This window comes from Pseudescherichia sp. (assembly GCF_031998825.1).
In the GTDB taxonomy this organism is placed as follows: domain Bacteria; phylum Pseudomonadota; class Gammaproteobacteria; order Enterobacterales; family Enterobacteriaceae; genus Pseudescherichia.
In genome coordinates, this window is sequence record NZ_DAMACX010000009.1 from 1 (window position 1) to 57671 (window position 57671).

Below are 57671 nucleotides of genomic sequence, written 5' to 3' on the forward strand. Positions count from 1 at the left end.
TATTGCAACAAGGCGAAAATCCATTGTAACCATGACAGGACTGGTCAAAAAAAAGCCACTCGTCGAATATTAGCGAATAATGTGCAATACGATGCAGCGGGGGGCAGTCTGAAAATGTAAAGCTTTTACTATCAATTAATAAGAAGACTATTAACAGGAAGAAACATTCAAAAAGTTCGATCCTGTGTTTTTAATGTTCTTGAAGAATGGTGAACAGTGGTGAACAGACGATGAACAGTCGAAACTTCAACTGTTCACCCTTTATCTTACTGTATTAACTATATTTTTATTTATGGTGAACAGTGGTGAATAGTAAAAGATAAAAAAACAAACATCGAGTATGGTTTTCCTGTGACCTTTCCCTGGCTGGCCAGAAGAAGGGCTTTTTGTCTCAGTCGTCACACAATGTCATTTAGTGGCACCGCCTGTGCCAGCCCAGGCACAATTGACTTACTGAAAACGCCCTTACAGGAAGCCGATATGACTAATACCGCTTTATCTTTTCCCGCTGCCACGCAGGTAGTGCTCAATAAGGACAGTCACGCGCCGTCACCTGCCGCCTTTCACAAGATCATGACCCGCCAGGCCGTACAGCAGAAGGAAGACATCTGATGGCCCTGAAATGTCCAGAGTGCGGCCAGGTGGCTTACACCCGCACCAGCTCTTATGAGGCACCGTCCGTCAAGCGCACCTGGTATCAGTGCCGGAACCTCGACTGCTCCTGCACGTTCACTGCACTGGAGAGCGTCGAGAAAATCATTATGAAGCCGCATAAATCCGTGGCGGCAGAACCGGAACCGCGGAGCGATGTCCCGGTGCTTCAGCCGCAGACGCTGGGTCGCTACGGCTCGGCCTACACCCATAAAGACCGTCACGCACAGCCCTGACAGAGAGAAAAAAGCATGACACAGCAGAACATGACAGAAGAAAAGATTAAGGCAACCGCTGAACTCGTTGGCTCGCTCGTGGCAAGAAGCCAGAAGCCATTGCAGGATGAGGGATGGCTCCTGGAGCTGCCCGAGGCCGACGTTATCAGCCACACGACCGCGTTGTTGAAGGACCTTCCCGCTGACTGGCAGGCCCGCGTACAGGACCTCCAGTGTAAACTGTTCGCCTGGCTGGAGGCAAAAAAGGCAGAAGCCGCCGCTGAGGACAGCATCAGCGCGCTGCGCCAGCGTAAGGCCGAAACGGAGCAGGCAAGCCAGGACAACCGTGCGCGCTTTCGTGAACTGCTTGAGCAAAACGGCGGCACCGTCACGCCGGAAATGAAAGCGCTGCGCGCAGAATATCTGGAGCAGCAGGAAACGGCATCTGACCTTACCGGACTGATTGCCGAAAGGGAAAAGCAGCTACCCGCGCTGGCCGATGCTACCGGACGTAAGGCAAATGCCTATGTGTTCTGCCATGACGGCATTATGGACGAGCGTATTGACACGCTCATCGATGAATTTTTTATGGTGAATGGCGTTGAACTCGGCAGCTTATTCAGAATGAAATACAGCCAGTTTGAGCGAAACGGATCGGTCCATGCGGCAGGCGTGATTGAGGGAGCGAACGACGCGGATACTCTGTATCGTAAATTTGCCGTGAACCTCATTGAGAAGTGGACGCATAAGAACCTGCCGCTAATGTTCCGGGATAACGTCATCAGCCTGACTGGCGCTTATCCTGTCAGGGGAGCCAGAACCGACCGGCGCAAGCGCAAAATTTTCTGAGTCTCTGCTTTAGAATCTTATGATGCCCGGCAATATGCCGGGCTTTTTTGTGCTTGCACTCATCAGCGTGAGCGTGCATGTCTATGCTGCATGAAAACGCATGAGTCTCAGGCACCCAAAAGCGGCAGCAAAGGCCAGCAGCGGCGCAGGCCGGAGCCACTCATGCAGGTGCAGGAAAACAGCTGCATGAAGTGCGCAGGCGTGGCGGGGCTACGAGAGCGCGCAACAGGGTTAAATGGTGCCAATCGTACAATTCTCGATGAGCCAGCAAGGTCCGGAGGGGGGCAAATCTCGCTGCTTTGGGGCACTGGAGGAACGCAAGGTTCGAGAGCGAAGAGTGGCGGGCCAGTGCAGAGCGACGCGGCAGAGAGCATTACAGGGGCTTAGGTTGAGGTCGGCATAAGAGGGGGCGAAATAAACAACCGTTATCGTCGGTGAGGGGAGTGAGGATTAACCCTCTGGCTCGCTCAGCTCGTAGTATTCAAAGGTGAGTAAAAGCATGACGCTCGCGTGGTGATAGTTGCGAAAAGTTCACGTCCGCAAAAAAACTGAATTACACCTGCTGGGGCGCAGAACTGTCCGCTCCGTAGACTGTTTAAAAATGCCTGAAGATCCTGCCTTTTTTGTGAAACAGCCATGCATGCATAAGGTGCATGGTTTTGCATGCGTTTTAACCATATTGAATCCCCCGCCAGTATCAGCACTGGTGCGCCCGGAGGCCGTTCATGCCTCTGCATTAAAAGCGGTTTTCAAGCTGGCAGGCGTGGCGGGGAGAGCATTGCGCGCCAGCGGTAAAGTGCTTATTTAATTTAACGGCCTGCGGGCGTCTCTATGCTGTGCGGGTTTGCGGTAGTGTCAGTGCGTAGTACAGGGATATTAGAGCGAGTTGAGAGCTTCCAAGAAGGCCAGGTAAGGGGGAGAAAAAGACGTACACCGGAGGAAAGTACCCATTTTAACGTCCCAAGGTGTAGCTTTTCAGCAGTTCACCTATAACCTCAACATCGCTCATTTTGCACGGTGATGCCCTGAGCCCATCGATATTACTTGGTGATCGGGTACTAGAGCCTGTATTGTAACAACACAGCCACATCCCCCATTCAATAAACATATTTAAGGAGAACTAATGGAAGGGAAAAACTACACCTCTGAATATCTGTTGATTTTCTCAGAAGAAAGAAAGCTAATGCAAAATGAAGAGGATTTAATAAGAGGCCTTCAACTTAACCAAAACTTAAGGATAGAAAAAAAGGGGTCCAACAACACCATCACATTTCATAACACTGAGTTTTCCCTAAACGTAAAGAAAATAAAGTCAAAAAATGAAGCTTACCGTAGCTATCTTATTGATATTTGCAACCTGACTGAGGTTTCAAATGAGAGAGAAAAACTAGCAATTAGAGACCTAAATAAAGAAGTCATTGCTACAATTAGAGAATTACAACACTCACAACTTAATACGCTTAGAGATGACTTAGCAACTGAATTTTCTATTGAAGGCTACAAGCACATACATGAAATAGAAAATAAAATGAGAAAATTAATAACCATTTTTATGTCTACGAAAGTAGGCTTGGAGTGGATTAAGTCAAACATTCCACAAGAAGTCATAGATTCAATCAAAAATAAAGACGTTAAATCTGAAACTCAATCACTGAACACATTCCTTTCAGAAACGGATTTCATTCAGCTTTCCAAGTTTTTATTCGATAAGTATAGTACAATCAAAACAGCCGATGTTCATCGGATTTTAAATAGCACAAAAAAAACCATTGACGTTGAAAAGCTAATGGACTTTGTCCCTAAGAGTAACTGGCAACGATATTTCTCCCCTGAAGTTTATTCAGAAAGCACCGATTCTAAAGAGCGAAATAAAAAAGAAGAAAAACTTATTGACGATTGGGAATCTTTGTATGATCTGAGAAATAAAGTTGCACACAACCGTTTTATTACTTATGAGGAAATGAGACAAATTATTAGAAAAAAAAATGATATCAATGAAGTTATCAATGAAGCATTTAATGCCATTGAGGAAATAGAAATAACTGAACAACAAGAAGCAGAAATAAAATCAGAGTTAAAAACGACCATTCATGAAAAAACTGGAGAAAGTGTAGACATTAGTAAAAACGATGACGCCGATAATAAGTCAGCAGATAAAAAACTTATAGCTGATGGAGAACACCACATAAGCAAGCTAACAAGATACATATATATGAATATTCATGATTCATACAAAAAAGAACTAAGAAAATATAGAAACAAACTAAACAAAGCAGTTGAGAATTACAAATTCTCAAATGACGACACTCTTACGCATAATTTGCTGGAGCTGGAGTTAAATCGGGTAAAAGATTATTTAAAGACATTAAATGCCGTTATTTAGTAAAATAAAACAGGGGCATCACGCCCCTTGATCAATAAAAAAAACAAAAATAATATGATATCATTTAGCAAACTCATAAGGAGATACTAATTTAATTCTATTCTCATCAAGGTAATCAGCCCACCACTGCACCATTAACCTGCGTTCATCCAAATGCTCAGATGTATGAATATAAGCTGCACGTACATTATTACGCTCTGAATGGCTCAACTGTCGTTCTATCGCGTCATCACTCCATAAGCCTGATTCACCAAGCGCACCCCGCGCCATCGTCCTGAATCCGTGCCCGCAGACCTCAGTTTTCGTATCATATCCCATCGCACGTAATGCGCTGTTTACCGTGTTTTCACTCATGACTTTAGTTGCGTCATGATCCCCTGGAAAAAGCAGATCTTTATCACCACTAATCTGCTTAAGCTGCTCTAACAAAATCATCGCCTGCCGACTAAGCGGAACGATATGCTCCTCTTTCATCTTCATTCCACGATACGAATAACGCACGCCTTTAATTTCTTCACGTTTCGCAGGAACGTGCCATAGCGATTTATCAAAATCAAACTCATCCCAACGCGCGAAACGTAACTCACTGGAACGCACGAAAGTGAGTAACGAAAGCTCGACCGCAATCCGTGTCATTACACGGCCACGATATGCAGCAAGACGAGTAAGAAACTCTGGGAACCGGCTGGAGGGTAAAGCGGGGTAATGTCGCGCTTTGGTTGTCGATAGCGCACCGGCCATATCACTGGCTGGATTTGAGTCGATGTAATCATTCTGTACGGCGTAACGCATTATGGCTGTGACACGCTGTTGCAGGCGCTGAGCAACATCATGCTTACCACTGGCATCAACTTTTTTAATCGGGGCTAACAGGTGACTGGTTTTGAGCTGGCGAATGTCGGACGAACCGATATGAGGGAAAATATAAAGCTCAAGATAGCGAAGAACGCGCGATCGATGGTCTTCGCTCCAGCGCTTGTTACTGTCATGCCATTCACGAGCGATAGTTTCGAAAGTATATGCCCCCGAATTCTCAGCCTGAGCTTCTTTCTGTTCGGCTTTTGGGTCAATGCCCTGCACTAACAGCTTTTTAGCTTCATCTCGCTTTGCTCTTGCCTGCGCGAGCGTCACTGTAGGCCACACACCAAAAGCGAGGCGATCCTCTTTTTTGTCAGAGGGGCGTCGGTATTTCATGCGCCAGTATTTAGAACCCTTGGCCGAAACCTCGAGATACAAACCGCCGCCATCGGCCATTTTGTAAGTTTTGTCTTTTGGCTTTGCGGTCTCGACCTGTCTGGCGTTGAGCTTCATTTGGGGGCACATTTCTAATCGAAGTTAAGATGCCCCCAATTATGCCCCCAATGACATCCGGATTTCAACGGACAACCTCGGACGACTCAGGACGTAAAAATCGCTGCAAGCATTGATTTTTAAGGGGTAATTGGACTTTCTCGGATGGTCTTGGAAGTACTAATGGTGCCGAAGGCCGGACTCGAACCGGCACGTATTTCTACGGTTGATTTTGAATCAACTGCGTCTACCGATTTCGCCACTCCGGCACTGAAGAGGTATGCGGAAAACTTCGAGAATTATACCCGTCGCACGCTACCATGCAAGCGCCAGCGTACTCAGACCTAGCTAAGTGTTGAAAAAAACAGCGGTAATCACAGTTCCTTGCCGTACCCCTCCTTCTCTCAATTCTCTTTTCCCATCTCGCACCTTCCGCCCATGCGCCGCCCTACCCCATGCTCTACACTTCCTACTCAACGCTGAACCTGAGGAAACCACAATGAGCACAATAAAAAGCTATGCCGCGAAAGAAGCTGGGAGCGAACTGGAGCTATACGAGTACGATCCTGGCGAACTGCAGGCGGGGGACGTTGAGGTACAGGTAGACTACTGCGGGATCTGCCACTCTGACCTGTCGATGATCGACAACGAGTGGGGCATGTCCCAGTATCCGCTGATCGCCGGGCATGAGGTGATTGGTCGCGTAGTGGCCCTGGGCAGCGCGGCGCAGGACAAAGGTCTGAAGGTAGGCCAGCGGGTAGGTATCGGCTGGACGGCGCGCAGCTGCGGCCACTGCGATGCCTGTATCAGCGGCAACCAGATCAACTGTCTGGAAGGCGCGACGCCGACCATCCTTAACCACGGCGGCTTTGCTGATAAGCTGCGCGCCGACTGGCAGTGGGTGATCCCGCTTCCGGACAGCATCGATATTGAATCCGCCGGGCCGATGCTCTGCGGCGGCATCACGGTGTTTAAACCGCTCCTGATGCACCACATCACCGCCACCAGCCGCGTCGGGGTGATCGGTATCGGCGGACTGGGTCATATCGCCATCAAGCTGCTGCACGCCATGGGCTGCGAGGTGACGGCGTTCAGCTCTAACCCGGCGAAGGAGCAGGAGGTGCTGCGGTTCGGGGCGGATAAGGTGGTGAACAGCCGCGATCCAGAGGCGTTAAAAGCCCTGGCGGGCCAGTTCGATCTGATTATCAACACCGTTAACGTCGATCTCGACTGGCAGCCCTACTTCGAGGCGCTGGCCCACGGCGGTAACTTCCACACCGTCGGCGCGGTGCTGAAGCCCCTTCCGGTTCCGGCCTTTACCCTGATCGGTGGCGACCGCAGCATCTCCGGTTCAGCAACCGGGACGCCGTACGAGCTGCGCAAGCTGCTGCGCTTTGCCGGTCGCAGCAAGGTTGCCCCGCAGACCGAGATGTTCCCGATGTCGCAGATCAACGAGGCCCTGCAGCACGTTCGTGATGGCAAGGCCCGTTATCGCGTGGTGCTGAAAGCGGATTTTTAAATCGTAAATGCCCGGCGGCGCGTAGCTTGCCGGGCCTACCGTTAGACCTTCACTAAAGCAGCAAAGACCTCGGCTACCGCTACTGCACCTGGATCGGTGACGCCCGTCAGGCTGTCGCTGTTAACGTACGACGAGCGCCCCGCCCCCGCTTTCTGCATCGCGGCGGTGCTCTCTGCACCCTCTTTAGCGGCCGCAACCGCAGCGCTAAGATCCTGGCTCTGCAACGCCTCCAGAGCAGGCTGTAGCGCGTCGATCAGCGTCCGGTCACCCAGATCTGCCCCACCGTAGTGTTTCATCTGCTTGAGGCCTTTCAGGAGCGCATCGGCGATGCTGGCCCCGTCGTGGATCGCCTGTCCGGCAGCGGTGAAGAATATCGACATCAGCACCCCGCTGGAGCCGCCCATCACCGTCGCCAATCGCTCGCCGATGAGCTGGAAGAGCTGGGCGCTGTTGTCCAGCGGCAGCTTGCCCTGCTCGAGCTGCTGGGCGATATCCCGCGCCCCTTCGGCAAAGGTCGAGCCGGTGTCGCCGTCGCCGACTTTGGCATCCAGCGCGTTGAGCCGGTTCTCGAGGCTAATCAGCGTCTCGGTGGCGGCTTTAACTATGGCGCTAACTTGGGGGTTGTCGGAGGGCTGGGTCTCGATGCCGGTGCTAATCGCGTTGTGCTTAACCGTGCGCACCGGGGCAAAGGCCACCGGTTTTTGCCAGCCGACGGTCTCGACGTCCGCGTTAAGGGCGCGCTCAAACTCATCGTTGAGGCGCAGCAGCGAGAGCGAGAACCCTTTCATATCCAGGGAGCTGACCAGCGGCGCGGGGCCAATGAGGTAGGCAATCTGATCCTTCAGCGCCGAGTGCGCCAGCTCTTTGGTGAGCAGAGCCATCTCCAGCGCCGAGACGCCGCCGAGGTTGTTGATCAGCACCGCCACGCGATCGTTACCCGCCTGCGCCTTCAGCGGCTCGACGAGGGTATCAATGAGGGTTTTGCTGTTGTGAGAGTCAACGGTGCTGGCCCCCGGCTCGCCGTGAATGCCGAGGCCCAGCTCGACCTTGCCGCGCTGGATGCGGTTCTCCTCCTCTTCGCCGCTGCCCGGCAGGTTGCAGGTCTCCATCGCCAGCCCGAGGCTCCAGACGCTGTCGCTGGCCTGCTGGGCTATGGCCCGCACCTCGCCGAGGGATTTACCCTGCTCGGCGGCGTGGCCTGCAATCTTATGCACCAGCGCCGTTCCGGCGATGCCACGCGGCTGCTTGTTATCCGGCAGGGCGATGTCGTCGGCGACGATCACCATCTCCACCTTCAGGCCGTGACGTTTGGCTTTCTCAGCCGCAAGGCCGAAGTTGAGGCGATCCCCGGTGTAGTTTTTGACGATCAGCAGGCAGCCGCGATCGCCGGTAACGGCGACGATGGCGTTAAGCACGGCATCGACGCTGGGGGAGGCGAAGACGTCCCCGCAGACGGCGGCGGTGAGCATCCCTTTGCCGACGAAGCCCGCGTGGGCTGGCTCGTGGCCGGAGCCGCCGCCGGAGATGACCGCCACGCGGCCCTTATCCCAGTCGCCACGCGCAACGATGCGGATAGCAGGATCGATATCGAGACGCACCAGGTTAGCGTGCGGCGCGGAGATAATTAAGCCTTCGATGGCATCATTGACCAGCTGCTTGCGGTCGTTGAAGAAAAATTTGGACATAGCTTCCCGAGCGGTTAATTAATCGTAAGGAAAGCATAGACGGTGTGACGAAGCGCAAAGTATGAAAGCGCAATTTCCCCCGCCCAAAAAGAGCGGGGGAGGCAAGATTACGCCCGACGCATCATCAGCCAGACGCTGATGGCAAAGAACGAAGCGCTCGGCAGCAGCGCGCCGATAATCGGCGGAATGCCGTATACCAGCGTCAGCGGGCCGAAGATCTGATCCAGCACGTAGAAGACAAAGCCGAAGCTGATCCCGGTGACCACCCGCACGCCCATCGGCACGCTGCGCAGCGGGCCAAAGATGAACGACAGCGCCATCAGCATCATGACTGCCACCGACAGCGGCTGGAAGATCTTACTCCACATGTTGAGCTGGTAGCGGCCAGAGTCCTGCCCGGTTGACTTCAGATACTTCACATAGTCGCGCAGGCCGCTGATGGAGAGCGCATCCGGCTCCAGGGCGACTACACCCAGCTTGTCCGGCGTCAGGTTGGTCTTCCAGGTGCCGCTCACGGTCTGGGAGCCGGTAATCTGCTTCGGATCTTGCAGGTTAGACTCGTCCACCTGCGACAGTTTCCAGACCTTCTGCTGCTCATCAAACGCCGCGTGCGCCGCGTAGCGCACCGACTGCAGGCGACGCTGATCGTTGAAGCTGTAGATGCTCACGCCGTTCAGCTCGCTGTTGCCAGAAACCTGCTGGATATAGACAAAGCTGTTGCCATCTTTGGCCCACAGCCCCTGCTGGGTAGAGAGCATTGCGCCGCCGTAGATGGCCTGGGCACGGTAGTTACGCGCCATCTGCTCGCCCTGCGGCGCGACCCACTCCCCAATCGCCATGGTCAGCAGCACCAGCGGGATCGCCGTCTTCATGACCGACAGCGCCACCTGGAAACGGGTAAAGCCAGAGGCCTGCATCACTACCAGCTCGCTGCGCTGGGCCAGCATCCCCAGCCCCAACAGTGCGCCCAGCAGGGCCGCCATCGGGAAGAAGATCTGGATATCTTTTGGAATGCTGAGCACGGTGTACATCCCCGCGCCCATCGCATCGTAGCTCCCCTGCCCGGCGCGTTTGAGCTGATCGACAAACTTGATGATGCCCGAGAGCGACACCAGCATGAACAGCGTCATCATGATGGTGGTGAAGATGGTCTTACCGATATAGCGATCGAGTACGCCAAAAGCCTGCATTATAACGCTCCTTTACGCACGAAACGGGCGCGTATCCGGCGCATCGGCACCGTATCCCACAGGTTCAGCGCAATCGCCAATGCCAGATAGAACAGGTTAACTGCCCACATCCAGATCATCGGATCGAGCTTGCCCTTGCCGCCGTTAGACTTCAGCGAGGTCTGAACCAGGAAGAAGACCAGATAGAGCAGCATCGCTGGCAGCATAGAGAGCACCCGGCCCTGGCGCGGGTTAACCACGCTGAGCGGCACCACCATCAGCGCCATCACGAATACGGCGAAGATGAGGGTTAAGCGCCAGTGCAGCTCCGCGCTCGCCCGCGGCGTGTCGGTGCGCATCAGGGTGCGCATGTCCATCTGCTCGGTATCGTCCGGATCCAGCGCCACCGCCTGATGGCCCACAATCGCCTGGTAGTCCTGGAAGTCGGTGATGCGGAAGTCGCGCAGCAGCGCGGTGCCTTCGAAGCGCGTTCCTTTGGTGAGGGTCACCACCTGCGAGCCGTCTTTACGCTGTGCCAGCTGGCCGGAGTCGGCGACGACCACCGATGGGCGGGCGTTGCCTTTAGGACGCAGCTGCGCGAGGAAGACGTCGTGGAAGCTGCTGCCGCTCACGCTCTCGATAAACAGCACTGAGTTGCCGTCGGTGGCCTGCTGGAACTGGCCCTGAGCCAGCGCCGCCATGCCAGGGTTGGCTTTGGCCTCCGCCAGCACTTCATCCTGATGACGCGAGGACCACGGCCCGGCCCACATCACGTTAACGGTGGCCAGAATGCCGGTGAAGATGACCAGCACCATCGCCGCCTTCACCAGCACAGCCTTGCTCAGGCCGCAGGCGTGCATCACCGTGATCTCGCTGTCGGTGTAGAGCTTGCCAAACGTCATCAGCAGCCCAAGGAAGAGGCTAAGCGGCAGGATCAGCTGCGCCATTTCAGGTACGCCCAGCCCCAGTAAGGAGAGCACCAGATTTGTCGGGATATCACCGTCAACGGCTGCGCCTAAGATCCGCACCAATTTCTGACAGAAGAAGATCAGAAGCAGGATGAATAAGATCGCAAGTTGACTTTTTAGCGTCTCCCGAACTAGATATCTTATGATTATCACTATAAATACGCCCGTAAAAACCCGTCTTTTTGCAGGAAAATCGCTTGTTTCATGGCTTAAACGTCATTTATTCTCTTGAGTCGTCGAAAGCATCGCTAAGATATAAGAAACTCAGCGGATGCACGTTTCAGGATATGTTCTGACGTGTCGAACTAAGATTAACACGAAGTCACCGCAACAGCGGACATGAGTTACGAAAGCTTGCAATTCTATCCGTAGCCCCGGCTGTTGTCTTTAAGATTCAGGAGCGTAGTGCATGGAGTTCAGTGTAAAAAGCGGTAGCCCGGAGAAACAGCGGAGTGCCTGCATCGTGGTTGGCGTATTTGAACCGCGCCGGCTCTCCCCTATCGCCGAGCAGCTCGATAAAATCAGCGACGGCTACATCAGCGCGCTGCTGCGCCGTGGAGAGCTGGAAGGCAAGCCGGGACAGACGTTGTTGCTGCACCATGTTCCTAACGTCCTGTCAGAGCGCATTTTGCTGATTGGCTGTGGGAAAGAGCGTGAGCTGGACGAGCGCCAGTACAAGCAGGTTATTCAGAAAACCATTAATACGCTGAATGATACCGGCTCGATGGAGGCGGTCTGCTTCCTGACCGAACTGCACGTTAAAGGACGCAACACCTACTGGAAAGTGCGCCAGGCGGTAGAGACGGCAAAAGAGACGCTCTACAGCTTCGATCAGCTGAAAACCAATAAATCCGAGCCGCGTCGTCCGCTGCGCAAGATGGTCTTCAACGTGCCCACTCGCCGGGAGCTGACCAGCGGCGAACGTGCGATCCAGCACGGTCTGGCGATCGCCTGCGGCATTAAAGCGGCGAAAGATCTCAGCAACATGCCGCCCAATATCTGTAACGCAGGTTATCTTGCGTCGCAGGCGCGCCAGCTGGCGGACTCCAACAGCGAGAACATCACCACCCGGGTGATCGGCGAGCAGCAGATGCGCGAGCTGGGGATGCACTCCTACCTGGCAGTGGGCCAGGGTTCGCAGAACGAATCCCTGATGTCGGTCATCGAGTACAAGGGCAGCAGCGATGCCGACGCGCGTCCGATTGTGCTGGTGGGTAAAGGGCTGACCTTTGACTCCGGCGGCATCTCCATCAAGCCAGCCGAAGGCATGGATGAGATGAAGTACGACATGTGCGGCGCAGCGGCGGTGTACGGCGTGATGCGCATGGTCGCCGAGCTGAAGCTGCCGCTGAACGTGGTGGGCGTGCTGGCAGGATGTGAGAACATGCCCGGTGGCCGCGCCTTCCGTCCAGGGGACGTCCTGACCACCATGTCCGGCCAGACCGTGGAAGTGCTGAACACCGATGCCGAAGGGCGTCTGGTGCTGTGCGACGTCCTGACCTACGTTGAGCGCTTCGATCCGGAGCTGGTGATCGACATCGCCACCCTGACCGGCGCGTGCGTGATTGCCCTCGGCCATCACATCACCGGCCTGATGTCGAACCACAACCCTCTGGCCCACGAGCTGATCGGCGCGTCCGAGCAGGCAGGGGATCGCGCATGGCGTCTGCCGATGAGCGACGAGTACTACGAGCAGCTGGAGTCGAACTTTGCCGATATGGCCAACATCGGCGGGCGTCCCGGTGGGGCGATCACCGCTGGCTGCTTCCTGTCGCGCTTTACCCGGAAGTACAACTGGGCACACCTCGACATCGCCGGGACCGCATGGCGCTCTGGTAAAGCCAAAGGCGCAACCGGCCGTCCTGTGGCCCTGCTGTCGCAGTTCCTGCTGAACCGCGCTGGTTTTAACGGCGAAGAGTAAACGTAATACGGCAGTAAATCGTAGGCCGGGTAAGCGTAGCGCCACCCGGCTTCGCATTTAAAGTGACCACAAGAAGCCCCATATATGAAAAACGCAACGTTTTACCTTCTTGATCACGATGGCTTAGACGCAGTAGAAGCGCTGGTGTGTGAGCTGGCCGCCGAACGCTGGCGCAACGGCAAGCGTATCCTCATTGCCTGCGAGGATGAGCGGCAGGCGATTCGCCTCGACGAGGCCCTCTGGGCGCGTCCGGCGGAGAGCTTTGTGCCGCATAATCTGGCAGGCGAAGGCCCACGCGGCGGTGCGCCAGTGGAGATCGCTTGGCCGCAAAAACGCAACAGCAGCCCGCGCGATCTGCTGATCAGCCTGCGGGTAAACTTTGCAGATTTTGCCACCGCTTTCACAGAAGTGGTAGACTTCGTTCCTCACGAAGAAACTCTGAAACAACTGGCTCGCGAGCGCTATAAGGCCTATCGCCTGGCTGGTTTCAACCTGAACACGGCAACCTGGAAATAATGGAAAAGACATATAACCCCCAAGATATCGAACAGCCGCTTTACGAGCACTGGGAGCAGCAGGGCTACTTCAAACCGAATGGCGATGATAGCCAGGAGAGCTTCTGCATCATGATCCCGCCGCCGAACGTGACCGGCAGTTTGCATATGGGCCACGCCTTCCAGCAGACCATCATGGATACCATGATCCGCTACCAGCGCATGCAGGGCAAAAACACCCTGTGGCAGGCCGGGACCGACCATGCGGGCATTGCGACCCAGATGGTGGTTGAGCGTAAGATTGCCGCTGAAGAGGGAAAAACCCGTCACGACTACGGTCGCGATGCCTTCATCGACAAAATTTGGCAGTGGAAGGCAGAGTCCGGTGGCACCATCACCCGTCAGATGCGCCGTCTCGGCAACTCCGTGGACTGGGAGCGCGAGCGCTTCACCATGGACGAAGGCCTCTCCAACGCCGTGAAAGAGGTGTTCGTTCGCCTCTATAAAGAAGATCTGATCTACCGTGGCAAGCGCCTGGTGAACTGGGATCCGAAGCTGCGCACCGCGATTTCCGACCTGGAAGTTGAGAACCGCGAATCGAAAGGTTCCATGTGGCACATCCGCTACCCGCTGGCCGACGGCGCGAAAACCGCCGACGGTAAAGATTACCTGGTGGTGGCGACCACCCGTCCGGAGACCCTGCTGGGGGATACCGGCGTCGCGGTGAACCCGGAAGATCCGCGCTACAAAGATCTGATCGGCAAATTCGTGGTGCTGCCGCTGGTGAACCGTCGTATTCCGATTGTAGGCGACGAGCACGCCGACATGGAGAAAGGCACCGGCTGCGTGAAGATCACCCCGGCGCACGACTTTAACGACTACGAAGTGGGCCGTCGTCACGCCCTGCCGATGATCAACATCCTGACCTTTGACGGCGATATTCGTGAAAGCGCCGAGGTGTACGACACCAAAGGCAACGAATCCGACGTCTACTCCAGCGAGATCCCGGCAGCGTTCCAGAACCTGGAGCGCTTTGCTGCCCGTAAAGCGGTGGTAGCTGCCGTTGACGCCCTTGGCCTGCTGGAAGAGATCAAACCGCACGACCTGACCGTACCGTACGGCGACCGTGGCGGCGTAGTGATCGAGCCGATGCTGACCGACCAGTGGTACGTCCGCGCCGACGTGCTGGCAAAACCGGCTGTGGAAGCGGTTGAGAACGGCGACATTCAGTTCGTGCCGAAGCAGTACGAGAACATGTACTTCTCCTGGATGCGCGATATTCAGGACTGGTGTATCTCCCGTCAGCTGTGGTGGGGCCACCGTATCCCGGCCTGGTACGACAGCGAAGGCAACGTCTTCGTTGGCCGTACGGAAGAGGAAGTGCGTCAGGAGAACAACCTGAGCGCCGACGTCGCCCTGCGCCAGGACGAAGACGTGCTGGACACCTGGTTCTCCTCTGCGCTGTGGACCTTCTCTACCCTCGGCTGGCCGGAGAACACCGACGCTCTGCGTCAGTTCCACCCGACCTCGGTGATGGTCTCCGGCTTCGACATCATCTTCTTCTGGATCGCCCGCATGATCATGATGACCATGCACTTCATCAAAGATGAAGATGGCAAGCCGCAGATCCCGTTCAAGACCATCTACATGACCGGTCTGATCCGCGACGACGAAGGCCAGAAGATGTCCAAATCCAAGGGCAACGTTATCGATCCGCTGGATATGGTGGACGGTATCTCTCTGGCGGATCTGCTGGAGAAGCGTACCGGCAACATGATGCAGCCGCAGCTGGCCGAGAAAATTGCCAAGCGCACCGAGAAGCAGTTCCCGAACGGCATCGAGCCGCACGGCACCGATGCCCTGCGCTTTACCCTGGCGGCGCTGGCCTCTACCGGCCGCGACATCAACTGGGACATGAAGCGCCTGGAAGGCTACCGTAACTTCTGTAACAAGCTGTGGAACGCCAGCCGCTTTGTGCTGATGAACACCGAAGAGCAGGATTGCGGCTTCAACGGCGGCGAGATGACCCTCTCCCTGGCGGATCGCTGGATCCGTGCCGAGTTTAACCAGACGGTGAAAGCCTTCCGTGAAGCGCTGGACAGCTACCGCTTCGATATTGCTGCGGGCATCCTGTATGAGTTCACCTGGAACCAGTTCTGTGACTGGTATCTGGAGCTGACCAAGCCGGTGATGAACGGTGGATCTGAAGCGGAACTGCGTGGCACGCGCAACACCCTGGTCACGGTGCTGGAAGGTCTGCTGCGTCTGGCGCATCCGATCATCCCGTTCATTACCGAAACCATCTGGCAGCGCGTGAAGGTGCTGACCGGTAACACCGCTGACACTATCATGCTGCAACCCTTCCCGGCATTCGATGCCGCCCAGGTTGATGAAGCCGCGGTAGCGGATACCGAGTGGCTGAAGCAGGCGATTATTGCGGTGCGTAACATCCGCGCCGAGATGAACCTCTCCCCGGCTAAACCGCTGGAGCTACTGCTGCGCGGCTGCAGCAGCGATGCGGCACGTCGTGTGAACGACAACCGCAGCTTCCTGCAGACCCTGGCGCGTCTGGAGAGCATCACCCTGCTGCCTGCCGATGATAAAGGTCCGGTCTCCGTGACCAAGATCGTCGACGGCGCAGAGCTGCTGATCCCGATGGCTGGCCTGATCGACAAGGCAGCCGAGCTGGAGCGTCTGGCGAAAGAAGTTGCTAAGGTTGAAGCAGAGATCGGTCGTATCGAGAGCAAACTGGGGAACGAAGGCTTCGTAGCGCGCGCGCCGGAAGCGGTCGTTGCCAAAGAGCGTGAGCGTCTGACCGCCCTGGCCGAAGCGAAAGTTAAACTCGCCGAACAGCAGAGCGTTATCAGCGCGCTGTAATCGCGTTCGCCCCTTACCTCTCTGGTAAGGGGCACTTATCAACGAAGAGCCTCACCATGAATGTTGCAACCGCCACTCAACTGCACATGCGCCGCATCACGCCTGAAGACAACGCGGCTATCGCCGCCGTTATTCGCCAGGTGTCGGCGGAGTATGGCCTGACCGCCGACAAGGGCTATACCGTTGCCGATCCCAATCTTGATGAGCTGTACGCCCTCTACAGCCAGCCGGGCCACGCCTACTGGGTGATTGAGCAGGATGGCCAGGTCGTGGGCGGCGGCGGCATCGCACCGCTCCAGTGCAGCGAACCCGATATCTGTGAATTGCAGAAGATGTACTTCCTGCCCGCCGTACGCGGCAAGGGGATGGCGAAAAAGCTGGCGCTCGCCGCGCTGGATCACGCTCGTGCGCAGGGTTTTACCCGCTGCTATCTGGAGACCACCGCCTTCCTGAAAGAAGCGATTGGCCTCTATGAGCATCTGGGCTTTGAACACATCGACGGACCGCTGGGCTGTACCGGGCACGTCGACTGTGAAGTGCGGATGTTAAAATCGCTGGCCTGAATCAGGCCGGCACGCCGCTGTGAAAACGAAACTCGCTGTCGGGAGTTGAGATAAGCGCAGCCTCCACCTCGCCAAAAAAGCGCACCCGCGGCGTGATATCCTGCGGTGAGATCGCCTGGGCCAGGGTCAGGTAGTCCTCGTAGTGGCGCGCCTCGGATCGCAGCAGCGACAGATAGAACTTCTGCAGATCCTCGTCGAGGTACGGTGCCAGGGCGGCAAAGCGCTCGCAGGAGCGGGCCTCGATATAGGCCCCGCAGATCAGCTTATCAATCAGCGTTAGCGGCTCGTGAGTCCGCACCTCCTTCAGCATCCCTTTGGCGTAGCGGCTGGCGGTGATTTTGACGTAGGGAATGTTCCGCGCCGTCATCGCCTCGCGCACCTGCCAGAAGTGGTGCAGCTCCTCTTTAATCAGCAGTACCATGCTGTCGATCAGCAGGCGGCCCCAGGGATCGTCCGTCTGCGGCATCACGCCCTTACCAATCTGCCGGTGCAGAGCGACAAAGTCCGGCTCCGGCCCCTCACGAAAGGTGAAGGCTTCGTAGGGCTTAAGCCACGCCAGCAGCGTATCGCCGCCGCTTTTATCCGCCACATATTTGCGCACCAGCAGCATCGCCGTCTGCGCGGCCTTAAGCTCGCACACCATATGGTCAGTCAGCAGCAGGGGAAGGTTTGCCGGGTCGCGGGCTTTATCAATCCATGCCTGAGGCGTTGGGCAGTGCAGGAAGTGGTGTATTGGGGAGAGTATCTGGGCGTAGTCCATGGAGTTCCTTGCAGTGCGGCAGCAGGCGCTGCCGCACGAACAATCAAAGCCTGTTACTTAATTGCTGACTTAATTACTTAGTGGCGAGTACCGTCATCATCTTCGTCGACGTAGTCTTCATCGTCTTCGTCATCGCCCTCTTCGCCGTTGGGATCTTCGTAGTAGGTGCCCCAGCCGTCGTACTCAACTTCAAACTTCTCTGCCAGGGTCATCAGCTGCTCTACCTGAGCGTCGATCAGATCGGCATTCAGCGCGCACTCGCTCAGAATGTCGCAGCAGATCACCGTGTCGCCCTCTTCCACTTCCAGCTCTTCCGGCTCGGTCACTTCATAACCCATTTTGAACGCCTCTACCGCCACTTTCTCCAGCGTATCAAAATCGTCAGCGGAGAGATGGTGCTCGATGGTGTAGAGCGCATCAGGATCGCTACCGTCCTCCAGCAGCTCTTCAATAATCAAACGGGTCTCTTCACGCTGCTCTTCCAGATGTTCCTGGTTTGCCATAGCTTGTTCCTCATAATGTGCGGCAGATACTCTTATTTTCACATACCGTTGCCAATGCCTCCACTCCTGACGGAAAAGATTTGTTAAACAGACTTGCAAATGAATATTTAGACATATAAATTGAATTTTAATTCAATTATTGGCCTGCGCCATGTGAGGGAAACATGTCTGCGTTCTACCAGAAACACTTTTTAAAACTGCTCGACTTTACCCCTGCCGAAATTCACGCTCTGCTCCAGCTCGCCGCCCAGCTCAAAAACGATAAGAAACAAGGTACTGAAGTACCGAAGCTGGCTGGTAAAAATATCGCGCTCATCTTCGAAAAAGACTCAACCCGCACCCGATGCTCTTTCGAAGTTGCCGCCTACGACCAGGGCGCTCGCGTTACCTATCTCGGGCCGAGCGGGAGCCAGATCGGGCATAAAGAGTCAATTAAGGACACTGCCCGCGTGTTGGGCCGCATGTATGACGGCATTCAGTATCGCGGTCATGGACAGGAGATCGTCGAGGCACTGGCGGAATTCGCCGGCGTGCCGGTGTGGAACGGCCTCACCAACGAGTTTCATCCGACCCAGCTGCTGGCGGATCTGCTGACCATGCAGGAGCACCTGCCGGGCAAAGCCCTTAACGAGATGACGCTGGTCTATGCGGGAGACGCGCGCAACAACATGGGTAACTCGATGCTGGAGGCCGCCGCGCTGGTGGGGCTGGATCTGCGTCTGGTGGCACCCCAGGCCTGCTGGCCGGAAGAGAGCCTGGTAACCGAGTGCAGCGCCCTTGCGCAGCAGAACGGCGGCAGCATCACCCTGACCGAGGATATTGCCGAGGGGGTGAAAGGCGCAGACTTTATCTATACCGACGTGTGGGTATCGATGGGCGAAGCCAAAGAGAAGTGGGCCGAGCGCATCGCGCTGCTGCGCGACTATCAGGTAAATAGTCAGATGCTGACCCTGACCGGCAATACGCAGGTGAAGTTCCTGCACTGCCTGCCCGCCTTCCACGACGACCAGACCGCCCTTGGCAAACAAATGGCGGAGACCTATGGCCTGCACGGCGGCATGGAGGTGACCGACGAGGTGTTTGAGTCGCCAAACAGCATCGTGTTCGACCAGGCGGAAAACCGCATGCACACCATCAAAGCGGTGATGGTCGCCACCCTCGCCGAGTAAAACTTTCGTTGCCGTAGGCCGGGCAAGCGCTAGCGCCGCCCGGCGTTTACGTGGCTTATTACGCCACCAGCAGCTTCACGACCACCTTACGCACCTGGGCCGGATTGCCCACCGCGCATAGCGGCTTATGCACCTCGCCCGGATAGAAGACCACGAAATCCCCTTCGCTGAGCACCACGGTCTTCTCCTGCTCACCTTCCGGCAGAAACGCGATATCCTTATCCGCCAGCCAGTCGGTGTCCGGTGTCCCGGCGGGCAACGTGCTGTAGGTCATCCCCTCCTGGCCTTTCAGTACGATCTGGATATCCAGATAGCGGGCATGATACTCCGCGCTGCGTTTGGCAAACGGCTCGGTCATATCTTCCGAGAGCAGGAAGAAGAGGCGCGAGCCGTCGATATCGTGCTTGCCCGTCGGCGTCGTGTCGTTAACGTGCTGTTTGACGTACTCAATGGCCTGGGCCAGCTCCTGCGGCAGCCAGGATTGCAGGTTGTGAATGTTGCCTGTGATCATGCGTAACCTCTCGATATAAAACATCGTTTCATTTTTAACGTTTATACGAGAATTTCGGCTACCCTACCACTGCTTTTTGCCGAAGCCTTGCGGTAGCGCATGTTTATCGGTAGAGAAGTTAAATTTATGTTAGTACTTACGGCAATACTATGCGCGCTCTCTGCATAAGCGCTGCCTCGAACGCTTATCTCATCAAAATATCCTGCTGAATAAAGAGTATAAATAAAAAAACATTTCGCCGGATCACATATCATTACTTCATCAATACCCGCACCGCTCGAGATATTTATTTTTCTTTTTCACTGCGTCTAAAAATAAAAATACAAACTCTATGCATAAACATTCAAATATGCAGATAACTATTTATTTTTCAAATAGATATTTACGTGAATAGCGAGGCAATATCTACATATCATTAACAATCCAGAATATTAAAAATGATTAGTGCGTAGCGATGCATGGCGTTCTCTAAACTAAAAATAGATTCTCTGAACGATCTCAAACAACCTGACCAGGGTTATTCCACAATCTCTCCCTCGTGAACAGAATCACATTATTAATGCAACAGACATCTACTATATCCACGAAATCCAGCGAACCCCGTGCGTTATGAAATCACTCGTTTCATAACCTCCCCTCTTATTGCCGGAAAACGTAAGGAATAGTTATGGAAAAACACTACGTCGGATCGGAAGTGGGTCAGTTACGTAGCGTCATGCTGCATCGTCCAAATCTGAGTTTAAAAAGGCTAACCCCATCAAATTGTCAGGAGCTGTTATTTGATGATGTATTATCCGTTGAGCGCGCCGGTGAAGAGCACGATATTTTCGCTGATACGCTGCGTGAGCAGGGCGTTGAGGTTCTGTTACTTACCGATCTATTAACCGAAACCCTGAATACACCAGAGGCTAAGGCCTGGCTGCTGCAAACCCAGGTATCTGATTACCGCCTGGGGCCAGCCTTTGCCAGCGATATGCGCGGCTGGCTGGCGGATATGCCCCACCGGGAACTGGCTCGGCGTTTAAGCGGCGGGCTGACCTACGGTGAAATACCGGCTTCGATTAACAATATGGTTGTCGATATTCATACCTCAAATGATTTTATTATGAAGCCGCTGCCAAACCACCTCTTTACCCGCGACACCTCCTGCTGGATATATAACGGCGTCTCGATTAATCCCATGGCGAAACCGGCCCGCCAGCGCGAAACCAATAATCTGCGGGCCATCTACCGCTGGCACCCGCACTTTATTAACGGTGAATTTATTAAATATTTCGGCGATGAAGATATCAATTACGACCACGCCACCCTTGAAGGGGGCGATGTATTAGTCATTGGTCGGGGTACGGTATTAATCGGCATGTCTGAACGTACTACGCCGCAAGGGATTGAGTTCCTGGCCTCCGCCCTCTTTACGCACCGCCAGGCCGAACGCGTTATCGTCGTCGAGCTGCCAAAACATCGCTCCTGTATGCACCTCGACACGGTGATGACCCATATCGATATCGATACCTTCTCCGTCTACCCGGAAGTCGTGCGCCCGGACGTACAGTGCTGGACGCTGACGCCGGACGGTCACGGCGGGATCGCCCGTCGCCAGGAGACCACCCTGCTGCGGGCGCTGGAGAAAGCGCTTGGCGTCACGGAGATCCAGCTCATCACCACCGGTGGCGATGCCTTTGAAGCCGAGCGCGAGCAGTGGAACGACGCTAATAACGTGCTGACTCTGCGCCCTGGGGTGGTGATCGGTTACGAGCGCAACGTCTGGACCAACGAGAAATATGACAAGGCAGGGATTACCGTTCTGCCGATCCCCGGCGATGAGCTGGGACGCGGGCGCGGCGGTGCACGCTGCATGAGCTGTCCGCTGGAACGCGATGCGATTTAAGGCAAGGAGCAGAGAATGAAAACCGAGATAAAGCCTACCCTCGTGGTTGCTCTTGGCGGCAACGCCCTGCTGAAACGCGGCGAGCCGCTGGAAGCCGCCATTCAACGCAAGAATATCGATCTGGCAGCCGGCGTGATTGCCCAGCTTACCCGTCATTGGCGAGTGGTGCTGGTACACGGCAACGGGCCACAGGTGGGACTGTTGGCGCTGCAAAACAGTGCCTATAGCGCCGTCACGCCCTACCCGCTGGATGTTTTAGGGGCCGAGAGCCAGGGGATGATTGGCTACATGCTGCAACAGTCGCTGAAAAATAAGCTTCCCGACTGTGAAGTGAGCGTCCTGCTTACTCAGGTAGCGGTGGATCCCGCCGACCCTGCCCTCGCCAATCCCACCAAATACATTGGTCCGGTTTATGACCAACCGCAGGCCGACGCGCTGGCTGCCGAAAAAGGGTGGTGCTTTAAGGCCGACGGCCGCTATTTCCGCCGTGTCGTCCCCTCCCCACAGCCGATGCGCATTGTCGATCGCGATGCTATTGAGGCGCTCCTCCAGCGCGGTCACCTGGTGATCTGCAACGGCGGCGGCGGCGTGCCGGTGGTTGAAAAAGCTGACGGCTACCACGGTATTGAAGCGGTCATTGATAAAGACCTCTCCGCCGCGCTGCTGGCCCGCCAGTTGGAGGCCGACGCGCTGCTGATCCTCACCGATGCCGACGCGGTCTATCTCCACTGGGGTACGCCGGAGCAGCGCCCGCTCACCCACGCCACGCCGCAGCAGCTCAGCGGATTCACCTTCGACGCCGGTTCGATGGGACCGAAAGTCGCCGCCTGCTGCCGCTTTGTTAAGACCTGTGACGGCATCGCCGGGATCGGCTCTCTGGCAGATGGCCTGGCCATTCTTGCCGGCGAGCGCGGGACCCTGATCCGCAACGATCCTCTTCAATAAACAGATTAAGGACAATTTATGAACATCTCTTTGAAAAAACGTAATTTCCTGAAGCTGCTGGATTTTACAGCAGACGAGATCCACTTCCTGATCGATTTAGCAGTGGAGCTAAAAGCCGCCAAAAAAGAGGGCCGTGAAAAGCAGACCCTGCGCGGTAAAAACATTGCGCTGATCTTCGAGAAAAGCTCTACCCGCACCCGCTGCGCTTTTGAAGTCGGCGCGTTTGATCAGGGCGCGCAGGTGACCTATATCGGACCGAGCGGCTCGCAGATTGGCCATAAGGAGTCTATGAAAGACACCGCACGCGTGCTCGGTCGCATGTACGATGGCATTGAGTATCGCGGCTATGGACAGGCGATAGTCGAAGAGCTGGGGGAATACGCTGGCGTCCCGGTGTGGAACGGCCTGACCAACGAGTTTCACCCTACGCAGATCCTTGCCGATCTGATGACCATGCTGGAGCACGCCCCAGGTAAACGCCTCTCTGAGCTGCGCTTTGCCTACCTGGGCGATGCGCGGAACAACATGGGCAACAGCCTGATGGTTGGCGCAGCCAAAATGGGCATGGACATCCGGCTGGTGGCCCCGAAAGCGTTCTGGCCGGAAGAGGCGCTGGTGGCGCAGTGCCGGGAGATTGCGTGGGAAACCGGGGCAAAAATCACCCTGACCGAAAGCGTTGCTGAGGGTGTCGCCGGCGTTGATTTCCTCTACACCGACGTGTGGGTCTCCATGGGCGAGCCGAAAGAGGCGTGGGGCGAGCGTGTCAGCCTGATGAAGCCCTATCAGGTGAATCAGCAGGTCATTGAGGCCACCGGCAATCCGCAGGTGAAATTTATGCACTGCCTGCCCGCCTTCCATAACGAGCACACCACCGTAGGACGCGACATTGAGCTGGCCTACGGGCTGAAGGGGCTGGAGGTCACCGAGGAGGTGTTCGAATCCGCCCACTCTATTGTGTTCGATGAAGCAGAGAACCGGATGCACACCATCAAAGCGGTGATGGTGGCGACCCTCGGCGAGTAACCACCCCGGGCGTCGCGGCATCTGCGACGCCCATACAGGGAGATAACCCTATGCGCAGATTCAAATTCCCCTCTGCCTACACCATTCTGTTTGTATTGATTGCGCTGGTTGCCGCGCTGAGCTGGATCGTCCCGGCCGGGCACTACCAGATGGTGATGAATGAGACACTTGGTAAAGAAGTTCCCGTCGCAGGGACCTATGCGCCCGTTGCCGCCCAGCCGCAGGGGATCGTTGCCGTTATTATGGCTCCCATCAGCGGCCTGTACGATCCCGATACTGGCCAGGCGGGCGCCATTGACGTTGCGCTGTTTGTGCTGATCATCGGCGGCTTTCTGGGGCTCGTCAATAAAACCGGGGCCATCGACGCCGGGATCGAACGCGTCACGCAGAAGCTCAGCGGCCGCGAAGAGTGGATGATCCCGATCCTGATGGGGCTGTTTGCCGCCGGCGGCACGATCTACGGCATGGCGGAGGAGTCGCTGCCGTTCTACACCCTGCTGGTACCGGTCATGATGGCGGCACGCTTCGATCCGCTGGTGGCCGCCTCAACCGTCCTGCTGGGCGCGGGGATCGGCACCCTCGGCTCCACCATTAACCCCTTCGCCACGGTGATTGCCGCCAACGCTGCAGGCATTCCGTTTACTCACGGCATCTGGTTGCGCGTGGCGCTGCTGGCAGCGGGCTGGCTTATCTGCGTCGCGTGGGTGATGCGCTATGCGCGTCTGGTGCGGCAGGATCCCAGCCGCTCTATCGTTGCGGACAAGCAGGAGGAGAACCTCGCCCACTTCATGGGCGGCAAGCGCCAGCAGGATCTGGCCTTCACCGGCACGCGCAAGCTTATCCTGGTCATCTTCGCCCTCGCGTTTGCGGTGATGATCTACGGCGTAGCGGTGCTGGGCTGGTGGATGGGGCAGATCTCCGGCGTCTTTCTCGCCGCGGCCATTATCACCGGCCTGCTGGCCCGCATGAGCGAGGAGGAGCTGACCGCCACCTTTATTGACGGCGCGCGGGATCTGCTGGGCGTGGCGTTAATTATCGGCATCGCCCGCGGCATCGTGGTGGTGATGGACAAGGGCATGATCACCCATACCATCCTGCACAGCGCCGAAGGCGTGGTGAGCGGCCTCTCCAGCGTGGTGTTTATCAACGTGATGTACTGGCTGGAGGTGGTGCTCTCTTTTCTGGTGCCCTCCTCTTCCGGGCTGGCGGTGCTGACGATGCCGATCATGGCTCCGCTGGCGGACTTTGCCCGCGTCGATCGCGATCTGGTGGTTACCACCTACCAGGCCGCGTCCGGCATTGTCAATCTGATCACCCCCACCTCGGCGGTGGTGATGGGCGGACTGGCCATTGCCCGCGTGCCCTACGTCCGCTATCTGAAATGGGTCGCGCCGCTGCTGCTGATCTTGACCGTATTGATCTGCCTGATATTAAGCCTCGGCGCGCTGCTTTAACGTCCACAGGGAGTAAAGAGTATGAAGGAATACCGCGACTGCTCTACCAAAGAACAGCAGCAGCTTGCCGTCTGTCAGCGCCTGGTGACCGAGAAGAGCTATCTGTCGCAGGAGGCGATCCGCCGGGATCTCCAGCGGCACGGCTTTGACGCCATCAGCCAGTCCACGGTGTCGCGCCTGCTGAAGCTGCTGGGCATTATTAAGATCCGCAATGCCAAGGGACAGCGTATCTATGCCCTCAATCCCCAGCTGCGACCGACACCGGATGCCGCCCGCTGCCTCTCCGAGATGGTGGTGAACGTCGAGCACAATCGCGAGTTTATTCTTATTCATACCGCTGCGGGATACGGGCGAGCGGTGGCCCGTATTCTCGACTACCACGCTCTGCCGGAGATCCTTGGCGTGGTAGCAGGCAGCAGCATCGTCTGGGTAGCCCCGCGCGATGTGCAGCGTACCCCACAGGTGTACAGGCGTGTTAACTATCTACTAAAAATGCATTTATATGCAAAATAACCGTTTGCTTCTGATAAATAGCGCATCGATCCCTTGATTCGCCTTATGAGCTGAGTATAATCGCGGACAATTTGCCGGGAGGAAGCATGGTCAAGTCCGTTCGACACACTGTCTCACCGCGCCTGAAAGAGGGCGCTGGCCTGCCGTTTTTCTTCCCAATGCTCACCTATTTCTATAGCCCCTCTTTTGAGGGGCTTTTTTTTGCGCAGACGTCAGGAGATAACCATGGCTAATCCGCTCTATCAGAAACATATCATTTCCATAAACGATCTCAGCCGCGAAGAACTGGAACAGGTGCTGGAGACCGCTGCCAGCCTGAAGGCTAACCCGCAGCCGGAGCTGCTGAAGCACAAGGTGATCGCCAGCTGCTTCTTTGAAGCCTCTACCCGCACCCGCCTGTCGTTTGAGACTGCGATGCACCGCCTGGGCGCAAGCGTTGTCGGCTTCTCCGACAGCAGCAACACCTCGCTGGGCAAGAAAGGCGAGACCCTGGCAGATACCATCTCCGTTATCAGTACCTACGTTGACGCCATCGTGATGCGTCATCCGCAGGAGGGCGCGGCGCGGCTGGCCACCGAGTTCTCCGGCGGCATTCCGGTGCTGAACGCGGGGGACGGTGCAAACCAGCACCCGACCCAGACTCTGCTCGATCTCTTTACCATTCAGGAGACCCAGGGCCGACTGGAGAATCTCAACATCGCGATGGTGGGTGACCTCAAGTATGGTCGCACCGTCCACTCGCTGGCCCAGGCGCTGGCGAAGTTCAACGGCAACCGCTTCCTGTTTATTGCTCCTGATGCGCTGGCGATGCCGCAGTACATCCTCGATATGCTGGATGAACGCGGGATTGCCTGGAGCCAGCACGCCAGCATTGAAGAGGTGATCCCGGAGGTGGATATCCTCTATATGACCCGCGTACAGAAAGAGCGTCTGGATCCGTCCGAATACGCCAACGTGAAGGCGCAGTTTGTCCTGCGCGCCAGCGACCTGCACAGCGCCCGCGAGAATATGAAGGTGCTGCATCCGCTGCCGCGCGTCGATGAGATTGCCACCGACGTAGATAAGACGCCGCACGCCTGGTACTTCCAGCAGGCTGGCAACGGTATCTATGCGCGTCAGGCGCTGCTGGCGCTGGTGCTCAACCGCGATTTGGCCTAAGAGAGGGGGAAAACGAGATGACACACGACAATAAACTGCAGGTCGAAGCGATCAAGTGCGGCACGGTGATTGACCATATTCCGGCCCAGGTGGGCTTTAAGCTCCTGACCCTGTTTAAGCTGACCGAAACCGATCAGCGGATCACCATCGGCCTGAACCTGCCCTCGGGTGAGATGGGCCGCAAGGATCTGATTAAGATTGAAAACACCTTCCTTACCGACGAGCAGGTTAATCAGCTGGCGCTCTACGCCCCACACGCCACGGTAAACCGCATCGACGACTATGAGGTAGTAGGCAAATCGCGGCCTAACCTGCCGGCGCGCATCGAGGCGGTGCTGATCTGCCCCAACAGCAACTGCATCAGCCATGCCGAGCCGGTGTTCTCTAGCTTTGCGGTGAAACAGCGCGCCAATGACATCGCCCTGAAGTGCAAATATTGTGAAAAAGAGTTCTCCCATACGGTGGTGCTGGCGAACTAAGCATTAACAAACATCATCTAATTCAGATTGGTCATCCCCTCCGCGCTGCCTATAATGGCGCGGAACCTCACTACCATTCGCTTCAGGAGAAATGATGACAAAAATTATCGCGACGGAAAATGCACCGGCAGCCATTGGTCCTTATGTTCAGGCGGTCGATCTCGGCAGCATGATCCTCACCTCCGGTCAGATCCCGGTCGATCCAAAAACTGGCAGCGTGCCGGACGATATCGCCGCTCAGGCGCGCCAGTCGCTGGAGAACGTGAAGGCTATCGTTGAAGCCGCAGGCCTGAAGGTAGGCAACATTGTTAAGACTACGGTATTCGTGAAGGATCTGAACGACTTCGCTACCGTTAACGCGACCTACGAAGCGTTCTTTAATGAGCATCAGGCGGCCTTCCCGGCGCGTTCCTGCGTGGAAGTGGCCCGTCTGCCGAAAGACGTGAAGATCGAGATCGAAGCGATCGCCGTGCGTCGTTAATCGTCCGTGCAGCGCCGGGCGGCGCAATGACGCCCGGCTCTACGCCTCCTGCCCAGCCAGAGAAGAACGTTAATGGCAAAAGCACGTTTTACCGCTGAGCAAATTGCCGACTTTCTTTACCAGTCCAAAAACGGCGTGCCCGACAAGCTACTGTGCGAGCAATATGGGTTCAGCATAAGCACGCTTCGCCGTTGGCAAGCGTTACACGCTGATGGTATCAGGCGTGAGTTAAAACAGGCAGAGTCTAACGCCGGTAGGGTCTTTTTGGGCACGATTGCTGTTGCCCTGCTACTGACCCTTGCCCTCTCTAAATCTATCGGCGCGCTGATTATTCCCCTGTTCCTGCTCTACTGCCTTCACTATATCCGCCGCTTTCGCGCTATATCGGCAAAACACATTAAACCAGAAAATACCTCTCTCGCCCGCTATGGCTTAGGAGCAAATAATGCGTTTTACCAGTTTTGCTGGATCATAATCGTTCTGATTATCTGCGCCCTCGGATACGGTATTGTGCAACTGGTCTGAAAATAGTTACGTTAACATCACTCTGCCAGAACGAATTTCACTCTATAACATTTACATTTCCCTCAGTGCCCGTCTCTCATACGCTCCCCGTTTTACCTTGTCCTGCGTCAATAAAATCGCAAACTTGTTTGATGCAAATCACTATATGTAGCACTTAAAATGCCGTCCCGGCGCTACATATTGTAGTAATCGTCTACTATTCCAACACTGCCGTGGATAACATTTTAACTATGGAGAGATCATGACCCCGCATGTGATGAAGCGAGATGGCTGTAAGGTACAGTTCAAATCAGAGCGTATTCGGGAAGCGATTCTGCGCGCCGCCGCTGCGGCGGGCGTTGAGGATGCCGACTATTGCGCTACCGTCGCAGAGGTGGTCAGAGAGCAGATGCAGGCGCGATCGCAGGTAGACATCAGCGAGATCCAGACGGCGGTGGAAAACCAGCTGATGTCCGGTCCCTACAAGCAGCTGGCCCGGGCCTATATCGAGTATCGTCACGATCGCGATATCTCCCGGGAGAAGCGCGGCCGCCTGAATCAGGAGATCCGCGGCCTGGTGGAGCAGACCAACTCCGCCCTGCTCAATGAGAACGCCAACAAAGACAGCAAGGTGATCCCGACCCAGCGCGACCTGCTGGCCGGTATCGTCGCCAAACATTACGCCCGTCAGCACCTGCTGCCGCGTGACGTAGTGCTGGCCCACGAGCGCGGAGATATCCACTACCACGATCTCGACTACTCCCCCTTTTTCCCAATGTTCAACTGCATGCTTATCGACCTGAAAGGGATGCTGACCCAGGGCTTCAAGATGGGCAACGCCGAGATCGAACCACCGAAGTCTATCTCTACCGCCACGGCGGTGACCGCGCAGATCATCGCCCAGGTTGCCAGCCACATCTACGGCGGCACCACCATCAACCGTATCGATGAGGTGCTGGCCCCGTTCGTCACCGAGAGCTTCAATAAGCACCGTGAGATTGCCGAGGCGTGGCAGATCCCCGACGCCGACGGCTACGCCCGCTCCCGCACCGAGAAAGAGTGCTACGACGCCTTCCAGTCGCTGGAATATGAGGTGAATACCCTGCACACCGCCAACGGCCAGACGCCCTTTGTCACCTTCGGTTTTGGACTGGGCACCCGCTGGGAGTCACGTCTGATCCAGCAATCGATTCTGCGCAACCGCATTGCCGGCCTCGGTAAAAACCGCAAAACGGCGGTGTTCCCGAAGCTGGTGTTCGCCATCCGCGATGGGCTAAACCACAAGCCTGGCGACGCCAACTACGATATCAAGCAGCTGGCGCTGGAGTGCGCGAGCAAGCGCATGTACCCGGATATCCTCAACTACGACCAGGTGGTGAAGGTGACCGGCTCCTTTAAAACGCCGATGGGCTGCCGCAGCTTCCTCGGCGTCTATGAAGATGAGAACGGGGAGCAGATCCACGACGGGCGCAACAACCTCGGCGTCATCAGCCTGAACCTGCCGCGCATCGCCCTGGAGGCGAAAGGCAACGAGGCGGCGTTCTGGACGCTGCTCGATGAACGTCTGGCGCTGGCACGCAAGGCATTGATGACCCGTATCGCCCGCCTCGAAGGGGTAAAGGCCCGCGTGGCCCCTATTCTCTATATGGAGGGGGCGTGCGGCGTGCGGCTGAAGGCCGACGACGAGATCTCTTCCATCTTTAAAAACGGTCGTGCGTCGATTTCGCTGGGCTATATCGGCATTCACGAAACCATTAACGCCCTGTTTGGCGACACGCATATGTACGACAGCGAGACGCTGCGCGCCAAAGGTATCGCTATCGTCGAGCGGATGCGCCAGGCGGTAGAGCAGTGGAAAGAGGAGACCGGGTACGGCTTTAGCCTCTACAGCACGCCGAGTGAAAATCTCTGCGATCGCTTCTGCCGTCTCGATACCGCCGAGTTCGGCGTGGTGCCGGGCGTCACCGATAAGGGCTACTACACCAACAGCTTCCACCTCGACGTTGAGAAGAAGGTTAACCCCTACGACAAGATTGACTTTGAAGCGCCCTACCCACCGTTAGCCAATGGCGGCTTTATCTGTTACGGCGAGTATCCAAACATCCAGCACAACCTGAAGGCGCTGGAGGATGTCTGGGATTACAGCTACCAGCACGTGCCCTACTACGGCACCAATACGCCGATCGATGAGTGCTACGAGTGCGGCTTTACCGGCGAGTTCGCGTGCACCAGCAAAGGCTTTACCTGCCCGAAATGCGGCAACCACGATGCCGCCCGCGTCTCGGTGACCCGCCGCGTCTGCGGCTATTTAGGCAGCCCGGATGCACGCCCGTTCAACGCTGGCAAACAGGAAGAGGTTAAGCGCCGCGTCAAGCATTTGGGCAACGGGCAGCTTGGGTAATGCGTTACCACCAATATTACCCTGTCGATATTGTCAACGGCCCCGGTACGCGCTGCACGCTATTCGTCTCGGGGTGCGTGCACGAATGTGTCGGCTGCTATAACAAGAGCACCTGGCGGCTCCACTCCGGCAAGCCGTTTACTATTGAGATGGAAGACCAGATTATTCGCGATCTCAACGATACGCGGATCAAACGCCAGGGCATTTCGCTCTCCGGCGGCGATCCGCTCCATCCCGAAAACGTGCCGGATATTCTCCGGCTGGTGCAGCGTATTCGCGCGGAGTGCCCTGGAAAGGATATCTGGGTCTGGACCGGCTATAAGATGGATGAATTGAACCGCGATCAGATGGCCGTCGTCGATCTGATTAACGTGCTTATTGACGGTAAGTTTATGCAAGACCTGAAAGATCCGATGCTGATCTGGCGCGGCAGCAGCAATCAGGTTGTTCACTACCTGCGCTAAGCTGGCGCAGGCTTTTATTAAATCATTTCCCGCTATTGCCGATAACTTTTCTGTCTCGTTTACCCAACGCAGATGTAGTCACCTCCCCTGGGGATCCCGTTCCCCTGCGTTTCGCACAGCATAGTATTTTTCGGAGATGATGATGAATAGCATAGAAAAAATAAGCGCCGTCAGTGCGCAGGGTGATTCGCATTTATCTAACGGCGATAACCCATCCACTCTGCTAAATAACAGCAAATTAGCAGAGATTAATAGCGATAATAATACGACTCCTTCTGACGACAGCAGCACGAAGATTACGCTGACGTCTAAAACGCAGGATGAGATCGATCAACAGCAGCAGATAAAAAAAGAGGAGATAAAGAAGACCGACTATACGATGGAATTAACCGGTATTCCGCTGTATGGCGGCCGTCTCATCTCAGTCACTAAATACCCAAACGGCAGCGAAGAGATTATTGACACCCTGTCCGGGCAGCGAATAACGCGGCAGGATCTGCAGCAGGCTATTTCCCCGGCGGAGGTAAAGGTCGTCGAGGCCAATAATAACCCTGATAGCGGAGTGGAATAAAACAGGCAAGGCGGGAGGTGACTCCCGCCGTTATATTAGCGGAACTTCTTGTGATAGGTATTGCGGGTGGTTTTAAACTCTTCCGCTGCCGCCTGCGCCTCTTTAACCTTACCGGCGTTGGCGAGCTGCAGCGCGCCGTCAATCTGACCAACCAGAATATCAAACCCGTGACGGAAGTCCTTCATCTCCGGGCTGTCCGGCGCTTTATCTTCCATTTTCGGTGGGGTCGCTTTCTGCGCGTCCAGCGCGGCGGTGCGCATCTTGGTTAACGCATCCTTCATCTCTGCCGCGTCATCGGTTTTCTGTACTACTTTCAAATTGTCGTTGAGGGTCTCCATATCCTCGTCCAGATCTGCCGCAAACGCGGCAGAGGAGGCCAGAACGAAAGAGGAGACTGCTAACATCGCTAACAACGTTTTCCGCATTGCTCATGTCCTTTTATTATTTTTAAAATGGCTTACTGCCCGGCGATCTTCATCTCTGGCAGCAGCACAGAACCACACTGTATATTACTGCGTGTTTCAATATCGTTACCGATGGTCACCATATTGCGCCACATCTCTTTCAGGTTGCCAGCGATGGTAATTTCGCTCACCGGATACTGAATTTCACCGTTCTCTACCCAGAAGCCCGCCGCGCCGCGGGAGTAATCGCCGGTAATGCCGCTCACGCCCTGGCCCATCAGCTCGGTGACCACCAGCCCGGTGCCCATCTCTTTCAGCATCTGCTCGAAGCTAAGGCCCTGGCCTTTAATACGCCAGTTATGGATGCCGCCCGCGTGACCGGTGCTTTTCAGCCCCAGCTTGCGCGCCGAATAGCTGGTTAGCAGCCACTGGGTCAGGATGCCATCCTTGATTATGTCCCGGCGCTCGGTGCGCACGCCTTCGCTGTCGAACGGCGTTGAGGCCAGCCCCTTCAGCAGGTGCGGGTGCTCTTCAATGGTCAGCCACTCCGGTAGGATCTGCTTACCGAGAGAGTCCAGCAGGAAGGTCGATTTACGGTAGACCGCACCGCCGGCAATGGCCCCAACGAGGTGGCCAAACAGTCCGGTAGCTACTTCGTTGGCGAAGATCACCGGGGCTTTCATCGTCGAGAGCTTGCGCGGGGCAAGGCGTGCCAGGGTACGTCTGGCGCACTCCTCGCCGACCCAATCCGGACTCTTCAGATCTTCCATCGCACGGCCGATGGTGTAGGCGTAGTCGCGCTCCATGTCACCGTTCTCTTCCGCGATGACGCAGCTGGAGAGCGAGTGGCGGCTGGAGCTGTAGCTTTGCAGCATGCCGTGGCTGTTACCGAAGACTTTTATCCCGTAGTGGCTGTTGAAGCTGCCGCCTTCGGTATTAGTGATGCGTTTGTCCGCCTTCAACGACGCCTGCTCAGCGCGGGCGGCCAGCTCAATGGCCTCGTCCGGGGAGATCTCCGCCGGGTGGAACAGATCCAGATCCGGCGCGTCAAAGGCCAGCAGCTCGCGATCGGCGACGCCCGCAAAGGGATCCGGCGAGGTGTAGCGGGCGATATCCAGCGCCGCCTGCACGGTACGGGCGATCGCGTCCGGACTCAGGTCGGTAGACGAGGCGCTGCCCTTGCGGTTTTGATGATAAACGGTGATGCCCAGCGCACCGTCGCTATTGAATTCAACGTTCTCCACCTCACCGTAGCGGGTGCTGACGCTAATACCGGTGGTCTTCGATACCGCGACTTCCGCACCGTCTGATTTACCTGCGGCTAAGCCCAGTGCGGTGGAGACGGCCTCTTCCAGTGCTTTGCGTTGCTCTGCAACTTGTGTGATTACTTTCATCGCCAATGCCATAATGTAAGGGGAGTTTTAAAGAAGTCTAACAGAGAACCCATTCTCAGTGTGCTCCCAGGGTGTTAGTATTAGCCTCTTTTTTAAGGAGCCTGAGATGACCAAGCAGCCCGATGACTGGCTCGACGACGTACCCGGTGATGATATCAACGATGAAGATGATGAGATCATCTGGGTCAGTAAAAGTGAAATTAAGCGCGATGCGGAAGAGTTAAAACGCCTCGGCGCAGAGATGGTAGACTTGGGCAAGAACGCCCTCGACAAGATCCCGCTGGATGACGATCTGCGCGCCGCCATTGAGCTGGCGCAGCGTATCAAGAAAGAGGGCCGCCGCCGCCAGATGCAGCTGATTGGCAAACTGCTGCGCCAGCGCGATGTCGATCCGATCCGCCAGGCGCTGGACAAGCTGAAAAACCGCCATAACCAGCAGGTGGCGTTTTTCCACAAGCTGGAGCACATTCGCGATCGCCTGATCGCCGAGGGTGACGACGCGGTGCCGGAGGTGTTAAACCTGTGGCCAAACGCCGATCGCCAGCAGCTGCGTTCGCTGATCCGCAACGCGCAGAAAGAGCGCGACGGCAACAAGCCGCCGAAGTCCGCGCGTCTGATCTTCCAGTATCTGCGCGAGCTGTCGGAAGCCGAAGAGTAGTTTGTAAACGCCGGGTGGCGCTTCGCTTACCCGGCCTACAACTGCTATTTCTGCGCTAACTTGTCTAATAGCTTCTGGTGGATGCCACCAAAGCCACCGTTGCTCATCACCAGAATGTGATCCCCCGGCTGGGCGGTTTTCACAATCATATCCGCCAGCGCATCAACATCGCCATGCCAGTGGGCAGGCTGCACGCAGGCCTCTGCCACCTCCGACACCTGCCACGGAATATGCTGCGGCTGTAACAGGAAGACCTCATCGGCGCGGCCCAGCGACGGCGCCAGATCGTCCTTGCAGAGGCCCATCTTCATGGTATTTGAGCGCGGCTCCAGCACCGCAATAATGCGTGCCGTGCCGCCGACCTTGCCGCGCAGCGCGGCGAGCGTAGCCAGAATCGCGGTCGGGTGGTGGGCAAAGTCGTCGTAGACGCTGACGCCGTTGGCGGTGCCGCGCAGCTCCAGGCGGCGGCGGGCGTTCACAAAGGCGCCAAGGGCGTTGGCCGCGTCCGCAGGCGTGACGCCAACGTGGCGGGCAGCGGCAATCGCCATCAGGCCGTTATGCATGTTGTGCTCGCCGACCAGATCCCACTTCACCTGGCCCACGCGCTCGCCGTCCAGCAATACTTCCCACTCCGAGGCGTCGGTGGTGAGTTTTTTCGCCTGCCAGTGGCCCTGCTCGCCTACCAGCTCCTGCTCGCTCCAGCAGCCCATCGCCATCACCTGCTTCAGGTTGATGTCGCTCTCCGGCAGGATGATTTTGCCCTGCCCCGGCACGATGCGCACCAGGTGGTGGAACTGCTTCTGAATCGCCTTCAGGTCGTCGAAGATATCGGCGTGATCGAACTCAAGGTTGTTGAGGATCAGCGTGCGCGGCGCGTAGTGCACGAACTTGGAACGCTTATCAAAGAAGGCGCAGTCATACTCGTCGGCCTCAATCACAAAGAACGGGCTGTCGCCCAGGCGAGCAGACACATCGAAGTTGCCCGGCACGCCGCCGATCACAAAGCCTGGCTTGTAGCCGCAGGCTTCGAGGATCCAGGTCGCCATGCCCGCGGTGGTGGTTTTACCGTGGGTACCGGCTACCGCCAGCACCCAGCGGTCGCGCAGGACAAAGTCGTGCAGCCACTGCGGACCGGACATATAGGGAATGCTCTTCTCCAGCACCGCCTCAACGCATGGATTTCCCCGCGTCATGGCGTTGCCAATAATCACCAGATCCGGAGCCGGATCGAGCTGGCTGGCGTCGTAACCCTGAATTAAGGAGATGCCCTGCTTCTCCAGCAGCGTGCTCATCGGCGGATACACATTGGCGTCCGATCCCGTTACTTCATGACCTAAAGCACGCGCCAGCAGCGCCAGCCCGCCCATGAAGGTTCCACAAATTCCTAAAATATGAATGCGCATACGTCTGTCCTTCTTTTAACTGGCGCTCATATTACCCCCATGTCCGGCACAGAGAAATGCATTTAAGCGGAATCTCACTATTGCTGGCGCGATTCACCTGTGCGCATTAATTTAGATCTTTGTTAGTATTGCTACAGTCGCTTTACTCCACATTAATTGCAGGGAAAGTGTTATGAAAACGTTAGGTGAATTTATCGTCGAGAAGCAGCATGATTTTTCTCATGCTACCGGGGAACTGACCTCGCTGCTGTCGGCGATAAAGCTGGGCGCCAAAATCATCCACCGCGATATTAATAAAGCGGGGCTGGTCGATATTCTGGGGGCCAGCGGGGCCGAAAACGTGCAGGGCGAGGTACAGCAAAAGCTCGATCTGTTCGCGAATGAGAAACTGAAGGCGGCGCTACGCGCGCGGAATATCGTGGCCGGTATCGCTTCAGAGGAAGAGGACGAGATCGTTGTTTTTGACGGCTACGAGCACGCGAAGTACGTGGTTCTGATGGATCCGCTGGATGGCTCCTCCAACATTGACGTTAACGTCTCCGTTGGCACCATCTTCTCTATCTACCACCGCGTCACGCCGGTAGGCACCCCGGTCACCGTGGAAGACTTCCTGCAGCCGGGCAACAAGCAGGTCGCGGCGGGCTACGTGCTCTACGGCTCCTCGACCATTATGGTCTACACCACCGGCTGCGGCGTGCACGCCTTCACCTACGACCCTTCCCTTGGCGTTTTCGCCCTCTGCCAGGAGCGCATGCAGTTCCCTGAGCTGGGTAACACCTACTCCATTAACGAAGGCAACTACATCAAGTTCCCGCAGGGCGTGAAGAAGTACCTTAAGTTCTGCCAGGCAGAAGATAAGATCACGCACCGCCCCTACACCTCGCGCTATATCGGCTCGCTGGTGGCGGACTTCCACCGCAACCTGGTGAAGGGCGGGATCTACCTCTACCCGAGCACCGCGACCCATCCGGAAGGCAAGCTGCGTCTGCTGTACGAGTGCAACCCGATGGCCTTCCTGGCCGAGCAGGCGGGCGGCAAAGCAAGCGACGGTAAAGAGCGCATTCTGGATATCATTCCGGAGTCGCTGCACCAGCGCCGTCCGTTCTTCGTCGGTACCAAAGCGATGGTTGAGGACGTAGAGCGCTTTATGCACGAATTCCCGGACGCATAAAACGCCGTTACGCTACCCTCTCCGCCTGGAGAGGGTAAGTTGCGTTAGCCCGCGGCCTGCAGACGAAACGAAGCCATGGCGGCTAACAGTTCGCGGGACTGCTGTTCCAGCGAATGGGTCGCAGCAGAGGACTGCTGCACCAGCGCCGCATTCTGCTGGGCGGTCTCATCCATCTGGTTCACTGCAATATTCACCTGCTCAATGCCCCGGCTCTGCTCGTGGGACGCGTTAGCAATCTCCCGCATTAGCTTCGTCATGCGCGTCACTTCGCTGGCGATCTCGTCCATCGTCTCGCCGGCCTGCATCGCCAGATTGCTGCCCTCGCCAACGTGAGTCTGTGAGTCGGTAATCAGGGTACGGATCTCTTTTGCCGCATCGGCGCTGCGGCTCGCCAGGTTACGCACCTCGCCCGCGACTACGGCAAAGCCACGTCCCTGCTCTCCCGCCCGCGCCGCTTCTACCGAGGCGTTGAGGGCCAGGATATTGGTCTGGAAGGCGATACCGTCGATCACGCTAAGAATATCGGCGATGCGTGCCGAACTGCCGGAGATGTCCTGCATCTTCTCAATCACATAGCAGACCATTTCGCTGCCGCGGTCGGCGGTGTCAGAGACCGTCTTCGCCAGCTGGTGTGCCTGCTCGGCGTTGGCGGCGTTCTGCTTCACCGTGGCGGTGATCTGCTCCATGCTGGCGGCAGTCTGCTCAAGGGAGGAGGCGGTGGACTCAGTGCGCTGGGCCAGATCGACGTTGCCTGCGGTCAGCTCCCGGCTGCCGGTATCGATCTGGGCGCTGGCGTCGCGAACGCGGGTTACCGAACTCACCAGCGCGTGGCGCATGTTCTCAATCGCAGCGTTAAGGCGGGAGAACTCCTTGCTGGCAGCATCGGCCTGGGTGGGCGTCAGGTTACCCGCCGCCACCTGCTCCAGCTGCTGAATAGAGACATCCAGCGGCTTGAGCAGCATATGGCGCAGCGCCAGCCACGCCAGCACAATCATCCCGGCGGTCACCAGCGCGGCAATGACGATAAGCGCCATCACCCGTTTTTTACTCGTCTGCACCGCGTCCACTTCCGCCTTGCCGCGCGCTTCGCCCCACGTCAGGAACGCCTGCATATCGTTATCAAACTGGCGCGATACCGGCACCAGCTGATTCTCCAGCAGGGAGTAGTAGTCATCCGCGCTCTGCTGGTTGAGCGCCGTCAGCATCGGAACGATGCCCTGGGTATTGTAGGCCTGGTAGCTTTTGGCCACCGCCGCCAGCAGGGCCTGACCGCTCTTGTCCTCAACGCCAGCGTCGATGGTCGCCTGCAACCCTTTCTGGGCCTGCGCGACCTCGCTATTGATATTTTTTACCGACTTGCCCGCGTCGTCTAACAGCCCGACCTCCATCATGCGCACCGCCTGCCCGGCCTCGTTGCGCGCGCGTAGGATCAGGGTATAGCCCTCGTTGAGGCGCGCCATCTGCTCACCCTGAAGGTGATTAATACGCTGTAGCGAGGAGGAGCTTTGGCTCAGGGCATAAATACCCATGCCGCTGACCAGAAGGAGGAGTAACGTCATGACGGCCAGCAGAGAGAGCAGGCCTGTGCGAATCGAAAGCGTTCTAAGCATGATGGCGATCCCGGTAGCAGAGAGACTTCGTAGCGTGAATAGTGCTGATTCGAACAGTTATCGACCGCTACCGGGAAAGCTTTAGCTATTTTTTAACCATATCAAAAAGTTATGGCTTCGTTGCCGGAATGCTCACCCGCGTTACCGGAGAGTTCTGGCGGTTCTCCCACAGCACCGTCAGGCCGCGTTGCAGGGCAATAAAGATAAACAGCAGAATGCCGATGGCGATTTTAGTCCACCATGAGCTGAGCGTGCCGTCGAAGTTAATGTAGGTCTGGATCAGTCCCTGGATCGCCACGCCAAACAGCGTGCCTAATACGGTGCCCACGCCGCCGCTGAGCAGGGTGCCGCCAATCACCACCGAGGCGATGGCGTCCAGCTCTACCCCTACCCCCGCGAGGGCATAGCCCGCCTGGGTGTAGATGGAGAAGACGATCCCCGCCAGCGTCGCCAGTCCGGTAGAGAGCATATAGATACGAATTGTGGTGCTGCGGGTGGAGATGCCCATCAGGTTGGCCGAGGTGGCGCTGCCGCCGATGGCATAGACCTGGTTACCAAAGCGCGTGCGGTGGGCGAGGAAGATACCTATCACCACCACGGCCAGCATCAGCAGCCCCATCGCGCTCAGGCGACCGCCGCCGGGAATTTTCCACGCCAGGCTGGAGAGAGTGTCGTAGATCGGGTGGTTAATCGGAATCGACTCCTCAGAGACCAGGTAGCTGACGCCGCGCAGGAAGAACATGCCGGCGAGAGTGATGATAAACGCCGGGATCTTCAGGGCGTCGATCAGCAGGCCCATAAAGGCACCGAAGGCGCAGCCCATCACCAGCACCAGCGGGAAGGCCAGCAGGGGCGAGATCCCCCAGAAGCCGATTGCCTTTGCCAGAAAGACGCCGGTAAAGGCGATCACCGACCCCACCGACAGGTCGATGCCGCCGGAGAGGATCACAAAGGTCATGCCGACAGCGATGATCCCCAGAAAGGCGTTATCGGTCAGAATATTGCAGATGACCCGCGTCGAGGCAAAGCCGGGGAACTGGGTCAGGCAGTAGAGATAGCCGAGAACGAACACGCCGAGCGTGATCATTAGCGGCAGGTTACGTTTTATCATGACCACGGCTCCTCTTAATCAGGTCGATAAAGCGCGGCGACTGTACAATCAGTACGCACATCACGACGACGGCCTTCACGACCTGGTTCAGCTCCGGCGGGAAGCCTGACAGCAGGATCCCGGTATTCATCCCCTGGATAATTAGCGCCCCTACCACCGACAGCAGCAGGTTGAAGCGTCCGCCCATCAGCGATGCACCGCCGATCACTACCGCGAGGATGGCGTCCAGCTCCAGCCACAGCCCGGCGTTGTTGGCATCTGCCCCGCGGATATCCGCCGTAACGATAATGCCCGCAATGGCGGCACAGATGCCGCTCAGCACGTAGGTCAGCATTACCACTACCCGGGTATTCACCCCGGCGTTTTTCGCCGCACGAATGTTGATCCCCACCGCTTCGATAAACATGCCCAGCGCCGTCTTGCGGGTAAAGAGCCAGAAAACAACCAGCGTTATTAGGGCGATCATCACCGGCGTCGGGAAGAGCAGCAGCGAACCGCTGCCGAGCCAGGAGAGACTGGGCGCGTTGAAGGTGACGATCTGCCCGGAGGTGATCAGCTGCGCCACCCCGCGCCCGGCAACCATCAATATCAGCGTGGCAACGAAGGGCTGGATCTTGAGAATGGCCACCAGCACGCCGTTCCACAGCCCGGCCAGCACGCCGCTGCCAAGCGCCGCCAGCAGCACAATCGGCAGGCTGTGACCGGCCACGGTCATCGAGGCCGCCGTCGCCCCGGCAATGGCCATAATGGCCCCCACGGAGAGATCGATCCCGCCGGTGGCGATCACCAGCGTCATGCCGATCGCCAGCAGCGCGACCGGTGCGGCACGGTTAAGAATGTCGATGGGGCTGCCGAACAGCCGCCCATCCTGCAGAACGATCTGGAAAAAATGCGGCGCAACCAGGCTGTCAGCCACCAGCACCAGGATTAGCGCAAGCAGCTGCGGCATACCCATCGGCCAGCTTATGCGCCGCTTCGGCTGGCCGGTTTGCGGAAGGGAACGGGGCATCACACTCTACTCCTTATGCCGCAATGGCATTCATGATTGCCGGAACCGACAGCTCCGCGAGCGGGATCTCTGCCACCTGCTTGCGGTCGCGCATGATGATCACCCGATCGGCATAGCCGACCAGCTCCTCCAGCTCGGAGGAGATCACCAGCAGCGCTAAGCCGTCGGCGCACAGGGTTTCGATAAGCCGGATGATTTCGGCATGCGCCCCTACGTCGATGCCACGTGTCGGCTCGTCGAGGATCAGGAACTGGGGTTTGGTCAGCAGCCAGCGGGAGAGCAACACCTTCTGCTGGTTGCCGCCGGAGAGAAACTCAATCGGTTGCTCGGCGCTGGGGGTGCGAATACCCAGCTGGCGAATAAAGCGCTCGGCGATCTCGTTCTGCTCCCGGCGAGGAATAGGCCGCAGCCAGCCGCGCTGGGCCTGCAGAGCGAGAACGATATTCTCCCGCACCGAGGCCGCGGCGATAATGCCGTCGGTTTTGCGATCCTCCGGACAGAAGCCGATCCCCAGGCATGACGCCTGATGCGGCGAACGCAGCGTCTGCGGCTTGCCTTTGATTGTGGCGCTACCGCTGTCGGCGGGCCTGATGCCGAAGATCACCTCCGCGGTTTCGGTCCGCCCGGAGCCTAACAGCCCGGCGAGGCCAACGATCTCACCGGGACGCACTTCGAAGCTAAAGGGCGCAATAGTTCCCTTCTTACCAAAGTCAGTAAAGGCGGCCACCGGCTTGTCGCTGAGCAGCGTCCGGCCCGCCCGTTGCAGGGCGTTGGTCTCCAGCTCGCGCCCCAGCATCATTTTTACCAGCTCAATCTGTGGCAGCTCGCGGGTCTCCCGGCAGCCAACAAAGCCGCCGTTGCGCAGGACGGTGATGCGATCGCTCACCTCATACACCTGATCGAGAAAGTGGGTGACGAAGATCAGGCTTACCCCTTGAGCGCGCAGCTGGCGCATCAGGGTGAAGAGCATCGCCACCTCCTGGGTGTCGAGGCTGGCGGTAGGCTCGTCGAGGATCAACACCTTCGCCGAGAGGTCGATAGCCCGACAGATGGCGACGATCTGCTGCATCGCCACCGAAAAGCGGTTCAGCGGCTCGCGCACGTCGAGGGAGAAGCCATAGGAGGCCATTAGCGCCGTAGCGCGCCGCTCCATCTCTTTACGTTGCAAAAAGCCAAAGCGCCGTGGTTCACGACCGATGAACAGGTTATCCGCCACCGACATGTTCGGCAGCAGGTTAACCTCCTGATAGACCGTCCCGATGCCCAACTGCTGGGCATGGGCGGTATTTTTAGGCGAGATCTCCTGCCCTTCGAGGCGGATAACGCCGCGATCGGCATGATAGACGCCGGTCAGCGCCTTGATGAGCGTCGATTTACCGGCCCCGTTTTCTCCGAGGAGGGCCATAATTTCGCCCCGGCGCAGGCTGAAGTTGACGTTATCAAGCGCCTTTACGCCGGGGAAAAATTTACTTAATCCCTCGGTAGCAAGAATTTCCTGGTGTTGGTCGGTGGTCATGATGGCCTCCCCGAAACGAACCTGATACGTGATGCCACAGCATCCTGTAGGCCGGATAAGACGCCTGCGTCGCCATCCGGCGCGGCATTGCCTGATGGCGCTACGCTTATCAGGCCTACAAAACCATGTTTACCATGGCCCATGACGCTCAGGCTCAGTAACCCATATTTTTCTTCTTCTCGAGCTCTTCTTTCGCCGTATCCGGCAGGTAGAGCGTCGATTTGGTCATGGTCATTTTTTCAGGCTGGGTGCCATCTTTTTTGAATTTCTCCAGCGCATCAAACGCCGGGCCAGCCATATTTGGCGTCAGCTCGACGCTGGCGTTGGCTTCACCGTCAATCATCGCTTTGAAAATATCCGGTACGCCGTCAATGGAGCCGGTCAGAATATCTTTGCCTGGCTTCAGACCCGCCTCTTTAATGGCCTGAATGGCACCGATCACCATATCGTCGTTATGGGCGTAAACCATGCAGATGTTCTTGCCGTTGTTCTCGGCTTTAATAAAGCTCTCCATGACTTCCTTACCTTTGCTGCGGGTAAAGTCGCCGGACTGGGAGCGAATAATTTTAATGTTAGGTGCTTTGGCGATGGCGTCAGCGAACCCTTTTTTACGGTCAATCGCCACGCTCGCCCCTACCGTGCCCTGCAACTCAACGACGTTACACTGCTTATCGCCAACGGTTTTAATCAGCCACTCACCAATCAGCTGGCCCTCGAGCACGTTGTTGGCGGTAACGGTGGTCATATAGAGCGACTTATCTTTCACATCAATGGAACGGTCGAGGAGGATCACCGGGATCTCCGCGTCTTTGGCCTCTTTCAGCACCGGCTCCCAGCCGGTCGCCACTACGGGAGCAATAAAGATGGCATCCACCCCCTGGGCGATGAAGGAGCGCACCGCCTTGATCTGGTTCTCCTGTTTTTGCTGACCATCGGCGACTTTCAGCGTAATGCCGCGTTTTTCGGCTTCGCTTTTCGCGACGTTGGTTTCAGCGGCACGCCAGCCGGACTCGGAGCCGACCTGCGAAAAACCGACGGTTAATGGGGCTGCCATTGCCATAGACGACATGGCTGCTGAGACTGCTGTGACCAGAAGTAAGCGCTTCCACATAATAACGTCCTCGTAGGGGTGATTATTGTTTGGCTAAAAGATGTTCGCGAAGAGACTATAGCGAATGGAATATGTAACGAATTGCGTTACATCACACTTCAAAAAAGTAAATAAAACGTTAATCACAAGTTTGTAATCGCTTTCATTTAGCTATGAAAAATGCGGCTGAGGTTATGTACTTTTCGGTCATGTGAATGGTCTGAGAAACGCGCGATTGGTACGGGGAAAGCGAAAACAGGCGAAGACTTTCAGCGTGAGTTGGCTATAATACCCGGCACTTGTTTGCCACACATTTTAAAGGAAACAAACATGAGCTTACTGAACGTACCGGCGGGTAAAGATCTGCCAGAAGACATCTACGTTGTTATCGAGATCCCGGCGAACGCCGATCCGATCAAATACGAAATCGACAAGGACACGGGCGCGCTGTTCGTTGACCGTTTCATGTCTACCGCGATGTTCTATCCGTGCAACTACGGCTACATCAACCACACCCTCTCCCTGGACGGTGACCCGGTTGACGTGCTGGTCCCGACCCCGTACCCGCTGCAGCCGGGTTCAGTGGTTCGCTGCCGTCCGGTTGGCGTGCTGAAGATGACCGACGAAGCAGGCGAAGATGCCAAGCTGGTTGCGGTTCCGCACACCAAGCTGAGCAAAGAGTACGATCACATCAAAGATGTGAACGACCTGCCAGAGCTGCTGAAAGCGCAGATCACCCACTTCTTCGAGCACTACAAAGATCTCGAGAAAGGTAAATGGGTTAAGGTTGACGGCTGGGATAACGCCGATGCGGCGAAAGCTGAAATCGTGGCCTCTTTCGAGCGCGCTGCGAAGAAGTAAATCTCTCCCCGCAGTAAAAACAGAAACACCGCCCTAACGGCGGTGTTTTTTTTATGGATAAAACAGCGCCACCCGAAGGTGGCGCTGCTGTTAATCCCGATCCCTGTCTAACCAGTTCCCGGTCTCTATCCGCGTGTGTTCATCCACCGAAAGCTGGTACACATACATCCATGCACTGCCGTACGGTGTCTGAATCAATTGACGCTTGTACTCTCCACCTGCGGTGCGGAGCTCATCCAGCTCGGCCAGGGTCTCGGCGTCAATACGGTAAACCTCACCCAGCACCTGGCCCGGACCGGGCACCGCACCTGGGTAGTGCCCCAGACTGTAGAGTTGATAATCCTCAACGCTGTGATCGCCCAACCACTGAGCGTTAGTCATCCAGTGACTGTTACCTTGCTTGCGTCGTAAACTGCCGTAAACAAATATTCGCATTGCTAAAACTCAAACTGATAGAGCAGATCTAGTGCCTGGTCTACGCCAGACACCGCTTCCAGATATAGCTTAGGCATCAGGCGATAGCGTAACGTGAGCGTCGCCAGAGAGTCAAAAATACCCACGCCATACTTCACCTGCAATCCCGGCAGAACATAGCCGCTGACCACCACCTGGGAGGAGTCGCCTACGCCCTGCGTGTCCAGTGCCAGATTGCTAACGCCAAAGGTCTCGCCGATTCGACCCACAACCTGTCCGCTCTGGGCAACGCCCAGGCCCACCAGCGCCGACGTCATCGCTGCGCTGTCGCTCTGCGTGCTCTCCAGCCCCTGGCCGCGAAGCAAGTAGGAGAGCGCCTCCTGTTGCGACATCGCCGGGTCAGAGAAGATCTCCGCCTTCGGTTCGTCGGCGGTTCCGGTCACACGCACACCGGCAATCACGTCGTTTTCAGTGGATTCCGGGTTACGGATCGCTTCGATGTTAAGCAAAGGTTGATCCGGCGGACCCGAGAACAATAACTCACCTTTGCGCACAATCAAATCCTGACCGTACGCGTGGAAGCGTCCTTCGGGAATATTAATCTGTCCGTTTAATCCAAGTCCTTGTTTATCCTGAGCAACTTTAAGATCGCCCGTTAAGCGTGCTTTTAAGCCAAACGCGTCCAGACGCACGTTATTGCCTACGTGGACGGTCAAATTACTGTTAATCGGGATGCTCGCGGTCTGCGGCTCCTCCGGCTGCAGCTGGCTATTGAGCATCACTTCGTCACTGGAGACCCCCACCGCGCTCTCTGGTACTTCGTGAACCACAATACGCGCCCAGGGCACGTCAATGCTGCCATCGAGGGTGAAGAGCTGCGGCGTGGCTTCGAATACCACATCCGGAGAGGCATCCAGGCGTACCATCGGTGGGACGGTAATGCGTACCCGGCTGCCCTTCGCCGCGATACGCGCGCGCCAGTTGTCGATCTGACTCCAGTCGGCGTTGCCGCTCAGGTTAATTTCACCCTGCCGGGTGCGAACCACCCCTTGTAGGGTCGAACTTTGGCCGTTGAAGTTCATCGCCAGCTGGCTGGGCTGCATATCAAACGGCATAAAGTTGGCGTCGATATCTACGCCGTTCAGCCCCATCTGGCCGAACAGCTGCGGGCTCTGCACGTTACCCGCCAGCCGCAGGTTGGCATTGAGGGTTCCCGCCGCCTTCTCACCGCGCGAGAAGATGGCGTTGATCATCGCGATAGAGAAGTTGCGGATGTTGACCGTACCGCCGAGGTTACGCTGACCCTGCGGATCGGTCACCTGCACCTGGCCGTCAAACTGGCCGTTGTTGGTCAGGCGCATCATCCAGCCGAGATCGGCCCGGTTGTCGCGCAATTTCGCATTGAGGTTGAGCGTATCGAACGCCACCCGCAGCGGCGCATCGTTGACGGTCTGCGTCACCCGCACGTTACGCCCGGCCAGAGTCACTTCACCCTGCGGCAGGCCTGGTTTGGTGGTATCCCAGCTCACGTCCGCCCGGCCGCTGAACGATCCGCTGGCCTGGGTAGTCTCTGGCATAAAGGGCTTCAGCATCGCCAGGTCGAAGCGGTTCAGGTTAACCACCGCTCGCCCCTCTGCGCCTGCGTCCACGGTCTGGGGTACGCATAGCTCGGCGTTGGGGTTCGTCCAGCAGTGCGGCCCGATGCTTACCTTCTGCTCCTCGCCGCGGTAGTCGAGGGCAATGGCGCGGTTCAGCGACCACGGCCCGACCGGGGTAGCAAAACGCGTATCGCTCAGGGTGCCCTTCCAGCGCTGGTTGGCCCGGTCAAAGCTGCCCGCCAGCCGCAGCTGGCCGGAGACCGGCTCGCCCTGCGCCCGCAGGTTCAGCTCGTGCTGCTTTTCGCTACCTTTGGCATCCAGGGTGACCAGGCTCAGATTGACGCCCGGCTGCACGATGCGCTCTACGCGAGCGGTGAGGTTACCGGCGATCTGATCGGTGGATTTCACATCGCCCTCAACGCGTACGCGAGCGATAGAGAGCTCCTGCCAGCGCAGGTTATTGGCGGTGATATCCGCCTGTACCTGCGGCGCATCCACCGTGCCGCGCACCTTCACTAATCCCTTCGCCGTGCCACCTAAGCCCGGCAGAGCGTTATCCAGCCCCGGCGCGTCGATGTTGGCATCGAGATTCAGCGCCTTCACGCCCAGCTCGCCTTTGACGTCGGCGCTGTTGCGCCCCAGCTCAAGGTGCAGCCCTGGTACGGTCCACTGCATATAGCTGTTGCCCTTGAGCGAGCCGTTCACATTTACCCTGTTGTTCTTGACGTTGCCGGTGATTTTCATCTCCGGCACTTCCATCTGCCAGCTGCCGCCGTAGAGGCTGCCGCGCGTTTTAATCAGGCCGTTGAGCTTCGACGGCCAGTCGGGCACCTCTTTAGCCGTATTGATGCCGTTGAGGGTTAACTCTCCACGCCAGCTAATCGCCTGCTGCCAGTCAAGCAGCGCCTTCAGCTCGGTTTTCCCCTCCAGCGCGGCGATGGTCAGCTTGTCGAGGTTAATCTGCTGCTCGTTGCCTTTCGCATCCAGCGTGATGGTCGCAGGCGGAACCTGCTGCCCTTTCACCGCCGTGCGGAACGAGAGCGTATAGTCGGTCATCTTGCCGCTCAGCTTCAGGCGCAGATCGTCTGCCTGGTACTGCCGCTCACCGGTAAAGGGCCAGTAGAGCTGTTCGCTGATGATGTCCAGGTTCAGGGGTAGCCCCGCCTCCGCCAGCTGCGTCCTCGCCCGCAGCACCATGTCCACCGGGCCGGAGAGATTAACGCCTACATCAAGGGTCTCGCGCAGCGCGCCACCCACTTTCAGCTTCACCTTCTCGCCCTTGAGTGGATCGACGTTAAGGGTGCTGTTAAGCGTGATATCCACCGGCCAGTTGTTGCTCAGCTGTGCCGTGCCGCTGGCGTTAACCGTGCCCTGGTTAGAGTCGATATCAAGGGTGTCGAGGGTGGTATTGCCATCAATGCTGCTTACCTTCAGCAGCATATTACGCACCAGAATGTCGGTATCACCGGTAAGACGCAGCTGCTCGCCGCGAAACTCTTCGATATTGAGGTTAAGCGGCAGGTGGACGTCGGTCATCTCCGGCAGCACCGGCTTAGAGAAGAGATCCTTCAGCGTTTCACCGAGCGGCTTCTCCTCAGGCTTCGGCTGCTCGATCTTCGGCTCGACGATCTGCTCCTGAGCCACGTCAGCCACCTTCGGCAGGGCAATCAGCAGCCCCTGTAACGACGTTGGCTTAACGGTCAGGTTTTTCTCCTGCCAGTTCAGGCCGGTAGTGAAATCCATTACCGAGAAGGTGGTGTTATCGATCTTGATATTGACGTTGTTCAGCGCCACCCGGCTAAGGGTAATCGGATACGGGGTGGAGAGATCGAGCGGCCCGCTATCCTCCTCTTCTACCTGAGCGGCAGGCGGCATTTTGGTGCTATCTACCGTCACGTTAATATCTTTTAGCGCCAGATCGTTAACGCACAGGCTGCTGTCCCGCAGGCAGGCAAGCTTTACCGCAAGATGGATCTCGCCGGCGTTAACCGCCACGCCGGGTTGGTCATAGCGAATATTACGCAGGGTCAGATCGCGCCAGCCGCCGGTGACCTGGCCAATCTCCAGCCCCGGCACCCAGCGGTTGGCGGCCTTGAACAGAATATGCAGCCCGCTGGTGGTGCCCACCAGAAACGCCACTGCCCCCAGCAGCAGCACAATAAACACCACCACGCCGAGGCTTATCTTCTTCCATAAACTCATAATTCAGGCCCCAGACCGATGTAGAACTGTAGATCGTGTTTGTCGTCGTCCGCGATGGGCAGAGCAAAGTCGAGCTTCACCGGCCCGACCGGCGACTCCCAGCGCACGCCCACGCCCGCGCCGGTTTTAAAGTCGCTGCGCCGGATGTCGCTCACCGCCTCGCCGCTGTCAACGAAGGCCGCGCCCCACCACTTGCCGGTGACGTTATACTGATACTCCAGCGAGCCGGTTGCCAGCTTCGAGGCCCCCTTCAGCTTGCCTTCCTCATCCTCTGGTGAAATCGATTTGTACTTATAGCCACGGATGCTGCGATCGCCCCCGGCGAAGAAGCGCAGATCCGGCGGCACCCGGTCGAAGTCGCCGGTTTCAATCCAGCCGAGGTTGCCGCGCACGACAAAGCGATGGCGATCGTAGAGGGTGCGGATCCAGACGTTCTGCGCCTGGAATACGGAGAAGTCGACGTCGGAACCCCAGGCCGTGTTGGAGTAGTCAATGGAGTAGCGCTGGGAGTCGCCCCAGGTGGGCATCAGGCCGCCACGAGAGCGGGTCCGGCTGATCATCACCCCTGGATAGAGCAGCATCGTGGTGTTGGTCACGCTCCCCTGGGTAAAGTGATCCAGGCTCCAGCGCAGGTTAATGGCGCGCTGCCAGCCGCTGGAGAGATCCCAGTAGCGGGAGAGCGCCAGGGTGGTGGAGTCCGCCTCGGTATCGTTGAGATCGGTACGCTTAAAGCCGCCCTGCACCAGATAGTACTGCTCCAGCGGGTTTTTCAGCAGCGGCACCTTGTAGCTAAAGTCGAGCTGCTGCTCCGGCGCCGAGATGCTGGTGGTGGTGGTAAAGCTGTGGCCGTAAGAGTTGATCCACGGCTTGCGCCAGGTGGCTTTCACGCGCGGGCCGACGTCGGTGGAGTAGCCTACCCCGGTCTCTATCGTATTCTGCGTCCGCGGCGAAACCACGCCGTGCAGCGGCAGCACCTTGGTCTTGCGGGATTTTTCAAACTCTGGGGCAACAATCACCGAGTTAAACCAGCCGGTGGCAGAGAGGCGGCGGTTCAGCTCCGCCAGATCTTTGGTCTGGTACTCGTCGCCCTCCTTAAAGGGCACCAGGTTTTGCAGATACTCGTCGCGGATCTGCGAGCCTTCAAAGGTCACCTTGCCGAAGCGGTAGCGCTGCCCGCTGTCGTAGTCGATATCCCAGAACGCCTGATGGCGGTCAAGGGCGACACCCAGCTGGCTTTTGTTGAAGGCGCTGTCGAAGTAGCCTTTGCGCAGCGCCACGCTGGTAAGGCCCTTCTTAAAGCTGTCGTAGTCGTTGTGATTCAGCACCGTGCCGATCGCCGGACGGGTCTTTAGCAGATCGAGGTAGTCACTGTCGGTACGCGCCCCGCCGCGCAGGATCACATCCGTTCCCCCTACGCGCACAGGCGTGCCGGGCGAGACGCGGGCAATCAGTACCTGGCGACCTTTCGCCGGCGGTGGACGCAGTTCAAAATCGATGGTGGGCTCATAGTAGCCCAGCGCTTTTAATCCATCGCGGATAGCATCATCAACGCGGGCGCGGAAACGCTGGTCCGCCGTTACTTCGTCGCTTTCAATGGTTGAAAGCTGGGCGCGGACGTTTTTTTGCAGCGCACCCGTTAACCCCTCCACCTGCAAACGAACGTTTGCCGCTAAGGCCGTCCCGCTTGCCAGCAGCAGAGTGGCAAAACCTATCAGTCGGATGTGTGGCACGTTCTCTCCTGAATATCAGGCTTCCTGAGGTAAGGAAACCGAAATGCCGCTCCCCGGCTTAACAAATTCCCACCTTAGTGGGTTGAAAAATGGCTGGCTAGCCCAATATTTCTTAATGTTTAAATCTAGCCGTATTTGCAGCATTTATTGTGTTCAATTCAACGCTGCGTTACAACCTCGATCACATATCTGTTCCTGGGAGGCCCCACCGTGAGTCTATTTGATAAAAAACACCTTGTTACTCAAGCGGATGCATTGCCAGGACGCAATACACCCATGCCGGTTGCCAGCCTGCATGCCGTTAACGAACACTCAATGACCAACGTTCCCGAAGGAATGGAGACCGCGCTGTTTGCGATGGGCTGCTTCTGGGGCGTGGAGCGCCTGTTCTGGGTGCTGCCTGGCGTCTATAGCACCGCAGCAGGCTATGCTGGCGGCTATACGCCGAATCCGACCTATCGCGAAGTGTGCTCCGGCGAGACCGGTCACGCTGAAGCCGTGCGCGTGGTCTATGACCCGAGCGTAATTAGCTACGAGCAGCTGTTGCAGGTCTTCTGGGAGAACCACGATCCGGCCCAGGGCATGCGCCAGGGTAACGACCATGGCACCCAGTACCGCTCAGCGATTTATCCGCTGACGCCGGAGCAGGAAACGGCTGCGAAAGCGAGCCTGGCCCGTTTCCAGGCGGCGATGCGCGCTGCCGGGGACGATCGTACCGTGACCACCGAGATCAAAACCGCTGGCCCGTTCTACTATGCCGAGGACGATCACCAGCAGTATCTGCATAAGAACCCGTACGGGTACTGCGGTATCGGGGGAATTGGGGTGTGCCTGCCGCCGCAGACGATGGGTTGATAGAATGTTTATATGAGCAACCCTCCTAAGGGCTGCTCATTCGATATTTTTATTTTATCAAATTAACATTATGCATTAGATGACGTCAAATTGCCAAGAGACGGATGCTTATAAAAAATACTGTTCAGAGTAGATGAAATAGAAGTGCTGGCATGTTCACGAATAGTACCAAGGTGAGGCTTCACTTCCTTCAGATCATTATAAAAAGCATTAATATTACCTCCGAAGCTTAGGCCTAAATTGGTATAACCCAGTGCTGATGAGGCACGTGATAACTTACGGGCGACGTCAGGGTTTTTAGCCTCCACAGCTTTGCTGGCAATCGCTAATACCGTAGATGAAACAGCAAATGAACTGTTTATTAATTGATAAATAATTTTTGTTCTACTTCTTTCTATTCCCATCAAGGCCCCTTCACGCGCTTCACTGCCAATAAAAGAGTTAAACGTATCTATAAAGACTATACTTAAATCATCTGAGGAGGTATTGGTCGCTTCTGCAACCCTGTCAGCCGCTCTTAATAGCATGTCTCTTATTCTATTGCCAAAGCGGCTTTCTGATTCGAACTCGTAGCTAAGATCTACAGAACCTCTGTGCCCTTCCAGGGAAGATGTACTATCAATAATATTTTCAAAGGAACTATATAGAGATGTGACACCGTTAATTATGCCCAGCCCAAACGAAGCATTTTGTAGTTTAGCAAAAACCTGGGGATTACTATTTTCTTCAATACGCGCAGCAATATCAACTACGTTTTTTGTAACTTGTGTACCATAGGTCAGGGCACCTCGCGTTGTTTTTACAAGCACAGTAGCCAACGCCTCTGACGTTTCTGCTGCGAACAAATGCTTGAAAAGAGAAGTTAAGCCACCAATAAACAATCTTGTTAAGATCCCATGACCGCTCGGGTCAGTAAAGTTTACCGGGTCATTTTGACAATAGGCATAGGGGTTTATACCACCCACGCCAAAGGGGCTTTCACTATCAGGACAGGTAAAGCGCATTAAAATTGGATTATAGCTGCGATAGCCATTACCCAAATGTGAAACGCCTGTTAAAGGATCCTGACGCTCACCATTAAAGCCTGGAAGTTGGTCATTTTTTGGATTGTCCACAGCGCCAAATGCAGAGTAAAGAGAGATCTGTTGACTACTGCCATCATAAGCTAACAGCGTACTATTAGTCTGGTTGGTACCAAGTAGTTGTAAAGACATAAATTATACTCCAGTGATTGAATATATCTTTGATAATATTCTTACAGCTGCTCATGGCTAACGGCAGCATTACCTGCCAGGCCAGTGATAATCCGGTCCTGCTGTTGCTCGCTTTGGCGAACTTGGTTAACCAACTGAGAGCCCCTATAGTAAAGGTACTGCTCCTCACTATTTACTAACTGATAAACAAGATTGTTCAGAGCGTCATAGCCATAGCCTGCTTGCGTACCGTCAGCTGTTTCAATGTTAAACAAGCGACCTGACGCATCATAAGTTAGAGTACGGCCCGCTTCATCACACTTCAATCGCCCATCATCGTAGTAAGCTAAATTAATCACTGGCGGATACGCAGGGTTACCGCTGTGATTAATAGTTGTAAGCTGAGTAGGATCGCTACTATTTATATAGGGATTGGCAGTAGAACCATCACTATTTATATAGATAAATGTCGCGGTATCAGTCATGTTTTCGTTGTTTACCGTAATACAGGTTTTAATATTATTCAAACTATCATATTTAAACTCTTGTGAAATAAACGCCTGTCCGTAACCGTCTTTTGGCAGGACACTGCCGCTGCACGTATGCAACTGGAGTCTGTTACGGGAGTCATACTTGTATTGATTATCGCTAAGCATTTCTGCGTCCTGCTCAATAGTAACACTGGCAACCTGGTTATTTTCATAATAGCCGGTCGTAATAGTAATGACCTTTCCATTATCAGGCGTAATTTTTCGAATATTTTCGCGGTTAAAATCGTCATAGAAAATTTTTGTTTCAAGGGTCGCTTTCCCGTTTACTGATTCTGCCTTTTGCTGATACAGCCGCACAAAATCATCATAGGTAAAGCTCACTGTGACAACAGGATCGCTAATTTGCTGGGGTTTAGCTACTTCCTTTCCAGAAAGATAATAATTTAACCACTGTATATTACCTGCAATATCAGTATAGCTTACTGGTTTACTTAACACGCTCCATGTATAAGATGGTGTTTTATCTCCAATATCATTTGACACAGTCTCAGTATCAATTTTACCCGATGCAAACCAAGTGTACGAGTTAACTTGCTGTCCAACTTCAGTTACAGTATCAAGCAGCCCACGATTTTTAAAATAGGTGTATTGCTGTTCCGATGTAAGATCGCCATAGCTTGCAGTAACATTTTTTAAAGCATTGCTCAATTTTGGTTCGTACGTATACTTAAATACCCTTTTTAAACTATCGGTAAAAGTATTAGGCTCCAGAGCATTGTTGATATAGGTATAAACTTCATAGCGTCCACCAATGGTCGTGTTTTGTACACGGCCCAAGCCATCTATTGATCGTTCACCTACCTTATAAAGGGTTCCGTCCTTGTCTGTAACAGTAATGCACTGAACAATATCAAGGCTAAATTGTGGTGCATACTTTTTGGTTACAACCGTGCCGTCGGCATAAGTTGTTTTGTTGACTCGGTCAAAATCGTCATATCCAAAAATAACGTGATTGTCCATCTGATCAACAGATTCGCGAACGCGTTTAAGTCCATCATAATAATAGAGCGTTCTACTATATTCATTACCTTTTGCATCAAGATGGATAACCGAATCAGGTGCAGACGACTCATTTAAGACAGCTTTACTATGGGACGAAATATCACCATTTTTAGCAAGAACATATCGGTCAATGGCATTTTCAACATGTAGATATTGCATTACCCTTGTTTGATAAATGCTATTTTTAGGATCATCGATATCACTAAAGAAGCTCTTTGCACATGATTTCCCCCATTCATCGAATTGATTCTTTATATTGACCACAGCAACCTGGACAGATCCTGAGCTATCAATATAGCTATCAGAAATACTTTCGAACAAAAAACGGCCAAGCGTATCGTAGCTGCGTGTTAATACTGTAGAAAAATCTTCATTGATCTGTTCAGACGCGCTCTTGTCAATAGAGATGACCCGGCCAATCGCATCGTGACTAATACGAGTAATGTTATCATCATGATCAGTAATTGTTGTACTAAGAACGGGATCGTTACTGTCGACTGACATCATATATTCAATACGGGTCGTCATTTCATAATCACTATCCCCCTCATTTTTTACCATACGACAAAAACGTCCAGCGGGATCATAGTAATAATTATGCGGCGTATTTAAAAAATCTGTCAGCGCTATTAAATGCCCAGATAAACAGGATCTTCTCATTGAACTAAATAACTGATAATTATCAAAAGTGGTTATTTCCATATCGCTCTGTAGAATATTATCTTCTACAGTATAGGTATGCGCCTGTGTGGTAACATACTCTGTAATTGAGTTCGAACCTTTGGTTGAGGAATCTACACTATAAACCTTTGTGTTTTTAATATGAATGAGACCGTAGCTGCTTTTGGAAGCACTGTCTGAATAGTATTGCGTATCCAGCGTTGTCAACGGCTGCTTGTCATCGCCAGCTAATTTCACCATTGATTCTTTAACCTTAACAATGCTAGTTGTCATAGGCCGATCGGCCAGCGCTGCGAGCGAGTCGTAGCGGTAGTAGGTTACCCGAGTAGGAACATCATCATAATCCGACGGTGCGGGCGTGACGGTTTTACTCTTCATTAAATTAGCAAAGCCATTAGCATCGGCAGGACAACCGGTGTAGCCATCAGCACTGTCCGCTTCCCCATCAGCGCTGTAGAACGCGTAGTCCGTTTGCATACCATCGGGATCGATTTGCTGGGTGAGATTACCAAAATCATCGTACTGGTACTGTGTGAGTTCATTACGTGAGCCGCTGCTGTCACGCCACGTTAACGTTTGAGTTAGCGGATATTGATACTGGGCAGGCAGTTCGTCAAAAGTAGTATTGGGATTATCCTCTTGCCACGCGTCAGCGTAATAGTAAGTTTCGGCAGCGTAGTATGTATCGCCCTGAACGACTTCCATTTTGCTCAAAAGATGGAAATTGTTGTAGGTATAGGTTGTGACAATCTCCTGCCCATCACTGTCGGTTTGCGTCAGGATAGTCGAGTAGAAATAGTCCTGCCCAATCAAAGTAAGAGAGTAGTCAGTCGAAGGATCCCAGCTACCGCCCTGTGGGGCGTCATATCCCAGGTAATTAGGAAAGCCCTGAGTCGAATCTGGTGTATATGTTGTAACCATATCCGGCTGGCCAAAGCCAGGCGAGATAACCAGTTCCGTTACCGCAGGTAACGCACCCTGTCCTGATTCGGTGGGAAAGAGCATTAGCCCGTCCGTTAACCCATTATTATAGGTGACAGTTTTTAGTAAGCCGGTAATTGACTTAGTTTCATATAGCGTCAAAAGACCATTGCCCATACCGATATCAGTATAATTATATTGCCAATCACCTTCGGGCAGCCCTGAGTGGGAAATATTAGTGAGGTAGCCATTCTCTTTAGTTAGCGTAAGCGTATATTCTTCAGTGGAGCCGGGATAGAAGGTTAACGTGCCGTAATCATGATCGAACTTTAAAAGAGTGACGTTGCTGTCATCACTAATAGAGCCAAGTACCCAACCCCGAGAGGTAAACACCCAGTCAAAGTTTAAAGAATATCCCAGCGGGGTATACATTTTAATTGGAACAAATAGTCCCTCATCATACTCGCTTAAATCAGTGACGCTGCCATCATGCTCCGTTACCCGATAACCGGTGCTCCCATCCGCGACAGTTGACTGGATAAAATCAAATGTGCGCATTTTATTTTGTTCAACAAAAGGTGGGTTTGTCGACGTATTCACCTTGTAACTTTCACCTGATGCTAATGAAAGCTGTCCACTAGAGGCATCATAAATAGTCAGCGCTAACTGTATTCCTATACCCAAATCAAAATAGTCAACGTTGGTAGTAGCAGAATAGCTAATAGAAAAAGTAAACTCCGGCCCCATGGCATTATTACCAATAAGTTGTCCCAGAGAGTGTTGAAAGCTAAACAGACGGGTTCGTGGATCCACGTCCTCAGACGAGGCGCTAACAAAATTAGGCGTTTGGGAGTAGTAATTTGAACTCATGACGATACCTCAGCAATAAATTGATTATTAATAAGGAGACTCAGCCTGACTTTTATAAATCTAGTTGCTTTGTTTTTTTAATAAAGCCCCATTTTTAGCGGGCTATGACTGATATTTGGGCTAATTAGATTAACGCCGCGCGTGCTCGCCACTGTTTAAACCTTGTACTGACGGCGCTGGCAGGCCTCCCCCGGCTTACGCTATACTAGGCGCGGGATCGCCGGTCCACTCGCGGTAGATCGGCGTTTACCTGATGTATTACATGGATTTTCAACCTTCCCTTCTTGAGGATCTGGCCGATGGCTGGATAAGATATGTTAAACAGTATTCTACTGATACTTTGTCTGATTGCCGTAAGTGCGTTCTTCTCGCTGTCGGAGATTTCGCTTGCGGCCTCCCGTAAAATCAAACTTAAGCTGCTTGCCGACGATGGCAATATCAATGCCCAGCGCATCCTGAAAATGCAGGAAAACCCCGGCACCTTCTTTACCGTGGTACAGATCGGCCTCAACGCCGTCGCCATTCTTGGCGGTATTGTGGGCGACGCGGCCTTCTCCCCGGCCTTTTACAGCGTGCTGCTCAACGTGGTGTCGCCGGAGCTGGCGGATCGACTGAGCTTTATTATCTCCTTTACCCTCGTGACCGGGCTGTTTATTCTCTTTGCCGACCTGACCCCGAAACGCATCGGTATGATTGCGCCCGAAGCCGTGGCTTTGCGCATCATCAACCCGATGCGCTTCTGCCTGTTCATCTTCCGCCCGCTGGTATGGTTCTTTAACGGGCTGGCCAACGTCATCTTCCGCATCTTTAAGCTGCCGATGGAGCGTAAGGACGATCTTACCTCCGATGATATCTACGCGGTGTTTGAGGCCGGGGCGCTGGCAGGCGTGCTGCGTAAGCAGGAGCACGAGCTGATTGAGAACGTGTTTGAGCTGGAGTCGCGCACCGTGCCGTCCTCCATGACCTCGCGTGAAAACGTTATCTGGTTCGATCTACACGAAGATGAGCAGAGCCTGAAGAGCAAGGTGGCGGAGCATCCGCACTCCAAGTTCCTGGTCTGTAATCAGGATATCGATCACATCGTGGGCTACGTCGACTCAAAAGATCTGCTTAACCGCGTGCTGGCCAACCAGAGTCTGGCCCTGAACAGCGGCGTGCAGATCCGCAATACGCTGATCGTGCCGGACACCCTGACCCTCTCCGAGGCCCTGGAGAGCTTTAAGGCGGCGGGGGAAGACTTCGCGGTGATCATGAACGAGTATGCGCTAGTAGTGGGTATCATTACCCTGAATGACGTGATGACCACCCTGATGGGTGATTTGGTCGGTCAGGGGCAGGAAGACCAGATTGTTGCCCGTGACGAGAACTCCTGGCTGGTAGACGGCGGTACGCCAATCGACGACGTGATGCGCGTGCTGGATATCGACGAATTCCCGCAGTCCGGCAACTATGAAACCATCGGCGGCTTTATGATGTTCATGCTGCGTAAAATCCCGAAACGTACCGATTCGGTGAAGTACTCAGGCTATAAGTTTGAGGTGGTGGATATCGATAACTACCGCATCGACCAGCTGCTGGTTACCCGGCTCGACAGTAAGCCCACCACGCTGACGCCAAAGCTGCCGGACGCCGAGAACAAAGGCGCGGCATAAGTCCCCTTCCCTGGAAACATCAACGGCCCCATCTGGGGCCGTCTTATTATGTTACTGAACTACTGCATAGCACGTTGTTACGCCATATCGGTTTGCAGTCGCATAACCTGACGATTGACTTCAGACATCACAGAATAGTGCTGCTTATCTTTTACTTTCGGGACCAGGATTTTACCCTTGTCGAACTCAAAAGCGCCTACGTCCTTGATATACAACCGTCCACGAAACAGGATCTTCACGTACTTCGCTACCTGGAGCGGATTGTAACGTTGGAAAATTTTCATTCTTCTATCTCTCCTGCTGAATCTTACGCTCAAGCGACGCCACAATTGGCTCGACTTTGATGAACGCAAATTTTGTTGCCCAG

Annotated in this window: 51 protein-coding genes and 1 tRNA gene; 30 read left to right on the forward strand and 22 right to left on the reverse strand. The window is 55.5% G+C overall.

Annotation, left to right across the window (positions count from 1 at the left end):
* The first annotated feature begins 480 nt into the window (after window positions 1–480).
* The 5 genes from RTP97_RS06185 (at window position 481) to RTP97_RS06205 (ending at window position 4098) form a co-directional block, all read left to right on the forward strand.
* Window positions 481–612: a hypothetical protein gene (locus RTP97_RS06185; RefSeq protein ID WP_312411890.1), complete on the forward strand. Its 132-nt coding sequence runs from the start codon at window positions 481–483 to the stop codon at window positions 610–612.
* Window positions 612–887 carry an ogr/Delta-like zinc finger family protein gene (locus RTP97_RS06190; protein WP_312411893.1) on the forward strand — a complete coding sequence of 92 codons (276 nt, stop codon included), beginning with the start codon at window positions 612–614 and terminating at the stop codon, window positions 885–887. The genes RTP97_RS06185 and RTP97_RS06190 overlap by 1 nt, the downstream gene beginning before the upstream one ends.
* A gap of 15 nt (window positions 888–902) precedes the next feature.
* Window positions 903–1715: a hypothetical protein gene (locus RTP97_RS06195; RefSeq protein WP_312411896.1), complete on the forward strand. Its 813-nt coding sequence runs from the start codon at window positions 903–905 to the stop codon at window positions 1713–1715.
* A 520-nt stretch (window positions 1716–2235) separates the two neighbouring features.
* Window positions 2236–2523, forward strand: coding sequence for a hypothetical protein (locus RTP97_RS06200; protein ID WP_312411898.1), 288 nt, complete (start codon window positions 2236–2238; stop codon window positions 2521–2523).
* Between the two features lie 315 nt (window positions 2524–2838).
* Window positions 2839–4098, forward strand: coding sequence for a HEPN domain-containing protein (locus RTP97_RS06205; RefSeq protein WP_312411899.1), 1260 nt, complete (start codon window positions 2839–2841; stop codon window positions 4096–4098).
* Window positions 4099–4158: 60 nt separating this feature from the next.
* Here RTP97_RS06205 and RTP97_RS06210 read toward each other — a convergent pair whose 3' ends face one another.
* Together RTP97_RS06210 and RTP97_RS06215 are read right to left on the reverse strand one after the other, a co-directional pair.
* The gene (locus RTP97_RS06210; RefSeq protein ID WP_312411900.1) at window positions 4159–5409 is read right to left on the reverse strand and encodes a phage integrase central domain-containing protein; all 1251 of its coding nucleotides are present in this window, start codon (window positions 5407–5409) and stop codon (window positions 4159–4161) included.
* Window positions 5410–5572: 163 nt separating this feature from the next.
* Window positions 5573–5657 (reverse strand) — tRNA-Leu (locus RTP97_RS06215).
* Window positions 5658–5887: 230 nt separating this feature from the next.
* Between RTP97_RS06215 and RTP97_RS06220 the strand changes: the two genes are divergently transcribed.
* Window positions 5888–6907, forward strand: coding sequence for an NAD(P)-dependent alcohol dehydrogenase (locus tag RTP97_RS06220; RefSeq protein WP_312229457.1), 1020 nt, complete (start codon window positions 5888–5890; stop codon window positions 6905–6907).
* A gap of 41 nt (window positions 6908–6948) precedes the next feature.
* On the opposite strand, the gene RTP97_RS06225 is transcribed toward RTP97_RS06220, so the two are convergent.
* The 3 genes from RTP97_RS06225 to lptF all read right to left on the reverse strand — a co-directional run bounded on the left by RTP97_RS06225 (window position 6949) and on the right by lptF (window position 10882).
* Window positions 6949–8592: a dihydroxyacetone kinase subunit DhaK gene (locus tag RTP97_RS06225; protein ID WP_312411902.1), complete on the reverse strand. Its 1644-nt coding sequence runs from the start codon at window positions 8590–8592 to the stop codon at window positions 6949–6951.
* Window positions 8593–8699: 107 nt separating this feature from the next.
* Window positions 8700–9782 (reverse strand): LPS export ABC transporter permease LptG, encoded by a 1083-nt coding sequence (lptG, locus tag RTP97_RS06230; RefSeq protein ID WP_312212524.1) that lies wholly within the window; start codon window positions 9780–9782, stop codon window positions 8700–8702.
* Window positions 9782–10882: an LPS export ABC transporter permease LptF gene (gene lptF / locus RTP97_RS06235; RefSeq protein WP_312411904.1), complete on the reverse strand. Its 1101-nt coding sequence runs from the start codon at window positions 10880–10882 to the stop codon at window positions 9782–9784. Before lptF ends, lptG begins: the two co-directional genes overlap by 1 nt.
* A 256-nt stretch (window positions 10883–11138) precedes the next feature.
* Between lptF and pepA the strand changes: the two genes are divergently transcribed.
* From pepA to RTP97_RS06255, 4 genes are all read left to right on the forward strand, one after another.
* Window positions 11139–12650, forward strand: coding sequence for a leucyl aminopeptidase (gene pepA, locus RTP97_RS06240; protein ID WP_312411907.1), 1512 nt, complete (start codon window positions 11139–11141; stop codon window positions 12648–12650).
* A gap of 84 nt (window positions 12651–12734) precedes the next feature.
* On the forward strand, window positions 12735–13166 hold the full coding sequence (gene holC / locus RTP97_RS06245; protein ID WP_312411910.1) for a DNA polymerase III subunit chi: 432 nt from the start codon (window positions 12735–12737) through the stop codon (window positions 13164–13166).
* Window positions 13166–16021: a valine--tRNA ligase gene (locus tag RTP97_RS06250; protein WP_312411913.1), complete on the forward strand. Its 2856-nt coding sequence runs from the start codon at window positions 13166–13168 to the stop codon at window positions 16019–16021. Before holC ends, RTP97_RS06250 begins: the two co-directional genes overlap by 1 nt.
* A 56-nt stretch (window positions 16022–16077) precedes the next feature.
* Window positions 16078–16584, forward strand: a complete 507-nt coding sequence (locus tag RTP97_RS06255) for a GNAT family N-acetyltransferase (RefSeq protein ID WP_312212519.1) — start codon at window positions 16078–16080, stop codon at window positions 16582–16584.
* 1 nt (window position 16585) lies between these two features.
* On the opposite strand, the gene miaE is transcribed toward RTP97_RS06255, so the two are convergent.
* Window positions 16586–17344: a tRNA isopentenyl-2-thiomethyl-A-37 hydroxylase MiaE gene (gene miaE, locus RTP97_RS06260; RefSeq protein WP_409455925.1), complete on the reverse strand. Its 759-nt coding sequence runs from the start codon at window positions 17342–17344 to the stop codon at window positions 16586–16588.
* A gap of 77 nt (window positions 17345–17421) precedes the next feature.
* A complete protein-coding gene (gene rraB / locus RTP97_RS06265; RefSeq protein ID WP_312411917.1) occupies window positions 17422–17847 on the reverse strand; it encodes a ribonuclease E inhibitor RraB in 426 nt (141 codons plus the stop codon).
* A gap of 120 nt (window positions 17848–17967) precedes the next feature.
* Here rraB and argL point away from each other — a divergent pair, with 120 nt between their 5' ends.
* Both argL and argF (RTP97_RS06270) read left to right on the forward strand, forming a co-directional pair.
* On the forward strand, window positions 17968–18042 hold the full coding sequence (gene argL / locus RTP97_RS21415) for a putative translational regulatory protein ArgL (protein ID WP_409455927.1): 75 nt from the start codon (window positions 17968–17970) through the stop codon (window positions 18040–18042).
* A complete protein-coding gene (gene argF / locus RTP97_RS06270) occupies window positions 18012–19016 on the forward strand; it encodes an ornithine carbamoyltransferase (protein WP_312411919.1) in 1005 nt (334 codons plus the stop codon). Before argL ends, argF (RTP97_RS06270) begins: the two co-directional genes overlap by 31 nt.
* Window positions 19017–19074: 58 nt before the next feature.
* Here argF (RTP97_RS06270) and RTP97_RS06275 read toward each other — a convergent pair whose 3' ends face one another.
* Window positions 19075–19527, reverse strand: coding sequence for a YhcH/YjgK/YiaL family protein (locus tag RTP97_RS06275; protein ID WP_312411921.1), 453 nt, complete (start codon window positions 19525–19527; stop codon window positions 19075–19077).
* A gap of 667 nt (window positions 19528–20194) precedes the next feature.
* On the opposite strand from RTP97_RS06275, the gene arcA reads away from it, so the two are divergent.
* The 13 genes from arcA (at window position 20195) to RTP97_RS06340 (ending at window position 31408) form a co-directional block, all read left to right on the forward strand.
* Window positions 20195–21415, forward strand: coding sequence for an arginine deiminase (arcA, locus tag RTP97_RS06280; RefSeq protein WP_312411923.1), 1221 nt, complete (start codon window positions 20195–20197; stop codon window positions 21413–21415).
* Between the two features lie 15 nt (window positions 21416–21430).
* On the forward strand, window positions 21431–22360 hold the full coding sequence (locus RTP97_RS06285; RefSeq protein ID WP_312411925.1) for a carbamate kinase: 930 nt from the start codon (window positions 21431–21433) through the stop codon (window positions 22358–22360).
* A gap of 18 nt (window positions 22361–22378) precedes the next feature.
* Complete coding sequence (gene argF, locus RTP97_RS06290) at window positions 22379–23383, forward strand: ornithine carbamoyltransferase (RefSeq protein WP_312411928.1); 1005 nt, start codon at window positions 22379–22381, stop codon at window positions 23381–23383.
* Between the two features lie 50 nt (window positions 23384–23433).
* Window positions 23434–24837, forward strand: coding sequence for a YfcC family protein (locus tag RTP97_RS06295; protein WP_312411930.1), 1404 nt, complete (start codon window positions 23434–23436; stop codon window positions 24835–24837).
* 21 nt (window positions 24838–24858) lie between these two features.
* Window positions 24859–25350 (forward strand): arginine repressor, encoded by a 492-nt coding sequence (locus tag RTP97_RS06300; protein WP_312411931.1) that lies wholly within the window; start codon window positions 24859–24861, stop codon window positions 25348–25350.
* An 86-nt stretch (window positions 25351–25436) separates the two neighbouring features.
* A complete protein-coding gene (locus RTP97_RS06305) occupies window positions 25437–25583 on the forward strand; it encodes a pyrBI operon leader peptide (RefSeq protein WP_174435470.1) in 147 nt (48 codons plus the stop codon).
* On the forward strand, window positions 25576–26508 hold the full coding sequence (gene pyrB / locus RTP97_RS06310) for an aspartate carbamoyltransferase (protein ID WP_312411933.1): 933 nt from the start codon (window positions 25576–25578) through the stop codon (window positions 26506–26508). The genes RTP97_RS06305 and pyrB overlap by 8 nt, the downstream gene beginning before the upstream one ends.
* Window positions 26509–26525: 17 nt before the next feature.
* The gene (pyrI, locus tag RTP97_RS06315) at window positions 26526–26987 is read left to right on the forward strand and encodes an aspartate carbamoyltransferase regulatory subunit (protein ID WP_312411935.1); all 462 of its coding nucleotides are present in this window, start codon (window positions 26526–26528) and stop codon (window positions 26985–26987) included.
* A gap of 94 nt (window positions 26988–27081) precedes the next feature.
* Window positions 27082–27468 (forward strand): 2-iminobutanoate/2-iminopropanoate deaminase, encoded by a 387-nt coding sequence (gene ridA, locus RTP97_RS06320; protein WP_312411937.1) that lies wholly within the window; start codon window positions 27082–27084, stop codon window positions 27466–27468.
* A gap of 72 nt (window positions 27469–27540) precedes the next feature.
* Complete coding sequence (locus tag RTP97_RS06325) at window positions 27541–27993, forward strand: transposase (protein WP_312411940.1); 453 nt, start codon at window positions 27541–27543, stop codon at window positions 27991–27993.
* A gap of 241 nt (window positions 27994–28234) precedes the next feature.
* Complete coding sequence (gene nrdD, locus RTP97_RS06330) at window positions 28235–30373, forward strand: anaerobic ribonucleoside-triphosphate reductase (RefSeq protein ID WP_312411943.1); 2139 nt, start codon at window positions 28235–28237, stop codon at window positions 30371–30373.
* Complete coding sequence (gene nrdG / locus RTP97_RS06335) at window positions 30373–30837, forward strand: anaerobic ribonucleoside-triphosphate reductase-activating protein (RefSeq protein WP_312411945.1); 465 nt, start codon at window positions 30373–30375, stop codon at window positions 30835–30837. Before nrdD ends, nrdG begins: the two co-directional genes overlap by 1 nt.
* A 136-nt stretch (window positions 30838–30973) precedes the next feature.
* A complete protein-coding gene (locus tag RTP97_RS06340) occupies window positions 30974–31408 on the forward strand; it encodes a hypothetical protein (protein ID WP_312411947.1) in 435 nt (144 codons plus the stop codon).
* A 35-nt stretch (window positions 31409–31443) separates the two neighbouring features.
* Here RTP97_RS06340 and cybC read toward each other — a convergent pair whose 3' ends face one another.
* Both cybC and pmbA read right to left on the reverse strand, forming a co-directional pair.
* Complete coding sequence (gene cybC, locus RTP97_RS06345; protein ID WP_312411949.1) at window positions 31444–31833, reverse strand: cytochrome b562; 390 nt, start codon at window positions 31831–31833, stop codon at window positions 31444–31446.
* A 32-nt stretch (window positions 31834–31865) separates the two neighbouring features.
* A complete protein-coding gene (gene pmbA, locus RTP97_RS06350) occupies window positions 31866–33218 on the reverse strand; it encodes a metalloprotease PmbA (RefSeq protein ID WP_312411952.1) in 1353 nt (450 codons plus the stop codon).
* 94 nt (window positions 33219–33312) lie between these two features.
* Between pmbA and yjgA the strand changes: the two genes are divergently transcribed.
* Entirely contained in the window at window positions 33313–33864 is a 552-nt protein-coding gene (gene yjgA, locus RTP97_RS06355) for a ribosome biogenesis factor YjgA (protein WP_312229483.1), read from the forward strand.
* Between the two features lie 44 nt (window positions 33865–33908).
* Here the strand turns inward: yjgA and mpl are convergent, their stop codons facing one another.
* Window positions 33909–35267 (reverse strand): UDP-N-acetylmuramate:L-alanyl-gamma-D-glutamyl-meso-diaminopimelate ligase, encoded by a 1359-nt coding sequence (gene mpl / locus RTP97_RS06360; RefSeq protein WP_312411956.1) that lies wholly within the window; start codon window positions 35265–35267, stop codon window positions 33909–33911.
* A 172-nt stretch (window positions 35268–35439) separates the two neighbouring features.
* Between mpl and fbp the strand changes: the two genes are divergently transcribed.
* On the forward strand, window positions 35440–36438 hold the full coding sequence (gene fbp, locus RTP97_RS06365; protein WP_312411959.1) for a class 1 fructose-bisphosphatase: 999 nt from the start codon (window positions 35440–35442) through the stop codon (window positions 36436–36438).
* 44 nt (window positions 36439–36482) lie between these two features.
* Here the strand turns inward: fbp and RTP97_RS06370 are convergent, their stop codons facing one another.
* The 5 genes from RTP97_RS06370 to ytfQ form a co-directional block, all read right to left on the reverse strand.
* Window positions 36483–38048 (reverse strand): methyl-accepting chemotaxis protein, encoded by a 1566-nt coding sequence (locus RTP97_RS06370; protein ID WP_312411962.1) that lies wholly within the window; start codon window positions 38046–38048, stop codon window positions 36483–36485.
* A 109-nt stretch (window positions 38049–38157) separates the two neighbouring features.
* A complete protein-coding gene (gene yjfF / locus RTP97_RS06375) occupies window positions 38158–39159 on the reverse strand; it encodes a galactofuranose ABC transporter, permease protein YjfF (RefSeq protein WP_312411969.1) in 1002 nt (333 codons plus the stop codon).
* Entirely contained in the window at window positions 39146–40171 is a 1026-nt protein-coding gene (gene ytfT, locus RTP97_RS06380) for a galactofuranose ABC transporter, ATP-binding protein YtfT (RefSeq protein ID WP_312411971.1), read from the reverse strand. Before ytfT ends, yjfF begins: the two co-directional genes overlap by 14 nt.
* A 10-nt stretch (window positions 40172–40181) precedes the next feature.
* Window positions 40182–41684 carry a galactofuranose ABC transporter, ATP-binding protein YtfR gene (gene ytfR / locus RTP97_RS06385; protein ID WP_312411973.1) on the reverse strand — a complete coding sequence of 501 codons (1503 nt, stop codon included), beginning with the start codon at window positions 41682–41684 and terminating at the stop codon, window positions 40182–40184.
* A 154-nt stretch (window positions 41685–41838) separates the two neighbouring features.
* Complete coding sequence (gene ytfQ, locus RTP97_RS06390; RefSeq protein WP_312212493.1) at window positions 41839–42795, reverse strand: galactofuranose ABC transporter, galactofuranose-binding protein YtfQ; 957 nt, start codon at window positions 42793–42795, stop codon at window positions 41839–41841.
* A 309-nt stretch (window positions 42796–43104) separates the two neighbouring features.
* Here ytfQ and ppa point away from each other — a divergent pair, with 309 nt between their 5' ends.
* Window positions 43105–43635, forward strand: coding sequence for an inorganic diphosphatase (ppa, locus tag RTP97_RS06395; RefSeq protein ID WP_103818593.1), 531 nt, complete (start codon window positions 43105–43107; stop codon window positions 43633–43635).
* Window positions 43636–43725: 90 nt separating this feature from the next.
* Here ppa and RTP97_RS06400 read toward each other — a convergent pair whose 3' ends face one another.
* The 3 genes from RTP97_RS06400 to tamA are packed head-to-tail and all read right to left on the reverse strand — an operon-like array spanning window position 43726 to window position 49579.
* Window positions 43726–44070 carry a gamma-glutamylcyclotransferase gene (locus tag RTP97_RS06400; protein ID WP_103818594.1) on the reverse strand — a complete coding sequence of 115 codons (345 nt, stop codon included), beginning with the start codon at window positions 44068–44070 and terminating at the stop codon, window positions 43726–43728.
* Between the two features lie 2 nt (window positions 44071–44072).
* Window positions 44073–47849: an autotransporter assembly complex protein TamB gene (gene tamB / locus RTP97_RS06405; protein ID WP_312411976.1), complete on the reverse strand. Its 3777-nt coding sequence runs from the start codon at window positions 47847–47849 to the stop codon at window positions 44073–44075.
* Window positions 47846–49579: an autotransporter assembly complex protein TamA gene (gene tamA / locus RTP97_RS06410; protein ID WP_312411979.1), complete on the reverse strand. Its 1734-nt coding sequence runs from the start codon at window positions 49577–49579 to the stop codon at window positions 47846–47848. Before tamA ends, tamB begins: the two co-directional genes overlap by 4 nt.
* Before the next feature lie 210 nt (window positions 49580–49789).
* Here tamA and msrA point away from each other — a divergent pair, with 210 nt between their 5' ends.
* On the forward strand, window positions 49790–50434 hold the full coding sequence (msrA, locus tag RTP97_RS06415) for a peptide-methionine (S)-S-oxide reductase MsrA (protein WP_312411982.1): 645 nt from the start codon (window positions 49790–49792) through the stop codon (window positions 50432–50434).
* A 68-nt stretch (window positions 50435–50502) separates the two neighbouring features.
* Here the strand turns inward: msrA and RTP97_RS06420 are convergent, their stop codons facing one another.
* Together RTP97_RS06420 and RTP97_RS06425 are read right to left on the reverse strand one after the other, a co-directional pair.
* Window positions 50503–51648 carry an RHS repeat-associated core domain-containing protein gene (locus tag RTP97_RS06420; protein WP_312411985.1) on the reverse strand — a complete coding sequence of 382 codons (1146 nt, stop codon included), beginning with the start codon at window positions 51646–51648 and terminating at the stop codon, window positions 50503–50505.
* A gap of 41 nt (window positions 51649–51689) precedes the next feature.
* On the reverse strand, window positions 51690–55652 hold the full coding sequence (locus RTP97_RS06425) for an RHS repeat domain-containing protein (RefSeq protein ID WP_312411987.1): 3963 nt from the start codon (window positions 55650–55652) through the stop codon (window positions 51690–51692).
* Between the two features lie 314 nt (window positions 55653–55966).
* Here RTP97_RS06425 and RTP97_RS06430 point away from each other — a divergent pair, with 314 nt between their 5' ends.
* Window positions 55967–57304 (forward strand): hemolysin family protein, encoded by a 1338-nt coding sequence (locus RTP97_RS06430; RefSeq protein WP_312411989.1) that lies wholly within the window; start codon window positions 55967–55969, stop codon window positions 57302–57304.
* 77 nt (window positions 57305–57381) lie between these two features.
* Here RTP97_RS06430 and RTP97_RS06435 read toward each other — a convergent pair whose 3' ends face one another.
* A complete protein-coding gene (locus RTP97_RS06435; protein WP_042388447.1) occupies window positions 57382–57588 on the reverse strand; it encodes a DUF1107 domain-containing protein in 207 nt (68 codons plus the stop codon).
* Window positions 57589–57671 lie beyond the last annotated feature (83 nt).

Coding starts and splice junctions, on each gene's coding strand:
- pmbA (WP_312411952.1), bottom strand. CDS start 33,218: ATGGCATTGGCGATGAAAGTAATCACACAAGTTGCAGAGCAACGCAAA.
- RTP97_RS06325 (WP_312411940.1), top strand. CDS start 27,541: ATGGCAAAAGCACGTTTTACCGCTGAGCAAATTGCCGACTTTCTTTAC.
- RTP97_RS06250 (WP_312411913.1), top strand. CDS start 13,166: ATGGAAAAGACATATAACCCCCAAGATATCGAACAGCCGCTTTACGAG.
- RTP97_RS06295 (WP_312411930.1), top strand. CDS start 23,434: ATGCGCAGATTCAAATTCCCCTCTGCCTACACCATTCTGTTTGTATTG.
- arcA (WP_312411923.1), top strand. CDS start 20,195: ATGGAAAAACACTACGTCGGATCGGAAGTGGGTCAGTTACGTAGCGTC.
- RTP97_RS06225 (WP_312411902.1), bottom strand. CDS start 8,592: ATGTCCAAATTTTTCTTCAACGACCGCAAGCAGCTGGTCAATGATGCC.
- ytfR (WP_312411973.1), bottom strand. CDS start 41,684: ATGACCACCGACCAACACCAGGAAATTCTTGCTACCGAGGGATTAAGT.
- RTP97_RS06205 (WP_312411899.1), top strand. CDS start 2,839: ATGGAAGGGAAAAACTACACCTCTGAATATCTGTTGATTTTCTCAGAA.
- ppa (WP_103818593.1), top strand. CDS start 43,105: ATGAGCTTACTGAACGTACCGGCGGGTAAAGATCTGCCAGAAGACATC.
- RTP97_RS06275 (WP_312411921.1), bottom strand. CDS start 19,527: ATGATCACAGGCAACATTCACAACCTGCAATCCTGGCTGCCGCAGGAG.
- ridA (WP_312411937.1), top strand. CDS start 27,082: ATGACAAAAATTATCGCGACGGAAAATGCACCGGCAGCCATTGGTCCT.
- RTP97_RS06370 (WP_312411962.1), bottom strand. CDS start 38,048: ATGCTTAGAACGCTTTCGATTCGCACAGGCCTGCTCTCTCTGCTGGCC.
- RTP97_RS06220 (WP_312229457.1), top strand. CDS start 5,888: ATGAGCACAATAAAAAGCTATGCCGCGAAAGAAGCTGGGAGCGAACTG.
- RTP97_RS06305 (WP_174435470.1), top strand. CDS start 25,437: ATGGTCAAGTCCGTTCGACACACTGTCTCACCGCGCCTGAAAGAGGGC.
- nrdD (WP_312411943.1), top strand. CDS start 28,235: ATGACCCCGCATGTGATGAAGCGAGATGGCTGTAAGGTACAGTTCAAA.
- ytfQ (WP_312212493.1), bottom strand. CDS start 42,795: ATGTGGAAGCGCTTACTTCTGGTCACAGCAGTCTCAGCAGCCATGTCG.
- mpl (WP_312411956.1), bottom strand. CDS start 35,267: ATGCGCATTCATATTTTAGGAATTTGTGGAACCTTCATGGGCGGGCTG.
- miaE (WP_409455925.1), bottom strand. CDS start 17,344: ATGGACTACGCCCAGATACTCTCCCCAATACACCACTTCCTGCACTGC.
- cybC (WP_312411949.1), bottom strand. CDS start 31,833: ATGCGGAAAACGTTGTTAGCGATGTTAGCAGTCTCCTCTTTCGTTCTG.
- RTP97_RS06195 (WP_312411896.1), top strand. CDS start 903: ATGACACAGCAGAACATGACAGAAGAAAAGATTAAGGCAACCGCTGAA.
- RTP97_RS06425 (WP_312411987.1), bottom strand. CDS start 55,652: ATGAGTTCAAATTACTACTCCCAAACGCCTAATTTTGTTAGCGCCTCG.
- yjgA (WP_312229483.1), top strand. CDS start 33,313: ATGACCAAGCAGCCCGATGACTGGCTCGACGACGTACCCGGTGATGAT.
- RTP97_RS06285 (WP_312411925.1), top strand. CDS start 21,431: ATGAAAACCGAGATAAAGCCTACCCTCGTGGTTGCTCTTGGCGGCAAC.
- fbp (WP_312411959.1), top strand. CDS start 35,440: ATGAAAACGTTAGGTGAATTTATCGTCGAGAAGCAGCATGATTTTTCT.
- RTP97_RS06340 (WP_312411947.1), top strand. CDS start 30,974: ATGATGATGAATAGCATAGAAAAAATAAGCGCCGTCAGTGCGCAGGGT.
- pyrB (WP_312411933.1), top strand. CDS start 25,576: ATGGCTAATCCGCTCTATCAGAAACATATCATTTCCATAAACGATCTC.
- RTP97_RS06435 (WP_042388447.1), bottom strand. CDS start 57,588: ATGAAAATTTTCCAACGTTACAATCCGCTCCAGGTAGCGAAGTACGTG.
- rraB (WP_312411917.1), bottom strand. CDS start 17,847: ATGGCAAACCAGGAACATCTGGAAGAGCAGCGTGAAGAGACCCGTTTG.
- RTP97_RS06300 (WP_312411931.1), top strand. CDS start 24,859: ATGAAGGAATACCGCGACTGCTCTACCAAAGAACAGCAGCAGCTTGCC.
- RTP97_RS06190 (WP_312411893.1), top strand. CDS start 612: ATGGCCCTGAAATGTCCAGAGTGCGGCCAGGTGGCTTACACCCGCACC.
- yjfF (WP_312411969.1), bottom strand. CDS start 39,159: ATGATAAAACGTAACCTGCCGCTAATGATCACGCTCGGCGTGTTCGTT.
- pepA (WP_312411907.1), top strand. CDS start 11,139: ATGGAGTTCAGTGTAAAAAGCGGTAGCCCGGAGAAACAGCGGAGTGCC.
- holC (WP_312411910.1), top strand. CDS start 12,735: ATGAAAAACGCAACGTTTTACCTTCTTGATCACGATGGCTTAGACGCA.
- RTP97_RS06400 (WP_103818594.1), bottom strand. CDS start 44,070: ATGCGAATATTTGTTTACGGCAGTTTACGACGCAAGCAAGGTAACAGT.
- argF (WP_312411919.1), top strand. CDS start 18,012: ATGTCTGCGTTCTACCAGAAACACTTTTTAAAACTGCTCGACTTTACC.
- RTP97_RS06255 (WP_312212519.1), top strand. CDS start 16,078: ATGAATGTTGCAACCGCCACTCAACTGCACATGCGCCGCATCACGCCT.
- nrdG (WP_312411945.1), top strand. CDS start 30,373: ATGCGTTACCACCAATATTACCCTGTCGATATTGTCAACGGCCCCGGT.
- RTP97_RS06420 (WP_312411985.1), bottom strand. CDS start 51,648: ATGTCTTTACAACTACTTGGTACCAACCAGACTAATAGTACGCTGTTA.
- RTP97_RS06430 (WP_312411989.1), top strand. CDS start 55,967: ATGTTAAACAGTATTCTACTGATACTTTGTCTGATTGCCGTAAGTGCG.
- argF (WP_312411928.1), top strand. CDS start 22,379: ATGAACATCTCTTTGAAAAAACGTAATTTCCTGAAGCTGCTGGATTTT.
- tamB (WP_312411976.1), bottom strand. CDS start 47,849: ATGAGTTTATGGAAGAAGATAAGCCTCGGCGTGGTGGTGTTTATTGTG.
- RTP97_RS06185 (WP_312411890.1), top strand. CDS start 481: ATGACTAATACCGCTTTATCTTTTCCCGCTGCCACGCAGGTAGTGCTC.
- RTP97_RS06210 (WP_312411900.1), bottom strand. CDS start 5,409: ATGAAGCTCAACGCCAGACAGGTCGAGACCGCAAAGCCAAAAGACAAA.
- lptG (WP_312212524.1), bottom strand. CDS start 9,782: ATGCAGGCTTTTGGCGTACTCGATCGCTATATCGGTAAGACCATCTTC.
- pyrI (WP_312411935.1), top strand. CDS start 26,526: ATGACACACGACAATAAACTGCAGGTCGAAGCGATCAAGTGCGGCACG.